The sequence below is a fragment of the Bifidobacterium sp. wkB338 genome (genome assembly GCF_003688325.1).
GTDB lineage: Bacteria > Actinomycetota > Actinomycetes > Actinomycetales > Bifidobacteriaceae > Bombiscardovia > Bombiscardovia polysaccharolytica.
The window spans coordinates 1-57,671 of record NZ_NPOR01000011.1 but is presented as its reverse complement, the minus strand read 5'-3'; the positions used below and the strand labels follow the sequence as shown (position 1 = coordinate 57,671).

Genomic DNA, 57,671 nt, shown 5'->3' with positions numbered 1-57,671 from the left:
CGTTGATGACCCTGGGGAATCCCACGTAGGGAGCACATTGGAGTATGGCTTCGACCACGGCCGCCTTGCTCAGCCCCACATTCAGGGCTCCCTGTATGTGAACAGTCAGCTGTGGAGCCGTGTCGCCCTGCGTCACCAGACTGCCTATGGTGACCAGCTCACGCTGCTGAAGATCGAGTCCTTTCCTGGTGTATATGTCGCCAAAAGCAAATTCGACAATCCAACGGCCAAGGTCCGGCGCTATATCCTGAAGGGAGTCGATGACAGCCTGTCCTCCCTTGCCGTCAATAGCGGCCAAGGCCTGGGATCCCTTTTCAAAGCGCGAAGCTTCCATGGAAGCCCCTTCTTTCTGTTGTTTTGTATATTCCCCCGCCGAGAATATTGTATCAATGCCTGTTTACGCATTAAGCCGCTGACGGCCTTGGAAGCGGCGAAACGGTAGGGACCATAATCAGGTGCTTTTCAACCAGTCGGGGCACAATGGAGATATGAGCGATCTTGAGGGTTTGGACCTGAGGCCGGGACGGCTGGTAGGGGGCTACACCCTGATCGAGCCCCTGGGCGGTGGTGCCATGGGGTCCGTCTGGCGCGCACGTGATGGCGGGGGCCAGGACTACGCCATGAAGATCCTGCGGGAATCCCTGGAGGAGGATCAAGTCTCGTCAGACAGCCCTGAAGAACGCGACCGCGCCTCGGCCCGCGAGCGCCTGCGGCGCGAGGCTCTGGCCCTGCAACGGATTCGCCATCCAGGCGTCTGCCGGATCGTGGATATGGAACTTGATGATGCCCTGGCCTTTATCGTGACCGAACTGATCGAGGGGCGCAACCTTCGCGACGACGTGGCCGTCAACGGCCCCTATCAGGGTGACGATCTGGAGCGGCTGGCACGGAAGCTGACCGATGCCGTCGCAGCCGTCCACCAAGCGGGCATCGTCCACCGGGACATCAAGCCCACCAATGTCATGATCTCGGTCTCGGGGCCGGTGCTTGTGGACTTCGGCATCGCTATGGGCCAGGGGCAAAGCCATGTGACCCGAACCGGGCTGGTCATGGGGACCCCTGGCTTCATCGCCCCGGAGATCATTGACGGAGCCGAGGCCGACCAAGAAACCGATTGGTGGAGCACGGCAGCCGTTCTGGCCTATGCAGCCACCGGACGAGCGGTCTTCGGCGACAAACCCATGATGGCGGTTCTGGAGCGGGAGGCTTCGGGCAATGCTGACCTTTCCGGGCTGCCCATCGGCACCATGAGAGCCCTGCGCTCGGCCCTCTCCCCCGACAGGGGTGCACGTTGCACGCCCGAGGAACTTCTGGAGGCCATCGGTCGGGACGCCATGGATCCGCAGGCCTGGCAAGGAGAGCAAGACGACCAGGAATCCAGCAAAGACAATCAGGAGGCGATGCGCCCTTTTGGCGGCGGCTCTTCGGAGGCTGAGGGGCAGGCCGACTCGCCCACCATGGTCGTTGAACCGGCCACCATGCCAATGCCGCCAATCGCGCAGGCTGATCCGGACAGTCCGCGGACGGCCTGGTCACAACCTCCGACTGAGGAAGAAGCCGATGAACAGACGACCCTCCTACCCGACACGGAACAGCCCACCAGCCTGTTGAATCCCCTTCCCACAGCCGAGGAGCAGACACAGGCATGGCAGGACCAACAACCCTTAGCCGACCGACAAGATCTTCAAGCCACCACCGTTCAGGATCCGCTACCGCCAGCACAGCCCCTGCCCAGCGGATACCGCAATGAGGCGAATGCCCACTGGCTGGGAGACCAGCCTCCAGCTCAGATGCGGCGCCTGCGCTACCTGAAGGCGGGAACCCCCTGCCTGGTCATGCTGGGAATCCTCCCCGCCCTGCTGACAGCTCTGGCCCCGGTCTCGGCACTGGTCGCCGCCGGAATCCTCCTCTGGGCCCTGAGCACCGCAGGATGGAGCATAAAGGCCCAAATAGAACGGGAGCTGCGCCGCGAGGGCCCTCGGCGGGGCACCGACCGTCTGTTGAACGCGGCCGCCCTTCCCTGGCACTTGCTCAGGGGCCTGGCGGCCGCCCTGCTCCGCCTGCTGGGCATAATCCTTGTCCAAGCCTTGGCCGCGCTGCCGCTGACCTGGATAGGCGCCCTCACCACCGTTCATACAAGTCTGACCTTGGGCGGGCACCTGCTGATCTTCCCCCTGCCAGCGGCCAGGCCACTGTCCGCCGGCGGACTGGCCATGGCCCTGGCGACGCTGGCCGGCTGGCTGTTGACAACCCTGCCCACGCAAGACGGCTCAGCCCCCAAGGCCAGCAGTGGCAACATGGTCCTGCGTCTGGCGGCGGGCCGCATCCCCATGGGCCGCCAGAATCCCGATGCGCCGGGTAGCCCCCGTCGCAGATGGATTCTGCTCCTGGTCTGGTTGCTGATCATTGCCGTTCTCCTGGCCGGGCTGATTACCCAGCCCTCCATGGATTGGGCACCCATTCGCCTCCTGCGCGCCTAAGGTGGCGCTTCACCCCCGGCGGCTACACTATGCTCAGTATGCCAAGGAAAGGATCCAGGTCATGTCCAAGGGCAAGCAGAACCATCAGGCCGCGCTCAAGGCCCAGGAAGAAGCTCGGCGGCTCCAGGAGGCCAAGGAACGCCGCCAGCAGACCATGATCGGCATCATTGTCACCGTGGTGCTCATCGCACTGATCGCTCTGGGCGGATTCTTCTACTGGCGCAGCCATCGCCCGGTCAAAACCCAGGACCTGGAACAGGCCCGGCAAGCCGTCGCCCGGGTCAAGGAGAAACCCTCGGCCGCCAATGACCAGGGTGGCTTCCTGATCAGCTCCCGGGGGCTGGGCAAGCCAGTGGCCAAAGCGCCGACCGTGGAGATATACATGGACTTCATGTGCCCAGGATGCGGCGCCCTGCATCGCGGGCTGGACTCCACCTTGACCGGTCTTGTGGATGGCGGGCAGATCAACTTGGTCATCTACCCCATGAGCTTCATGGACCGGCTCTCCACGGACAACTACTCGACCAGGACGGGCACGGCCACCATCTATGTGGCCCAGCACGATCCGGACCACCTGCTGCCCTTCATAGCCAATCTCTACGCCAAGGACTTCCAGCCGGACGAATCCAACTACCAACCGATCAGCAACGACAAGATCCGCCAGCAGGCCATCAAGGCCGGGGTTGATCCCAAGGTTGCCGACCAGGCACTCAAGGGCCACTACCGGGACTGGATCAAGGCCATGGACGCCTATACCCCCATGCGTAAGGAGCTCTGGAATCCCTCCGGGTCCAACAAGGGACAGATGACCACGCCCACGGTCCGCATCAACGGCAATTACTGGGATCTGGGCAACCTGTCCCGGGCCGGCTTGGACTACCGCGCAGGCCTGCTCAAGGCTCTGGGCCTGGATCAGTCCAAGGTGGGCGTCAAGGGAGCCATGCCCGCAATCGGCGCCTCCGGCCATCCGCGCTCACTGGACTGAACTGGATACGTCGAGAGAAATTTCGCGCCCAGCGTCCCCTTGGGGGCATGGTGATGGTACGATATCATTTCGTACCGCGGCCCGGAATGCTGTAATGGACCACCGGGACCGCCTCCTTAGCTCAGTTGGCCAGAGCAGCCGCCTTGTAAGCGGCAGGTCGTCAGTTCGACTCTGACAGGAGGCTCTACGCCAAGAACGAACTATTAAATCCAACTATTCATTTTTCTTCTTGGCAGGCTACAATAATGGACATTGCCTGGATAACTACAAATACTTCCCTCGAGTAAGTCATTTCGGAGGCTCGTCCTCCGAAGTACGAACGGAGCATTTCCCCAACCATCTCCGTTCGTATTCGAGGACGGGATCATTCCCCTTCATTCCCGTCCTCTTGACGTTGACCCGCCGACCAGGACCCGGGTCTTGAAAAAGCCGACTGACCGATGAAGGCCAAGTCGGCTTTTTTATTGCCGTCCGTCTACTACAAATGTGGATATTTGCCCGACCTTGCGAATTGTGCGGCCTTACTCCATGCCCGCACCGCTAGAATTGCGGGGTACAGATAAGGCAGGAACGGGGAGGCGAGCACATGGCCAGACGCTGGACACCGCGGCGTTTTGTCGTGCTCAGAAGGATCCGCGTGGCCTCTTGCGCCCTTCTGGTCGTTCTGGCCATGATTCTGACCTTCGGCATTACTGCACGCAAGAGCGTGGCGTTGAGCGTCAACGGACAGACCAGAATGGTGACCACCTATGCCTACAGCGTGGACGGTCTGCTACGCCAGCAGGGGGTCAAGGTCAAGACCCACGATCTGGTCGATTCCACCTCGGGAGGCCAGCTGCGCAACCATGCGGCGGTCACTGTGCGCTCCGCCTATCAGACCACCATCGTCATTCAGGGGCAGCGGGTGCCCTTCTGGACCACGGCAACAAGCATGGACCAGCTGCTGGGATTCTTTGAGGAGAACCGCAAGCAGGCCATGAAGGTCACCGTGGATGTGGGCAACGTCTACAACCAGCTGACCGGCGGTCTGGTCATCAATCAGGCCGGGCCGGTCACGGTCGTGGCTGATGGGAAGACCTCGGTGGCCCCGAACGGCAAGCTTCCAGCCGCCTCCATCCTGGACTCCAAGGGTATCGTGCTGGGCAAAGAGGATCGGGTCAGCGTGGAGCATGACCAAGGCACCACTGTGCTGCGTGTCCAACGGGTCACCCACGGAAACACTCAAAGAACGGTTCCCCTCCCCTTCGCCACGAGGACCGTGGTCGATCCGAGCCTGGCGCCCGGTCAGACCCAGGTGCGGCAGGCGGGCGTAGCCGGTCAACGCCTGCAGACCATCCAGGTCACCTACGTGGATGGACAGGCCGAATCGGAGCAGGTGGTCAAGGAGGAGACCGTAGCCATGCCAGTGGATCAGGTGGTGGCCGTCGGTCCCGACAAGCCACAGGAGGGCCAGAACAGCGGGCAGCAGTCCAAGGGCAACGCAGGCAAGGACTCCCAACAGACGCAGAAGACCCCCTCTCCGAGCCCCTCGCCCAGCCAGGATTCGCAGTCGTCATCAACACCGGCCCCTACGCCGACACAGACCAAGCCGCCACAGACCACGCAGCCGACACAGCCGAGCACACCAACTCAGCCTAAGCCCGAGGACAAACCAGCCCCGTCCCCAGCGCCAAGCCCATCTCCTAGCGGTCTTTGGCACGCAGAACCTGAAGTAGCCCAGGCCTATGCCGGCGGTGCTGCCGCCCAGCGCGGATGGACAGGTTCGGAGTTCACGGCTCTAGTGGAACTGTGGAACAGGGAATCAGGATGGCTCTGGTATGCCGAAAATAAAAACTCAGGCGCCTACGGTATTCCCCAGGCTTACCCCGGCTCTAAGATGGCGCTATTTGGAGCCAACTGGCATGACGATGCCGCTGTCCAGATCGATTGGGGCCTCTACTACATTGCGCAGCAGTACGGGAATCCTAGTACGGCCCTGGAATATCAAAAACGGCATAATTCGTACTAATCCCCAACCACACCCGCCGAGCAACGAACCGACATGAACACTAAACCCGAAAGCGACCGCCTCCTGGGTGCCGCCGACATCCGACGCATCGCCGACCAGATCGATATCCACCCCACCAAGCGATTGGGGCAGAACTTCGTCATCGATCCAGGAACTGTCCGCAGAATCGTGCGTTTGGCGAGAGTGGAGTCCGACCAATCCGTTCTGGAGGTGGGTCCTGGTCTGGGATCCCTGACTCTTGGGCTGCTGGAGGCTGGCTGCCTGGTGACCGCCGACGAGATCGATCCCGTCCTGGCCCAGCAGCTTCCGCAAACCGTCCGCGAGCGCATGCCGGAGAGCCTGGACCGGCTGACCGTGATCAACCGTGATGCCCTGACCTTGACCCCTCAGCTGGCAGGCGACGCGGGCACGGCCACCGACCTGGCCATGGTGGCCAACCTGCCATATAACGTTGCCACTCCGATCATTCTGACCCTCCTGGTCCGGTTCGCCAATCTGAGCCGGTTTTTAGTCATGGTCCAGAAGGAGGTGGCGGATCGGCTGACGGCAGCCCCGGGCTCCAAGGTCTACGGCGCTCCCAGTCTGAAGCTGGCCTGGTACGGGCATGCCGCCCAAGCGGGCAGAATCGGGCGCCATGTCTTCTGGCCAGCCCCCAACGTGGACTCGGCCCTGGTTTCCTTCACCCGGGACAAGGATGGACGCGGGCGCGGGGACGAGGGGACGAGGACCGAGGTCTTCGCCCTGATCGATGCCGCCTTTGGACAGCGCCGCAAAACCCTGCACGCCGCCCTGAAGGGTCTGGTGACCACCGAAGCCTTCCAGGCAGCAGGCATTGACCCTGCACGTCGGGGGGAAACCATGACCATCGAGGAGTTCGTCGCCCTGGAGCAAGCCCGCCGCGAGGTGACCGCGTGAGCCCGGCAGCCGGACGGGACGGCGTGTGCCTCTGCTGTCCCGCCAAAATCAATCTGAGACTTCGCGTTGGTCCTACCCGAACCGACCTTGGAGGACGACACCGCCTGGACACCATATACAGCGCCGTGGGAATCTGGGACCGGGTGGAACTGCGCCCGACAGAACCTGGCAGCGGCTTCCGCCTGAGCTTGGAGGGTGAGCACCTTGGCGACCTGAACCGCCGGGATGCCGATCCACACGCCAACCTAGCCGTCAAAGCCCTCCTGGCCATGGCCCAAGCCACCGGGCACGAGCCTGATGTGGCCATCCACATCGTCAAACGGATACCGGTGGGCGCCGGCCTGGCCGGCGGATCAGCGGATGCTGCCGGAACCATGCTGGGCCTGAACCGGCTTTGGAATCTAGGGATGGCTGCCGCCGACCTGGATCGAATCGCTGCCAGTCTGGGCGCGGATCTGCCCTTCTGCCTGCATGGAGGGCTCAGCAGAGGCACAGGTTTCGGCCAGATTCTGGAACCCCTGGATCCTGATGGCCCGCAGGCCCAGCGGCTGTCCCGAGCTGGGCTGACCGGACACCTCCTGATCGGGGCCTACGAGAGCCAACTGAGCACAGCCCAGGTCTACAAGGCCTTCGATCTGATCGGACCCGGCTCCCACGATCTGAACGACCTGCAGGAGACCGCCTGCACTCTGCACCCGCGCTCACGCCAAGCTCTGGACCTTGCCCGACGGGCAGGCATCGGGCCGGCTTTCGTCTCTGGATCAGGCCCCTCGGTTGTGGTCATGGCCCCTCGGCCCGAGCAGGCAATCGCACTGATAAGGCTCTGGCGGGAGCAAAATGCCGTGGACAGGATCATCGAGGCTGACTCGCCAGTCCTGCCCAGGATGGTCCCACTGCGAGTCACCCATAGACAGTAGAGTAGGCAACATGACGAATCCCGAACCACTGGACGAACGCGAGGCCCGCAGGCAGTTCGTACGACGGCGGCAGAAGATGGTCTTCACCATAGTCGTCAGCGCCCTAGTGGCCATCCTGGTCATATGCAGTCTGATCATCTTCGGGTCCATCGGGCATAACGCCAAACACACCAGCATCGCCAAGCCCAACTATGGGGTCGCCGTGCCCTGCCCGCCTGACAAGTCCAAGCTGGTCAACCACCCCGACATCCGCGTGCGGGTGCTCAACGGAACCAACAAGTCCGGTCTGGCCACTGCCCTGGCCTCGGCCCTGCGCAATCGGGGATTCAACATGCAGGATGTGGCGGACTATCCAGGCAAGACCGAGACTGCACGCACCGAGATACGCTTCGGGGCCTCGGCCATTGACCGTGGCTACACAGTGGGATCCCAATTCAACGATGCCGTGCTGATCATGGACGACCGCGGCGACGATCTGATCGACGTGGTCGTCGGGGCCACCTTTAACGATCTGAACGACGAGGACAGCACCTCTGTCGTGGGCCGTAAGATCGAAGCCATCAAGGGCTGCCAGGCCGATCCCTCCTCCATGAAGAACCTGCCCAAGGCTCCCAAGGCCTGACGCTGGCGATCCGGCTTACTGCCGGATTCAACACAACGACACCACAATCCTCGCCGCCAATGTTCGCAGCTTTCTGACCAGGAGTTCCGGGGAAGGGTTGACCTGGGTCAGGCTTGGTCGGCGCCTTCTCTTTGCCACCAGTCCCGTAGCTCCTGCTCGGCTGTCTGCCGGTCGACAGGGCCCTGATCCAGGCGGTAGTCCAGCATGTGCCGGTAAGCACGTCCCACCTGCGGTCCGGGCTTGAGGCCCAGAATCTGCATGATCTGTCGTCCATCCAAGTCGGGCCGGATGGCATCCAGATCCTCCTGCTGGCGCAATTGAGCCACCCTGTCCTCCAGCTCGTCCATGGCTGAGGAGAAGACCTGGGCCTTGCGCTTGTTTCGGGTGGTGGCATCGGCCCTGGTCAGGCGATTGAGCCGCTCATAAAGCGGACCGGTCTCCCGGGCATAACGGCGGACGGCCGCATCGGTCCACCGCTCGTCCACATAGCCATGGAAGCGCAGGTGCATGGAGATCAGGTCGCAGACGTCGGCGATCAGGTGGTGGTCGAAGCGCAGGGCTTTCAGGCGCTTACGGGCCAACCGGGCTCCGACAGCATCATGATGATGAAAACTGACCTTGCCACCGGGCTCAAAGCGTCTGGTGGCGGGCTTGCCGATGTCGTGCAGCAGGGCAGCCAGGCGCAGGGTCAGATCCGGGGCGGGCACAGGTCCGTCAGGTCCGGTCTCCAGGGCGATGGCCCGGTCCACCACCATCAGGGTGTGCTCGAAGACGTCCTTGTGCCGGTGATGCTCGTCTATCTCCAGCTGCAGAGCCGGCACCTCGGGCAGAACGATGTCAGCCAAGCCGGACTGCACCAGGGCCTCGATGCCCTGGACGGGGTGTTCGGCCAGCATGAGCTTGGTCAGCTCATCGCGAATCCGCTCGGCCGAGACGATGCTGATTCGATCGGTCATGCGGGTGATGGCCTCTGCGGTCTCCGGAGCGATGGTGAATCCCAGCTGGGCTACGAACCGCACGGCCCGCATCATCCGCAAGGGATCGTCGTCGAAAGACTGGCGGGGATCCACCGGGGTCCGCAGCACCTGCTTGGCCAGGTCGTTAGCCCCCCGGTAGGGGTCCACGAAGATCAGGTCGGGCACCCGCAGGGCCATGGCATTGACGGTGAAGTCACGCCGTGAAAGATCGCCCTCGAGACTGTCCCCATAGTCCACCTCGGGCTTGCGGGAGTCGGGATCGTAGGTGTCTCGCCGGTAGGTGGTCACCTCCACCTTGACCTCGGTGCCGTCAGGACGCCGCCGAAGCGCACCCAAGGTGCCGAATTTACGACCCATATCCCAGAAGCCCGACCCCCAATGGCGCAGGATGGGCTCGAACTGCTCGGGTCGGGCCGAGGTGCAAAAGTCCAGGTCGTGGGAGGGCCGACGCAGGAGCAGATCGCGTACAGGACCCCCTACCAACGCCAGTTCATATCCCTGCTCGGCGAAGAGGCGCCCGAGCTCGATGGCCTCCGGCCAGACTTGGAAATCCACGCTCACCCTTTCCTACGGAGTTGATGCGCCTACTAGCATACCGTTACCCCACCTGCACATTACCTTACGTAGAGTTGGAGTATGATTACGCCCGCAGACATGGCGCGCATGCTTGCACATAGCGCCAACCCTGCGGACACCCATGCCCGCGGCCAGCAGAGGCGGGACCATCTTGTGGAAACCGTAAGCGAACGTCTGGATCCGCAGGTCCGCGAGCACATACAGGCAGAGGATGACGCTCCCACGCCTGCCCTCATGCCCCGACATAAGCAGGCATCAGGACCTTCGACCTTTGCCTCCCTGGATGCCCAGGAACTGCCCGTGGTGCGCGAGTATTCGGCGGGTGGACTGATCTTCGACCGGCATGACCGGGTGGCCATCATCGCCCGGCACTCCCGCTCGGGCCACCTGGAATGGTGCCTGCCCAAGGGCCATATCGAGAAGGGGGAAACACCCGAGCAGACGGCGGTGCGCGAGGTTCATGAGGAGACTGGGATACTGGGCCGAGTGACCGATTCCATCGCCACCATCGACTACTGGTTCACCGGAACTAACCAGCGGGTCCACAAGTTGGTCCATCATTTCGTCCTGCGAATGATCGGCGGCTCCCTGAGCGTGGAAGGCGACCCCGATCATGAGGCCGAGGATGCCATCTGGGTGGACTTCTCCGACCTGACCTCGGTGCTCAGTTACCCCAATGAGCGTAAAATAGCCTGGCTCTACGCGAGGAAGTACAAAAAACAGCCATGATCCAGACCCCCCTGCGCCCGAGCGGGCGCACCAGCCAGCACACTCATGCCTTCAATCGGTGGACCCGGTGGGCTCGAATCCTGCTAACGATCGTCCTTCTACTGACCCTGGTGATGGCTCCTTGGCATCCGACACCAGCCTTGGCTGCCACCAATCATCAGAGCTCTGCCGAGGTGGCCCTGCGCTGGTCGACGCCAGTGGTGACCGACAAGTCCGGCTACACTCTGCGCGCCGCGGTGACCAACACCGCCAACCAACCCATGGAGAATGCCCATCTGAGCGTATCCACAAACGCCCTTTACTCCTTTAGCTCCCGGGCCGATATGCAGGCCTGGTCCGAAGGCCACGCTCGCATCCCCACACCGGACGTGCTGGGTACGCAGACCGTACCGACAATCCCGGCAGGGCAGAGCGTCGAGGTTGCAGTCAACGTGCCGGCTGATCAAGATGCAATCAAGAAGATGACCAGCTGGGGGCCCAAACCTGTCCGGCTCTCCCTGAGCGACGATCAGGACCAGGTCCTAGGCGATGTGTTTACCTTTCTGACCCGGACCTGGGATGGCCTGCCTACCGCAGGTACACCCGCCCTGGCCCTGACCATGGTCATGCCGCTGACCTCCTCGGATTGGAACATTGACGACAAGGCCATGACGGCGCTGATGACTCAGTCAAGTCCGGGCGACGATAAAAACCGCAGCGTGACACTGACCCGCCAGGGGGCCCGCCGACAGGGGGATCAGAGCCAGTTGCTGACCAAGCATGGGTCCCTGCAGGCCCTGGGCGATCCGGTCTATCTATCCGCCTTCGCCAATCGTCCCCAGATCCAGGGACTAATTCAGCCGGCCGACTTCGACATCACTGGGTATGCCTCCCAGAATCAGGACCGCTATGCCCAGGCTGGGGTCACCCCCGGATCCTGGAGCGCCAAGACTTCGGCCAAACTCTATGCCGACAGCGCGCCTGACACATACGCCTGGCAAGGCAGACAGGAGTGGACCATGGAGTCCATCACCGCCGCCCGCCGTGCCGGCTATCAGACGGTCATCGCCCCCCAGGGCTTCGAGGTCGATGCCGGCACCTCCGCCCACACGGGCAAGTACACCATCGAAACCAAAGCCGGAAAGGTAACCGTCCTATCGGCCCAGCGCGAGCTCAGCAACCTGGCCAGGGGCCACCCCAGCTCCACGCGTGCCACCGGGGAGCAGACCCAGGCCGGGCAGACGGCCCGCTTCATAGCCCAGAGCGCCTTCTATCAGATGGAACAGCCCTACGCCGAACGTTCCCTTCTGGTCTGTTTCGATACCGATGAAGACACCCAGCAGGCGGACCGGATCATGACCGAATTGGAGCATGCCCCATGGATCAGCCTGAAGTCCATGGACGACCTGATGCAGGCGCCCGACTTCACCGGCGGATCGTCGGGTCTGCTCAAGGCCCTGGAACTCGGCAACACCAAGGGCAGCGCCAAACATGGCGATGGCTCGACGGGCACCTTGGACTCCCTGATCGCCAGCCGGTCTGAGATCGACCGATTCGCCACCACTATCCTGGCTGACGGCAAGCAGGATTCCCAACCCACCGCCAGCGCCACGGCAGGCAAGACCGACAGCCAGGCTCTGGCCCGCCAGGATGCCGACGCCACCGCACGCCAGCCCAAGGATCCGCATCAGTGGCTGAGCCAGCTGACCGCCGCCCACGACGACCTGGCTCTGAAGTCACTAGGCGGAACCGCAGCTGCCGCTGGTTTGGCCGATCAGGCCGAGGCCATATCCCACCGACTCCTTGATGGTGTCAGCATCACGCCCAGCGAATCTCTGAACGTCGTCAGTGAGACGGCTTCCATGCCCGTGACCGTCAGCAACAGTCACCCCTACCCTGTCCACGCCCGCATCAGCGCCCGAACCGACTCCATGGAGATCGTCACCTCGCGTATGGCGGAGGTGGTCATTCCCGCCCGATCAGAAGCCCAGGTGACCTTCAAGGTCAGGGTGGCAGCAGCCGGCAGAGCCAATGTGGATATCGGTCTGCTGGACCGCCAAGGCCGACCCTTCGGCCAGGTGCGCCGGGCCCAGATCACCAGCAATCTACGGCTGAGCGACATGAGCGGCCTGATCATTATTGTCATCGCCGTGCTTCTGGGACTCCTGGGGCTCTGGCGGCAGTTCCACCGTACGAAGGACCCGGACGAATGAGTTCCGTAGGGCGCAATTCCGCCATCATGGCCACGGGCACCGCGGCCTCCCGTGTGACCGGGCAGATCCGCACCATCCTGCTGGCAGCCGCCATAGGCACCACCGGAATCGCGGCTGACGCCTACCAGACTGGCGCCATGATTCCTCAGGTCATGTTCACCCTGATCTCGGGCGGCATCTTCAACGCCGTACTGGTCCCGCAGATCGTACGCACCCTTAAGGAGCGGGACGCAGCAGACCGGCTGAACAAGCTGATCACGGTCGCCATGGTCCTCCTGGCCCTGTTGACCCTGCTGCTGATGCTGGGCACCCCGGTGCTGACCACCATCTATCTGAACTCCAAGTGGAACCCGGCCCAGCGTGCCCTAGCCAACTCCTTCACCCTCTGGTGTATGCCGCAAGTGTTCTTCTATGGGCTCTACACGGTCCTGGGTCAGATCCTGGCCGCCAAGGGCCGGTTCACTGCATACGCCTGGAGCTCGGTGGGCGCCAACGTTATCAGCTGCCTGGGCTTCCTGGTCTTCATCCTCCTGTTCGGCAACGCCCGCAATCAGCCGGTCGGCTTCTGGGACGACGGTAAGGTGGCCTTGACCGCTGGAGCCTGGACCCTGGGCGTGGCCTTCCAGGCACTGGTCCTCTTCATCCCCCTGATCATGAGCGGCTTCCGCTATCGCCCTCGCTGGGGTCTGCGTGGAATAGGCCTGCGATCCATGGGCTCGGTAGCGGCATGGAGCATGTGCGTGGTCATCGTCGACCAGCTGGCCAACGTGGTCAATGCCCGCATCAACAACGGCGCGCCCCTTGAAGGCAACCCGTTCGACATCGCTGGCAACGGCTCCTATCAGAACGCCTACACCATCTTCATCCTGCCCTATTCCCTGGTAGCCGTCTCGGTCAGCACGGCCCTCTTTCCCAAGCTGTCCAAAGCGGTTTCGGACGGTCGCATCGGGGATGCCCGCAATGATCTGAGCCAAGCCCTGCGCAACGTCGGACTGGTCATGTTCTTCTTCGCCGCAGTCCTGTTGGCAATTCCAGTGCCCATCACACGAGCCCTGCTGCCCTCGGTAAGCGTCCATGAATCTGTCCTTATCTCAGGACCGCTGATAACCCTGTCCCTGGGGCTGGTCCCCTCAAGCGCCTTCCTGCTCATTCAGCGCACCTTCTACGCCTTTGAGGATGGGCGGCATCCTTTCATCTTCGCAGCCGTCTCCAACACCATCCAGGTAGCACTGGTTCTGATATCCATACGCTTGTTCCCTCCCCGCTACTGGGCAGCGCTGGTAGGTCTGAGCCTGTCCCTGAGCAGCATCCTCAGCTTCCCTGCCCTGACTCACATGCTGCGTAGCCCCTTCCAGGGGAATCTGGACGAGCGGCGGATTCTGACCACTTACGCCAAGGCTTTCCTGGCTGCGGGATTGGCCCTGGCAGCCGCCCTGACAGTCAAGACCCCGGTGACCCACCTGGTCGGCGCCTGGATTCAGGGCCGACAGGGCCACATGAGCTGGGTGCAGGCACTCTTCATCTGCGTGGTCATCACCCTGCTGACGGCGGTCATCTATGTCGTGACCCTGGTAGCCCTGCGCACTGAGGAATTCACCCAACTCCTGATCGACCTGGCCCGTCGACTGGGCAGGGCAACCCGGCACCCCGTCCGCAGCATGGACGCTCTGCAGGGACGACCCTCCCGGCTGGCCGACCGCTCGGTCAGGGTGGTGCACTCCTCCTCCCCTGACTCCGCTCTGCCCGGCATGGACGCAGCACTGGAGAACTTTGAAGAGGCCCATGAGTCCGACGCTGATGGAGAATCCGCGATAGCCGGACCCCCACCGGCCCCTCCGACCCAGCAACCCGTTAGGATTGTACCTAGGAACAGTAAGGTCCACCACGGTGTCGCCGACTACAGGCGGCGCCCCACTTCTGATGAGAGCTCGGCAACCATGAACGCGCATATCGGAGACACCATCCTCGGCAGATATACCCTGGTCACCCTGCTCCGCCGCGCGAACGGTCTGAGCGCCTGGCGGGCCAAGGACAAGGTCCTGGACAGGGACTGCCAGCTCTTTATCGCCGGGGATTCCACCTGCATGGACCGGATCAACGTCAACGCTTCCAGCCTGGCGCTGAACAAGGACCGCCGCTTCACCCCGGTCTACCAGCTGCACACTCGTGACAAGGTCTCCCTGATCGTCACCGCTCCCGATGCCGGCATGTCCCTGAGGGACTACATGCACGGACCCGCTGGGGGAACGCTCAGTGACCGGGCCATCGGCACCATCATGGGAGAGGTCACCGAGGCCATGCGCACCCTGCATGCCGCCGGCATGGTCGACTATGCGGTCTCCACGAGCACCATCAGGCTGGCACCAGCCTCGATCACCCTGGCCGATGCACCTATATCGCCCATGCTCGAGCACCCGTCGGTCTCGACTGAGATGGGACTGACGGACGAGGAGTATGCCATACACGAGCTGGCCGGCGTGCTCTATGCCATGCTGACCAGACGGGCCAATCAGGACGGACGACAGCCTAGTCTGCAGGAGCTGCCCAAGCAGACCCCGGAAGAGTTCAAAATCATCTGCATGCGTGGGCTGGGCCTGGCTAATGAGCAGGGAGCCGTGCCGGTTCCGCTGGTCACATTGGCAGAGCTCTCGGCCCTGCTCAGCCCCTGGGTCCCGCCAGAGGAGTTGACCGACAGCGATCTGATTTGGCCTGAGATGGACGGCCGTGCCTCCATCGAAGCCGTGGCCCTGCGCCCGGTGGATCCCAAGAATGTACTCCCGCTTCCCGCGGGGCTGACCTCCTCGGCCCTGCCTGCCGCGCAGACCGTATCTCACCATGAGCCGCACTGGAAGACCAACCAACTGCTCTTTCCCGGTCGCAGCGAGATTGAAATGCTCAATCCAGAGGATACGGATACCGACCTCTTCTCGCTCTTTGACGAGCGCCAGCGGCTGCGCTCGCTGAACAGCTCCTCCCGCAAGACCGCAGCAATGGATGTGAGCGCACTCAGGGCGACGACAGCCAGACCCTCAGCCATGAATGAGGAAGAGTCCAAAGCTGTAACCGGACGGGTGCCGACCGTCAAAGGCGATCAGCGTAAACCCTCCGAGGCTCTCAGCGGCAACGGCGTGACTGCCGACAATCCCGTGGAGCGAGGCTTCTCCCAGTGGGACTTCCACAAGTCCGGCAACAGCCAAACCAAGCCAACCTCCAACCTGAGCGCCCCACAGGGCAACGTCGATTCGCGTGCGCGCCAAGCAGGAGCTGCGGCTGCCGGGCCTATTGTCGCAGGAGAATCTGCAGCCCGGAATGCACACTCCCCTTCCGCCGCTGCTTCTGACAATACCAAGGCACCCAGCCAGGCGCCCAGCCAAGCGAACCGGTCCTTTAAGAACCACGATTTCGATGAGGAGGAGCAGGAAACCACAGTTATGGAGCCGCTGCCCCCCAGCTTCACGCCTGAAATCCACTCCATGCCCGCTCCGGTGACTTACTCGGTTCTTCCCGACGATGAGCAGGATAATGATCTGGACGATGAGGCCGATATGGCTAACACCCGCCTGTTCGGCCGCTTCACGACTCGCTCAGTGGTTATTGCCATAGCGGCGGTAATCGTTGTGGTGGCCCTGGTCTGGGCCCTCTCGACCATTACCGGGTCCCGATCCAAAGTCGGCAAAAGTGAGGGCGGCTGGCCGGTCATGTCCAACGTGCCCTTCCCAGGCAAGACCAATGAGAGTGAAGAGGCAACCCCCTCCAGCAATGACAACGGCGATGACCAAGCTCAGGCCGGCACTAATACTAGGAACGACAAGGTCAGCCACGCTGACAAAAAGGCGGGCAAGGTTCCCGATCCGCCCAAGCCCAAGAACACCACGGCCTATCCGATCAGTCGCCAGCTCTTCCTCAACAAACCCGCCGGCCTGCAGGGCTATGGGTGGTATATGCATCTGACCCAGCCGGAAGAGGTCTCTCGACTGACCATCGTCGCGCCTCAGAGCGGTGGCCATGCACAGATCTACGCGAATTCCACGGCGGCTCAGCCCAACCAAGGACAGCCGCTGGCCGACTTCAGCTTCGATGCCTCGGGAACCACCCAAGTCACCCTGCGAGAACCGGTGACGACTCAGGACCTGGTCGTCTGGGTCCCCATGGATGGCATGCCAGGAAACACCCTGCGCTTCACTTCCGTTCAGGCTTTCTGAGCATGACTATGGGTCGACGGCAACAAATACGAATCATCCCGACGTCGACCCACAGACCACTCGTCGGCCGCAATTGCCTGCAAGCCCCATGGACCCAATCAGCCAGACATGACTGCTTACCCATCCGTATGCCGATACTATGGGTGTACCGAAATGGTAATGTGTTGGATTTTTCCTCCTACATAGCGCCCGCAGGTAATACAGTTTCCTTAGACAACGGCGGCAGGAAGGCGGAAGTCAGTTATGGCGGATGATCCCAATATCGCATCCAAGGTCATCAAGAATGATCCTTGGTATAGCTCCTATGCAACACGAGCCGAGAAGATGCGCGCCTCCGAGATTCGCGCCCTCTTCGCCGTGGCCAATCGGCCCGAGGTGGTCTCCCTGGCCGGCGGTATGCCCTACCTGGGCCGGATGCCTTTCGGTAAGTTGGCCGATCAGCTTGGCGACATGTTGCGTAGCAAGGGCCAGGTGGCCTGGCAGTATGGGTCAGCGCAGGGCGATCCCCATCTGCGCGAAGACGTGCTGCCCATTATGGAGCTGGAAGGCATCAAGGACGTCCAGCCGGATGATGTGGTTATCGTCAACGGTTCCCAGTCGGGACTGGACCTGATTACCAGGATCATGTGCGACCCCGGCGATGTGGTACTGGCTGAGGCACCCAACTATGTAGGTGCATTGGGCGTCTTCCAATCTTTCCAGGTCGATGTGGTCAATGTGGCCATGGACGGAGACGGACTGATTCCCGAGGCTCTGGAGGAAACCATTCTGGAGCAGCGCCGCCAGGGCAAGGCGGTCAAGTTCCTCTACACTGTGCCCAACTTCCATAACCCAGCCGGCGCCACCATGAGCGTCGAGCGGCGTCCACGAGTCATCGAGATCGCCCGAAAGTACCATGTGCTCATCGTGGAGGACAATCCTTATGGACTGTTGGCCTTCGACGGCCAAACTTATCCGGCCCTGCGCTCTTACGACTCCGAGGGCATTGTTTACCTGAGCAGCTTCTCCAAGATCATCGCTCCGGGCATGCGAGTGGCCTGGATGGTCGCGCCTCCTGGCATCCGACAGAAGCTGGTTCTTGCCAACGAGTCAGCCATCCTTTGTCCTTCCAACATGAGCCAGATGACCATCACCACCTATCTGGACAACTTCGACTGGAAATCGCAGATCAACGATTACCGGGGGATGTACAAGGAACGCTGCGATGCCATGGATGAGGCTTTGAAGGAATACCTGCCCTACTGTTCATGGCTCAAGCCCAAGGGTGGCTTCTACATCTGGCTGAAGATACCCCAGGGGCTCAACGCCAAGGAGATGCTGCCCAGGGCAATCACCGCCAAGGTGGCTTACGTGTCCGGCACAGCCTTCTACGATAACGGGGAGGGCGCGGACCATATGCGCTTGTCCTTCTGTTACCCCACTCCCGATCGGATCCGAGAGGGAATACGCAGACTGTCCACGGTCATCGAGAATGAACTCGCCACCGTCCGGCTGTTCGAGCCCGACAGCGGCAAGGAAAGGGGCTGAATCATGGCGGCCAAGCACAGCAAGACACCACGGCAACAGACCGGCGGCAAAACCCCGGCAGTCGGCAAGGCCAAGACAACCGCGAGCGCAACGACGACCACAGCCGCCAGCTCGGCCAACACTGCGTCCACGGCTACAGGCGAAGTGGTCAAAAGAGCCAGGCGAACCTCGCATCGCTCCATCCGCGAGGCCACGCCGGTCACCATGGACGATGTCCTATCTCTGGCGAGCAAGGCCACCAAGCGTGCTGATAAGTCACTCCTGGTTATCTGCGGCGGCCTCAGCCATGAGCGCGATGTCTCCATCAGTTCAGGGCATCGAGTCCAAGGATTCCTGGAGGAGGCCGGATGGACGGTTCAAGTCCACGACATGGACGGCTCGCTCCTGCCCTATCTGACTGACGAGTCGACTCGTCCTGATTTGGTCTGGCCTCTGCTGCACGGCGCCAACGGCGAAGACGGCTCCATCCGTGATGTCTTGGAGATGGCTGAATTGCCTTACATCGGATCCCGGGCCAAGGCCTCCCGGACTGCCTGGAGCAAACCCATCGCCAAGAATGTTGTCCGCATGGCCGGATTGCAGACGCCACATTCCGTGACGCTACCCGAATCCATGTTCCGGGAGCTGGGAGTCGAACCCGTTATCGACATGCTTCTAGGTTCGCTGGGACTCCCGCTCTTCATCAAGCCCACCATGGGCGGCTCAGCCATGGGTTGCACCATGGTAACTGAACAGAGTCAGCTCACTCAAGCGTTGATCAACTGCTTCGCCTACGGTGATGTGGCCCTGATCGAACAGGCTGTAACGGGCACTGAAGTCTCCGTCTCCATCCTCGAGTTTGACGGACACCCCCTGGTTCTGCCTCCGCTCGAAATCTGGACTCCCTCAGGTACCTACGACTTCGAAGCTCGTTCCACCCCCGGCCCGACGGAGTTTTATGTTCCGGCCCGACTGGATGCCAAAACCACACAGGCTGTGAGCGATGCTGCATTGACCGCCCATCGAGCTTTGGGACTCCGCGATATCTCACGCACCGACTTCATCGTCGATGCCCAGGGTCAGCCGCAATTCCTGGAGTCCAACGTGGCGCCCGGCATGACGGACACCTCGCTTTTGCCGCAATCAGCCCTGGCTGCAGGTTACAACCTGCCAGAGCTATACACTGCATTGGTTCAATCGGTTTTGGATCAAAAGCGAACCGACTGAAACCTCAAAGCCTGCCTGGTTCTGCCTACCATTCGGCAAGCACGAGTGGAGTCCGCATGATGCATGGCGTGCAAGTTGCGCAATATACATCATGCGGACTTGTAATATACGTAGTTTGCAAACACAGGCAGAGCTAATAGTGTGTAAGACGAGCACACTACACACAGCACGAACTAACAGTTTGTAATCATTAAACCCGATGTTCTATTGTGCGTTCATTATCCTCATCATCATTCTTCTCTGACGCCAAATACCTGTTATTCACCATTCACCATTCATCGTCAGTTATTTCCTCTCCCCTATTTGCTAATCTCGACTCCCAGCTTCTTCTCTGCTCTCCTCCCTCCCCCTACTGTTCCGCCAAAGCCAACATTCGAGCCAACATTGAAACCAACATTGAAGCCAACTTCGATTGAGAGATTTGTTCAATCAGATCCCTGTTTTTATATTGTCGGCTAGGTTGACTTGCAGAATAGATGCAATCTAATAAATGGCCAACATCAGAATGGCTAGTCACTCTCCAAGACTCAACTCACAATAGACGGCTGTCTCGCTTCACATCCATGCATGCAATCGTGGTCGGTATCGAATGTTTCACGTGAAACATTCTGTGGTGATCAACTTACTTCGTCAACTCCTGCGAGAGTCCCACACGATACAACACCTATGCCCGGCTGCGAATGTTGCCCGTTAAAAATGCGAATCTAATAAAGATATGAGTCAGATAACAGTGAAGACAGCCTTCACGGTATTGCGACGCTACAGGGTCTAGATCAGTCAACACAAGATGGTTTTACCCAAGATGTTTATCAAGCAGACTTGATTACATATAGTTGTAGGCATCACTGCTTTTCCATCTTCGAAAAGCGAGCTATCACTACTATGCCATCAAGGACCTCGAACGAGAACTGAGTCCACACCGGTAAATCGCAATGCCGTCACTGGCATTGCTGCTTCAATTCATTTACCCCGATTGGTTCGTCCTCATCGCTGCGAACACGATCTTCCTATCCGAATTCATTGATCGAGTCATATCGCTTACGACCGGCTCGCTCCCCCGCGGCCGTCCTAAGCCCACTAAAAGCCAATAGATACCTTGCAGATCAGTGGATAAATATCTACAGGCGCAGCCGTCCTTATTAAAAGACCCTACTTTCGTAAGACCGAACAGACAATTGAAACCGTACCCACCGAGATTGAATCGTCTACGACCTAGCTAGCTAGATATTCCCTACTTGTTTTTTCTGCTTTCCTTGTTCTTGTCCGATGCGTGCGAAGAACTTTCAACAGGTTCTTCTTGAGTTGATGATGAATATCGTTCGCTACTCCTAGCAGTCGTATCTTCATCGGCCCCAAGGATTTTGTCTGTTGTCAGAGAATCAGCATCCAACTCGTCGTCATTGTCATCAGGCCTTGGTGGGTTCCAAAAACGCCAGCTATGCCAGCTGTCATCCCCGCTCTTATTATCTGTTTGATGGCTGGGATGCTCCCGCAGCAAACGATCAACTCGGAGCATAAACCAGATCAGCACCAGAATCGTCCCAAGATTGGTTAGGATGGCGACTATCACAGTTTTCTCCATGATTCAAGAATAGCCTGACGGTGTCAGGACCGAGCTTACTGTGAGATAACAAGCGCCCTTTTCGCCCACCGCATGTGACTCGGTCATCCTGAATGGATACAGTAGCTTTATGAAGCAAACTGTTCATGATGCGATTGTTATAGGGTCCGGACCCGCAGGTTACACCGCCGCCATTTATCTTGGCCGGGCTGGATATGCTCCACTCGTTATTGCAGGAGCCCTAACGCCCGGCGGCCAGCTTATGAACACGACGGAAGTAGAGAACTTCCCTGGATTCCCCAAAGCAGTACTCGGACCTGATCTGATGGATCAGATGCGCGATCAGGCCGAACATTTTGGTGCTCAAATTGAATATGATGATGTTGTCTCAGTTGACTTGAGCGGAGACGTCAAGCGGATTACCACCGATGGCGGCGAGGAATATCAAGCTCGAGTCGTCGTCATCACCACTGGCTCGCAATATCGTAAATTGGAAATCCCTGGCGAGCGCGAGTTTTCAGGACGAGGGGTATCCTACTGCGCCACATGCGATGGCTTCTTCTTCAAGGACAAGCCCATTGTAGTCGTTGGTGGAGGCGACTCTGCCATGGGTGACGCGGACTTCCTGACCCGCTTTGGTTCTTCTGTCACACTGATCCACCGTCGCCAAGGCTTCCGTGCTTCAAAAATCATGGTGGACCGTGCCAAGGCCAATGACAAGATCAACTTCCTTCTTGATTCGGTCGTTACACGGATCAACGGCGACGATAGCGGCGTAACCTCTTTGGACGTCCGCAATACAGCCACTGACCAGCAATCCACTATTCCAGCTAATGGAGTCTTTGTCGCCATTGGATTCACCCCTCAGACTGCTTTCCTTAATGGCCAAGTTGATCTGGATCAGGACGGCTATATCCTGGTCGAAGGTGGGTCAACGAAGACTTCTGCACCTGGAGTCTTTGCCGCTGGTGATGTCACCGACAAGATCTATCGTCAGGCCATCTCTGCGGCCGGCATGGGTTGTCGTGCTGCTTTAGATGCTCAGGAATATCTTACGAGTTTGGATAACCGATAGAACTCGATACGCACCCCCACAAACATGAATTCACGTGCCTGGCAGTTTACGATTGCCAGGCACTTCGTTTATCGATTATGCGCAGCTGCCTACTTAGTTTGCTTTTATTTCTCCATTGACTGCCAGCGGACACCCTACTCAACAAGAACATTTCCTACCCTACAGCTTCTTAAATCATCCTCTGCTGAGGCAAGTTACTTCCCACTGACGCAACTTTCCACAACAGAGCCCCCTCCCCTCTAACGCACAACTAGAATTCCCAAAGTTACGCTGCGCGAATTTGTCACCCCACCTCAATGACTAAGACCAACTTCAGTGAAAAGCCACACAAAAGCGAGGGCTTATTACCTACCAAATGACAAACACCAAACAGAAGTTCCATCATGGCCGACTAAGTGGCCTGTCACCAACGACTAACTGGATATCTTACGATTGAATATACCTATCACACTACTGACAACTATGAAGGCGAGAGACCAATCTAACCAGACACAGCTGCCCGACAAAATAACCTGGGTGACCAGGCTGTAGCGATTTGCAATCCAACTCTTTGCCGGCCGACTGTTTGTCAGCTCCATGCTATTTATCAAACTTTTCCGCACAGATATATCTGGTCAGTGAATCGGACATACCTGGGACGCCCAATCATTCTGACTTTCCCAATCATTCTGGCCTTAAGATAATTTCAGCGATTGCTCATCAGCTCATACCAAACTCGATCGGGCTATGAAGCAATCGCTCACTTAACAGCAAGGTTCGGATGAGCAAACCCTGAAGTCTCACTTCCAGAATGGGATCAAACCCAGCCTTTATCGCCAGAATGACTGTCATTACTTGCAGATTGATTCTTTTCCAAAAGAATGGCAACAATGCGGTCCATATCTTCAGGCGAAGAAAACACGATTTCTATCTTCCCGTGCTTTTTAGTGCCCTTGATGGCCACCTTGGTATCAAAGTGGCTTTCCAGATCCTGGCGCACAGGACTATCAGCCCAGGCGTTTACCCTAGGCTTCTTTGCTTTCTTCTTCGCCTGTCCAGTCTGCAAGGCGACAAGTTCCTCAGTAGATCTTACCGACAGACCTTCAGCAATGATCTTGTCTGCCAGAGTAGTCATAGACTTTTCATCCGGCAAAGTAAGCAAGGCGCGAGCATGCCCAGCTGACAACACACCTGAGCTTACTTTTCTCTGCACACTGGGGGGCAATTTTAACAAGCGAAGTGTGTTCGCGATCTGAGGCCTGGACTTAGAGATTGACTTAGACAAACCGTCCTGAGTCAAGCCGAACTCATCAATCATTTGCTGATAAGCTGCTGCTTCTTCCAACGGATTAAGAGCCACTCTATGGAGATTCTCGAGCAAAGCATCACGCAACATGGTGTCGTCGCTCGTTGTTTTCACAATTGCAGGTATGGTATCCAGACCAGCCAATCGAGTAGCACGCCAACGACGCTCACCCATTATGATCTCATAATGGGTTGTTTGCTGTAGACCCGCTTCCCTCTGATTTGAAAGCTGACTCGATTGTTCCTCACCGGTCTTAGCGCCAATTGCTCCGGATTTGCTTTCCGCGCCGCCAACTGAGGTTGTCTTATTTTTGATTGTTCCTGGACGGTCTATAACAGTTGATCTTCGCACCACTATGGGCTGCAATACGCCAACTTCTTTGATGGAGCGTGAAAGCTCCAACAGTTCGTCTTCATCGAAGATTTGTCGCGGTTGCTGAGCATTGGGCCTAATATCGTCCACACGCACTTCAGCCAAGTACCCGCCTTGGACGGGTTTCAGCTCCTCTTGGCTATTGCTCTCCGTCTTATTCGGCTCAGTAGCATTGCCAACAATAGGTGCACGGTTGACGCTTTGCTGAGTCTCTTTTGTCCGATGATCGACAGCCTTACTCGATCCCATCATCGGCAATGTTTCACGTGAAACATTTGTCGTCGTAGGACCAAAGAAAAGATCACTTGGGTGCTCCAAGCTGCTGATAGACGGAACTGACCGACGCTTGGTAGTTCTCTTCGAAGTGGATGTTTCACGTGAAACATCCTCCTTAAGAGACTCGGAAATGCTGACACGCTTTTGTCCCTTGTTGGAACGTTTACGACCGATCCCAGAAGACTTTGCCGAAGCCGCTAGTTGAGCGCTTGTACTCCCCGAATGCGTAGTACTGCGTTCTCTTTTAGCTCCGTCTTCTTCTGAGGCATCTATATCTTTGCGAAGTCGTCCGTCCGATTCAGCACCCAAGCCCTGAAGGGTGGGCTGCTTGTTGCCGGAATTCGGTACTTTATTATCTTGCTGACGGCCTTTGTCAGCATTGGTTTCGTCATCTTCACCTGGCAGGGCGGGGAATAGAGCCCCCAAGCCCTTGCCTAACCGTGAACGGCTTGTCATGTCCTCACTCCCCCTGTCTTCTATTGGCGATATGTTCCAACACTTGCTCGGATCTCTGGGCGATTTCTAACGCCGCCTCTTCGTAAGCAATAGCGCCAGCTCCTTTAGGGTCATAGGTGACAACGCTTTGCCGGAAGCTGGGAGCCTCAGAGATTTTGACAGAACGCGGGATGGTCGTATTAAGCACTATCTCTGGATAATGCTCCTTGACTTGATCAAACACTTCTTTGCTGAGCAGCGTTCGCCTATCATACATGGTCAACAACATGGTTGAGATTACCAGATAAGGATTATAGCTTTGCTGAACAAGTCCTATGGTATGCAGTAATTGTTGCAGTCCTTCAAGAGCATAGTATTCAGCTTGCACTGGGATCAATACCTCATTGACCGAACACATGGCATTCAGAACTAATAATCCGAGACTAGGAGGGCAATCAATGAGAACATAGTCATAATGCTGGTGGCAGATTTTAAGATAGTCGGCAACCGCTTTCTTCATGAGCTGATTGCGGTTGGGCATATCCGCAACTTCCAGCTCAGCACCACTAAGGTCAATAGAAGATGGGACAACCTCAAGGTTGGGGAATTGAGGGGATACTACCTTAACGTCGTCAATCCCAAGACGACCCTCGAGCACGTCGTATGTTGACGGCGTCCCGGATTCATGAGCTACACCCAATGCAGTAGAAGCGTTGCCTTGTGGATCCATATCGATTACCAACACACGTTCGTCGAATTCAGCAAAAGCACATGCCAAATTTACAGTGGTCGTGGTTTTCCCTACCCCGCCTTTTTGATTTGCAACGGCAATGAAGCGCGTTTTTGAAGGGTGAGGAAATTCAGCCTGATGTAAGGCCTGATAGCGCGCAGAAAGATCTGCCATCTCCGCACCAGACACCGAACCAGTCCCCTCAGCGAATATTCTATTGAGAATATCCGTTGTCGACTCCATACCTGATGCGGTTGGCGTGGGCTTCTCACCGATATCCGGGGTATTCCCCGAAACGGGTTTCACCTTCTTCGATGCGGTCACGAACCTTCCTCCTTTTGATAACCATTCAATTTTCCCGTCCTAGTTGGACATGTCAGAACAACCGAAAGTTATACACGGTCACTGTTCATAACTGTGGATAAGTGTGGATAGATCCAACGGTGCCACAGCGGCTGGCCCTTACCCAAGATTATTAGATTTGCCTTGTAATTATTGATAAGTCTGGCACTTCCCAGCCCAGGCCAGCGTCTTCAAACGACGATGTGGATAATTCGAAGGTCAGGTCCGAATTGTGCATAACTTATTAGCAACAAATCTATGAATCTATTAACTCGTCAAACCAAGCAACATTATTCATGGTTATATTCAATGATCTTATCCATCTGTACGATAGCCGCTATAAACACCGCTGTAATACCAAAATAAATCCTTCGGATGACAAGCCTTATACAAACGTACAGCAAGAGGGAGGTTTCACGTGAAACATCTATACTGCCTGGGCAGTTATTACCCCGTTAATTGTCGTCTAACGTAGTCGGCTAACTTAGTTTTGTCTTTTATTTGCAGAATCTATCCATCTACCTCCAATAACGGCTGCCGAATCAAGAAAACAGAACTAAATGCTAATTTTAAGTGGTGTTTTAGTGCTGTTAAACAAAAGACTTCATTATGTCTATGAAGACTCTAGTCTACTCCGCGAAATTATGATTGAAGGAGACGTAGCTAAGAAGCAAGACCTTTAACAACTTTTACTAAAAAAGACACAGAAAATATTTCGATATCCTCTCGTCTGCGCTTTCATAAAGCTAATCCTGTACATTTCATTCTGCGTTAATTGTTTCACGTGAAACATTACGATCTATCTCTACATAGCGATCATCCACCGGAAGCACGCCCTCGAATTTTGCTATATGTTAAGATGCCCTAAATGTAGTTGTTACTGAAGGACGTTCTTGTAGAACATACTCATATAACAGTGTGCTAAGTCCTCTAGATGAGTTACAGCTGGAACCAATGAAGCCTAATTTACTTGTTTTGGGTTAAAAAAAGATCCTTTTTCAATGTTTCACGTGAAACATTCTTTAGTGGACACATCTGAAGCCGGCGAACAGCTCTCTTATAGCTCCGTTCGGTTGTCCCCCAACTCCCACATCAGGAGGTTTCTCGCCATTCCAGATTATTTTAGAGACATAATCTGTGCTGTTTAATCGATAACACATGTAATCTTCATGCATTTGCAAGAGTCAGGATACCCCTATCGATATTTCTAAGGAAAGGGAGGAAACCGAACGGTTTAGAAAGCCGAGAAGATCGAGACAAAGGATAGACACAATAAACTCTCTGGGAGTAAGAGAAACACATAAATGGTACAGCAAGAGGTGCATAACTTCGACTGTCTAGTAAGCGAAGTAGGTAAACGCATAGATCCCCCAGCAACGAAAGTAGAACATCTCCCGAGACTCTTAATGCAAGAATAGAAAGAGATGTCAGTATATCCAACTCAGATATAGGGCATCATACAATCATTCCAATACTACTTAGACGGCAACGTCAGGATACAATGAAACCTCCTGCATAACAAACCCGAATAGGTACTTTGATGTGCATTACATTCAAAATATATAATATCTTTATTTTAAATAATCTAATTGTATATAGCCAGTTCTGACTGTTGTCTACGGTGTTGTCCAAAACTAGAGTATCAAAAACCTAAGAATGTTTGAGGTGAAAGCATACACGAGTCAGACAATAAAAATCACAAGCGTGCTTGCTTTCCTCTTAATCTAATACTCCATTCACCTCGAATGAATATCGGCTAAGCCGCTGTCTAGAAAAGGCCTACTTAGATCTGATAGAGCTTAATCGATTATCTCTAATCAGGTATTCGATAAGACTCTGTGTTGAATACTGATAATTAATTATCTTACCTAGCCTATTCTTGTCTTTAGATTGAGTAACATCTCAGGCATCAAAGTCATTAAATAAGGTCATATCCGTGTTGTACTTTAGTGTTTGTCCACAAGAACCACGTGGGTATCCTCAAGGCCTGGTGCGACTGGAGCTAGGCAAACCCGTGGATTCTCTCCATGACATTTTTTTATCTCTTTGGCAGCCTTATCAAGCTCAGCTTGTGCCGAACGACCCTTAAGGGCAATAAGCTGACCTCTCGATCTTAAAAGCGGCAGGGTCCATCCGGCGAGCTTAGTCATGGGGGCTACAGCTCGGCACGTCACAACGTCAAAAGTCTGTGGAATTGAAAGATTGGATTGGACGTCTGGTAGACCTGCACCACCCGTAACCTCCGAAGAGTCATGGTCATTTACATCTTGTTGGCTGTCAGCATTCCTGGCTTCGGTCGAGGCTAAAGAGCCAACACGGCCGTATGCCGAAACAGACTGTTTCTCTATTCGACGACGACCATGATGGCGGCTTTGTGAACTTTTTGTGTTGTGCCGAATCGAAGCCTTAGAGGATTGCGGAACCAGATCCTCTGCACGCTTGCGAATCACAACAGCATTAGCCAGGTGCAACTCATCAACCACTTCCTGCAACCAGGTCACACGCCGCTCCATTGGCTCGACAAGAACAACACTGCACTGCGGAAGGCAGGCAGCCAGTACAATGCCTGGGAAGCCCCCACCGGAACCTATATCCGCCACCGTTGCCGTCTGGCCGTCAGTGCTCAATCGCTCTCGCACGAAAGGCACAATAGCTGCTGAATTGAGTATGTGCCGTTCCCAAATAATGTCTTCATCGCGAGGGCCAATAATGCCCCTCTCCACACCCTCGCGCAAGAGCTTGTCATGAAAACGCTGCATGGGTACCAGAGCATCGCCGAGCACCTGCCTCAAGAGGGGACTATCGTTCAGCTCATCATCCACAACAGCCATTTCAACTCCTCACATTCACCTTCCACGCCCAGTCGGCCAAAGCCACAGACCATAACAGCGTCATATAGTCTCGTCGTATCCAGCAGGATTATTCACGCTGCCAGAATCGAAAACAGCTGCATTTCTAAGACCATTACCACCATATGGTTTTCAAACGCAAAAGAGCAATCCGGATTAAGCAACATGGCAGACTAAGCACAATCATGAGCCAGACAGCACTACACACACCTGCCAAATGGTACAGCGCTGGCAGATAGCACAACAGACAGTATGACCGAACCAAACAGTGGACCAATCCAAAAAGGCCGACGTCATGAATACTTCATCAACGCATAGCCCTGTGAGGCTTAACAGTCACTCCCTATCAGCATCCGCAGGATCATCATCAGCCTCGTAGTCAGCCGAATCGACGACCTGATCGGTTTCATCCACGTCCAGCGGGTCGTCATACCCGACTGGCTCGTCCTCAACATCGTCAGGCAGGTCTTCGTCTTCGCTCTTGGCCTTCAGATAGACAGTGACGTACCGGTGGGGCTCCTCGCCGTGGGAACGTGACTTCAGCCCCTCCTCGCGGACCATGTCATGAACGATCTTGCGCTCGAAAGAGTTCATAGGCTTCATATTGACAGGGTCGCCAGTCTCACGAACCTCATCAATCACATCCAGGGCTTGTTCGCGAAGATGTTCGCGCTTGCGCCGCAGGAAGCCATCCACGTCCACAATCAGATGGGAACGCTCCCCTATCTTCTGCTGCACGGCCAAGCGTGTCAGCTGCTGAAGAGCATCGACCACCTCACCATCCTTGCCGATCAGATGCTTGATATCCGTATCGTCGTCAGCCACAATCTGTACGGTCGGACGGTGGTTGCGCACCCCCATCTCGATATCGCCCTCGTAATCGACGATGTCCAGCAACCCCTCCAGATAGTCGGCGGCGACATCCGCCTCCTCATTGAGTTGCTCGATGGTCTTTCCCTGGTCCAGAGACTGAGACATCTATGCTCTCCTTACACGCGTTTACATCCGATTCATAACCTCAGGTCCACTGGATTCCTGGTCACCAATCGAGTGTCCAGTATTGAGGATACACGGACGTGATGATTGCAGATTACTCCAGTATTCGCCCGACCGAAAGCCGGGTCACCACGCCGGCCACCACTGCCAGTAGCCGCATCAACGGCCGCGACGTTTGCGATGGGGCTGGGAACGCTGGTGGGAGATGTTCTTGTTGTTGCGGGCTTCCTCTTCCAACCTCTTGGCCTCCATCAGCTGCTCCTCCTCCAAAGAAGGCAGCCCCTGGCGCTTGCGGCGGGCATTCTCGCGGCGGTGGTCACGCTCTTCCTTGCTCTCTGCGGCCGGCGAGCCAGGAGTGGGCATATGGCGGACCTGGAAGAGGGTTCGGCCCAGATTCCAAAGGTTGTTGGTCAGCCAGTAAATCAGCACTGCGAATGGGAAGTAGATGCCCGAGAAGATGTACATGACCGGGAAGATGAAGGCCATCATCTGCTGCATCTTGTACTGCTGTCCCTGCATGGCCGACCTCGGCATGTTCCGTCGAACATTATGGAACTGCGAGTAGAACATGGCCAGGCACATGAGCACGATGAAGACCACAATGACTATGCGGCCCGCACCTTGGGCGGACATGAAGTTGTCCGAAATCCGCAGCCCGAAAAAGGTAGTCTCTTCAAATTCCCGCGCCACCTGTCGATTGAAGGCTCCCAGAGGTGCCCGCTTGCCCCGGGCGATGAAGGGCACAGCCGAAAGCACATAGAACATGGTCATGAAGATCGGGCCCTGCACCAGTGCTGGCAGACAGGACCCCATGGGGTTGGCATGGTTGTCCTGATAGACCTTCATGGTCTCCCGGCTCATGGCCTCTCGGCTGGCCGGATCCTTCTTGTTGCGGTACTTATTCTGGATCTTCATCAGCTTGGGCTGCAGGGCCTGCATTTTTTGCATGGATCGCAGCTGCTTGATGAAGAGCGGCAGTACGCACAGGTTGACGATCAGCACCAGCATCACTACCGAGAGCGCCCAGGCCACGCCGGGACCCTTATGGAACCCAATCAGGGTCAGGAACTTGTGGCAATAGGTCATGATGTAGGTCATGAGCCACTCGATTGGGTACAGGATCTTGTAGAAGAAACCGTATATACCCGTATCGAAGGTGAAGGTGTCGTTGTTGTGTAACATTGTCAGGCCGTCTCCTTGTCTGGGGCCATGGGGGTCAGCCGGGCCTCCTCATGAGCCTTGGACCACGAGAACCGATAGAAGATGGAAAACCTTTGGGGCACGTCATCGATTCCGCCGTTGTTGAAGGGTGTGCAACGCAATAACCGCAGAATGGCCAGGATGGTTCCACGCAAGGCCCCGAACCGCTTCAAGGCGGTCAAAGCGTACTGGGAACAAGTCGGGTAGTAACGGCACCTCGGCGGCGACAAGGGTGAGATATGGCGCTGATACCAGCGGACTGCGCTCTGCAAAGCCCGGGAGGCCAGGCCGTTCATGCTCGGCATCCTTCACTGGTTTTCAGCTGTTGAACCGGTTGACGCTTGGATCCGGCGAACTGCGGACCTGACTGTCCCTGTACATCAAGACCGTCGGCAGTCTTTCCGGACTTACGCATGAGGTCACGGAAGAGCCTGTCCACTTGCTCCTCCAGCTGCTTGTAGGTGGCTGTAGCAGCGCTGGGTTTGGCGCGCATGACCAGATCACAGGAGGATGGCAGCAGGTCCTCCTTGAATCCCGCAAGTTGCCTGAATCTGCGCTTGACCTTGTTTCTGGTCACGGCCTTGCCCACATTTTTGGATACAGCGAGCCCCATGCGGCGTCTGCCGGCAGGCAGGATGTCATGCCGCCCTTCGTGCACAGCCGATGCCGTTGGCAACGGGGTCGCCGTCCGGTCAGGCCCAGGTATCAAATAATGTATGACCAGATCCCTGCTGCTGACCCGATGGCGTCGCCTGAGCACCGCCGTGAACTCCCGGTGGCTCCTCAGCCGTTCCACCTTCTGAAAAAGGATCGGGATCCGACTCAGGCAGAAAGGGTCCGACGGCCCTTGGCCCGGCGGCGGTTGATCAGGGCGCGACCGGAGCGGGTGCGCATGCGAGCGCGGAATCCGTGCTTCATGTGACGACGGCGATTGTTGGGCTGGAATGTCCTCTTCATAATTCGTTGCTCCCGTGTGTAGACATACTCGAGTACGGCTCTTTATGAGTCAAGCTATATCACGGTACACATGAGCCGGGACGGAGTCAAACGAGCTTCCACCACCCAGCTGATTGGGACCGCTTCATGCCCTCCGCAAACCCTGTCATAGCAGGAAAAGGGCCTCCTCACTTATCCACAAATTACATCACTGTTATTCACATTCATCGCAGATACAACACGCTATCCTGTGGATAACCGCGCAAAGTCGGTGTAACAATGGGCTACTGTCGAATTTGAGAGAAGCAAAAAGACCGGGACAATCAGTCGTCAAGAAGAGAGGAGCACACTGATGGCGCAGGATCCGCTGGATGCCGCTGCCCAGGCCAAGAGAATCTGGGATTCGGTCCTGCAGGTGCTCCGCTATAGCAGTTCACTGACCTCCAGGGACAAGGGCTGGCTGGAGGACATCACCCCCGAAGCGGTTTTCGGCACCACCATCGTTTTGCGGGTCTCCTCCAAGGCAACTCAGGAGGCTGTGCAGGGACCGCTCAGCCAGCCCGTCTTAAATGCACTGCAGCTGGTCACCAATCAGGAAATGTTCCCGGCCATTAAAATCGTCTATCCAGAGCAGATGGCCAAGCAGAAGGCTGCCGATCAGCAGAATGACCACCGCGCATCCGCCATGGCTGGCACCGCACCGGGCAGTGGCGAGTTCCGCCAAGTCCCCAGTCCTGCTCAGGATCCCTATGACGACTACCAGCGTCAGGCCGGCACCGACCGATCCCCCAGCTCAGAGGTCCACTCGGACTGGCGGGCCGAGAATCCTGGAACATCCAAGTCCCCGATTGTCTCCGCTAATGACTTCCACGAGGGCACCTATGTGCCCATGACCTTGGATATGCAGGCCGAGCTATCCGAACCCTCCTCCGTGGTAAGGCCAACGGCAGGCGGTAATACCGATCGGCAGAGCGAGACAGAAAGAGCCACATCCCGGCCCGCCTTCACCGTGCCCCGCTTCCCCATGAACCAGAACCGGGTGGAGCGCGACCCACAGACTCACCTGAACAAGAACGCCACCTTCGACACCTTCGTCCCGGGCGATTCCAACCGATTCGCGCGGACCGTGGCCTTGGCCGTGGCCGAAGGATCAGGTCAGGATTTCAACCCCCTGTGTATTTACGGCAGCTCAGGTCTGGGCAAGACCCATCTGCTCAACGCCATCGGCAACTATGCCCTGGTCAAGGATCCCTCGCTCAAGGTCCGATACGTCAACTCGGAGGAATTCACCAACGAATTCATCGACGCCCTGCAGAACTCCACCCAGGGATCGGGTCAGATCGCAGAATTCAATCGCCGCTACCGGCAGGTGGATGTGCTCCTTATCGATGACATCCAATTTCTAGGGGGCAAGGAAGCCACCCTGGACCAGTTCTTCCACACCTTTAATGCCCTGCATGACGCCAACAAGCGCATCGTCATCGCCTCGGACGTGGCCCCCAAGAATCTGAAGGGCTTCGAATCGCGACTGATCTCGCGTTTCGATTCGGGACTGACTGTAGACGTCAAGCCGCCAGATCGGGAGACACGGGTGGCCATCCTGAGAATGATGGCTTCCATGAACGGAGTCAGTATCCCCAACGAGGTTCTGGATCTGATCGCGGAACGCTTCACCGAAAACATCCGAGAGCTTGAGGGTGCTCTGACCCGTGTCACGGCCGTAGCCAGCCTCAATAATCAGCCGGTCACTACGGCCCTGGCCGAACAGACCCTGCAAGACTTCTTCTCTACGGACGTGGAAATCAAGCCCACTGACATCATCTCCCAAGTAGCCAAGTACTTCCATCTGACCTTCGACGATATCGTCGGCCGTACGCGCACCAAAAACATCGCCCTAGCCCGACAGATCGCCATGTATCTGGCCCGGGAAATGACCAGCATGTCCTTGGTCGACATCGGCGAGGTCTTTGGCGGCCGCGATCACACCACAGTCATGCACGCCTACACTCGTATCTCCAATGAGATGCAGGAAAAGCGAGAGATTTACAACTATGTCATGGAGCTTACGGTCCGGCTCAAGCAGCCCCAAAATTGATGCGACACGCAGACACTGTTGTGGACCGACAGAAAAAGATATCCACCTACTTATCCCCGGATGTGGGCAAACCTTGGGAATAACACACCGGTTTTCCGTGGATAAGTGGTGTATTCTCAGCGAATAACTGCACCTCTTTTGTGGATAACCCAGCAAAAATACAACCTTGTGGATAACTTGGCTTCTTATTCACATCGATTTCACCGCTTATCCACACCGTCTGATTGAGGTCTATCCACTTCGTTGCAAGGATTTGAGAACTTATCCACACCATCCACCGAGCTTATTACGATGACTCTATGTATATTTATGCAATAACCGCCTTCACACTCAATCACATCTGCTTGTTCCAACCACATCACCTGAGCCATTCGATAGAATGAATCCAGTTCATTCGTCAACAAGAAGGCTCCCATGAAAGTAGAAGTGAATTCATCCGCACTCTCGGATGCAGTGGCCTGGACCACCCGCATCATCCCTTCCCGACCAGCTTCGCCGATTCTGGCAGGAATCAGGATGGAAGCCTCTGATGGAACATTGAAGCTTTCCGCTTTCGATTACGAAGTTTCGGCAAGAAACCACATAGAAGCAGGCATCGATGAATCCGGAACAGCTCTAGTGCTAGGCAAACTGTTGGCAGACATCACCAAATCACTACCATCAGAGAAGACTTATCTGTCAACCGAGGGATCCAAGATGACCATCACCTCAGGCAAATCCACTTTTTCTCTGCAACTGATGCCTGACAGCGAGTATCCCGACCTCCCTGCTGTCCCTGAACCTATGGGCCAGGTGGATGCTGAGACCTTTATCCAGTCCATCTCCCAGTCCATCGTCGCTGTTTCCAGGGAAGAGAGCCGGCCGGTCCTGACCAGCGTCAAAACCGAAATCACTGGGGACAAGGTGGTCATGACCGCCACCGACCGTTTCAGATTGTCCCGTTCGAGCTTCACCTGGACTCCTCGTGACGCCGATTTTTCCACCTCCATGCTGATCCGCGGCTCCCTGCTGCGAGACATCGCCCGTTCTTTGGATGAGCACCAGAACGTGACCATGGATTACGAGGCTGACAACCCCACCATCATGGGCGTGGAAAACGCTGGCAAAATATCCACCACCCAGCTGATTGATGGGGAATTCCCGGCCGTGGATCGTCTCTTTTCGGACGAATACCCCATCCAGGCGGTCATCGCCCGGCAGGATCTGATCGATGCCATCAAGCGTGTAGCCCTGGTAGCCGAACGCAACGCCCCTATCCGTATGGTCTTTTCCGGCAACGAGGTGACCCTGAGTGCCGGCACGGCTGACGAAGCACAGGCACATGAGGTTCTGCAGGCGGATCTGGACGGGGAAGACATCACGGTGGCCTTCAATCCGAACTATCTGATTGACGGGCTGGGTGCCATCGCCGAGCCCTATGTCCGCATCAAGATGACTTCGGCAGTCAAGGCTGTGGAATTCAACGGCCAGCAGGAGCAGGATTCCGAGGAGTCCATGGATTACCGTTACCTGCTGGTGCCCATGCGTTTCAACAACTGACATCCGGGTAGGTTCGAGGAACGATCGTCGTGCACATCTCTCGTCTGGTTCTGGATCACTTCCGTTCCTGGGAGCATTGTGTCCTCGATCTGGAGCCTGGAGTCACCATTCTGGAGGGGCGCAACGGTCTGGGCAAGACCAACCTGGTCGAGGCCGTCGAGGTCCTGTCCACCGGCGGCAGCCATAGGACTTCATCTTCACTACCCCTGGTAGAACGTGGGCAGTCCAAGGCCACCATAAGGGCCAGGCTGGAGCAGGACGGGACCGCTACCGACTATGAGCTGACCATTGCCGCCAAGGGAGCCAACCGGGGAAGAATCAACGGCGGGCCTTCCCTCTATCAGCGTGACCTGGTGGGCCGGGTACCCTGTGTGACCTTCAGCCCTGAGGATCAGCTGATGGTCTCCGGAGAGCCGGCGGCCAGGCGGGCCGTGCTGGACCAGGCCGGCAGCCAGCTCGATGTCGACTACTTCCAGGTCCGGCAGGATTTTCGTCATGTGGCCAAGCAGCGCGCCGCCCTGCTCAAGCAGCTCTCCCAGGCGGGCTATGATCCCTCGGGTGATGGGCATGACGCCGCCCTTTCCGGCCTTGAGGTCTGGACTGGGCAGTTTATTCGCACCGGGCTGGATCTGAGCCGACGACGAGCGGCTCTGGTAGAGGCTCTGGACCAGCCCTTCAGCGATTTGTATGGTCGGCTTGCAGGCCCTGATCAGGATGCTCGATTGACTTACCAGCCATCCCTGGAGGAAATCGGACCCGATAGGCAGACCGGTCCAGAGGTCGCCGAAGCCGTCAGCCGTCACTTTCAGCGGATCTACCCGGGAGAAGTGGCCCGGGGCACTAATCTGATCGGTCCTCAGCGCGATGATTTGGTCTTCACCCTCAACGGCATGCCTGCTCGGGAGTTCGCCTCCAACGGTGAGATGTGGACCCTGGCCCTGGCTTTGCGGCTGGCTCTGCTGCAGGTGGTCAAGGATCGTCGCGCCCTGGAGCCCATCGTCATTCTGGATGATGTCTTCGCCCAATTGGATCGGGGCCGTAGGGATCAGATTCTGGATTTTGCCCGTCAGCAGAGCCAGGTGCTGATCACCGTGGCCGCCGACAGCGATATTCCCTCCCTGCAGGGTGCCAGGCTGGTGGATGTGTCCCGACTGAGGCCTGTGCAGCCATCTGATCCGGCTGCCCAGGATCCAGCCATTGCCAGTGCCATGCAGGACCTGCGTCGAACCAGAGGGACGGCTCATGAGGACTCGGATATGCCGGATGGGCCGGAGGGGAACGACCTGTCATGAAGGCCCCCATGGTTGAGACTCTGCACCTGGATCAGCGTCGATTGCCGGCCCTGGTCTTCGAGGGCTGCACGCGACGGGCGGCCACTCGTCGGCAGCGGGAGGACAACTCCCGTAAGGCCTGGTATGCATTTGGCAAGCCGGGCCGCGACCCAGCCAAACTGGGAGGTGTGGTGACCAGCCTTGCTGCTGGGAGCGGGTGGACCAGTCATCTGAAGGTTGCTCGGTTGCGCAACCAGTGGGACGGTGTAGTTGGACCCGGCATCGCCGCCCATTCGAGAGTGGTCTCCTACCAGGAGGGCGTGCTGATCATCCAGGCGCAGACCACGGTATGGGCCACTCAGCTGACCTACCTGGTCCCCCAGCTCAAAGCGACCATTGCCAAGCGGCTGGGCATGCCGGTCAGACAGATTCGGGTGACTGGCCCCCACAACTACAGCTTTCGCCGTTCGCGGTTCGATCCGCCCGGCCGAGGCGTGCGCGACACCTACGGGTGAACCCATAATCTGCGAATACCGTCTTCCCAGCTTTCTGTAAGCCTAAAGTCCCATAGCGCTGGTATTCTATAGGTTATAGGGTCAAACGCTTCCAAGGCCCCTTTATGGACGATTTGGAACCTGGTGACCATGAGTCAATCCCCCGCTCGACCACGAACGGAAGCTGCTTTGTCGTCAGTGGCCGACGATGGGGGTGCAGAAAGGACTATCCGTGGCAGATCTCAATACTGACCCGTCCCGGACCCCGCAAGAGGGCCGGGAAAACGAGGAGGACAAGCCTCAGGATGATGGCATGACGGGCCAGGATCAGCTGGATCAGCTGGACGATGCGCAGCTGGATGATTCGCTTTCACCCGAGCACTATGATGCCAGCGATCTGAAGGTGCTAGAGGGGCTGGAGGCGGTCCGCGTCCGTCCCGGCATGTACATCGGCTCGACGGGCCCCAGGGGCCTGCACCATCTGGTCTACGAGATCGTCGACAACTCGGTCGACGAGGCTTTGGCCGGGTATGCCGACCATATTGAAGTCACCATCCTGCCCGACAACGGTATCCGTGTGGACGACAACGGCCGCGGCATTCCTGTGGACGAGGTGCCAGGCGAGGGCAAGAGCGGCGTCGAGGTGGTCATGACCAAGCTGCATGCCGGCGGCAAGTTCGGAGGCGGCGGCTACGCGGTCTCGGGCGGTCTGCACGGCGTGGGCATCTCCGTGGTGAACGCCCTGTCCACCCGAATCGACGTCCAAGTGCGTCGACAGGGCTACCACTGGCATCAGAACTTCCGTAACCAGAAGCCGACCGCTCCCCTGTCCAAGGACCAAGCCATGGGGCCGGATGAGAGCACCGGCACCTCGGTGACCTTCTGGGCCGATCCCAAAATCTTCGAGACCACGGTCTATGACTTCGAGACCCTGCGCAGCCGTTTCCAGCAGATGGCCTTCCTCAACAAGGGCCTGAGAATCACCCTGACCGACCTGCGTCCCAACGACCAGGCCGGCGACGAGGTGGCTGGCGAGGAGCAGACCCCTGAGCAGAAGGGCCAGTCCGTCAGCTACCAGTATGCCAACGGCATCAAGGACTATGTGGACTATCTGGTCAAGGTCAGGAAGGCCACGCCTGTGGAGGCCGAGGTCATCGACTTCGAGGCCGAGGATCTGAAGCTGGGCATCTCCGCCGAGGTGGCCATGCAGTGGACCACCGCCTACTCGGAGTCGGTCCACACCTTCGCCAACACCATCGCGACCACTGAGGGCGGCACCCACGAAGAGGGATTCCGCGCGGCTCTGACCAGCATGATCAACCGCTACGCCAGGGACAAGAACATCCTCAAAGACAAGGACGATAACCTCTCTGGCGACGACGTGCGCGAGGGGCTGACCGCTGTGGTTTCCGTCAAGTTGACCAACCCGCAGTTCGAAGGCCAGACCAAGACCAAGCTGGGCAACTCCGAGGCCAAGACCTTCGTCCAGCGGGTCATGACCGAGAGGCTGAGTGACTGGTTCGACGCCCACCCAGGCGAGGCCAAGGCCATCATCCAGAAGGCCATGGAGGCCTCCCGCGCCAGGATCGCGGCCAAGAAGGCCCGCGAGAACACCCGTCGTAAGTCCATCTTCGAGACGGCCGGCATGCCCGACAAGCTCAAGGACTGCCAGTCCAGCGACCCCGAAGAGTGTGAGCTGTTCATCGTGGAGGGTGACTCAGCAGGCGGCTCGGCCATACAGGGGCGCAACCCTATGACCCAGGCGATTTTGCCCCTGCGTGGCAAGATCCTCAATACGGAGCGGGCCAGCCTGGACCGTATGATGAAGTCCGACACCATCGAATCCCTGATTACCGCTGTAGGAGGAGGGTACGGCGAGGACTTTAACATCGACAAAGTGCGCTACCACAAGGTCATCATCATGGCCGACGCCGATGTGGACGGCGCCCACATCGCCACCCTGAACCTGACCCTCTTCTTCCGCTACATGCGGCCCATGATCGAGGCCGGCTACGTCTACGTGGCCATGCCTCCGCTCTACCGGCTCAAATGGACCAAGGGTCCCCACAGCTTCGTCTACACCGACGCCGAGCGCGACAGGGTTCTGGCCGAGGGCAAGGCCTCAGGTCGGCAGCTGCCCAAGGGCGAAGGAATCCAGCGCTACAAGGGTCTGGGCGAGATGAGCTACCAGGAGCTCTGGGAGACCACCATGGACCCGGAGCATCGCATCCTCAAGAAGATCCGCATCGATGACGCTGAGCAGGCCGACGAGACCTTCACCATGCTCATGGGTGACGAGGTCGAACCCCGGCGTCTGTTCATCCAGCGCAATGCCCACGACGCCCGTTTCATTGACGCCTGAGACGGACGCCTTCCCCTTTCACTATTTGAGCTAAGGATCGATTTTGGCAGACGATAACAACAACGATAACAGTCCGGACCAGGACGGCCTCAACCTGCCCGACGGGTCTCGAGAGCCACTCAGCCCACAAGAGATGGACAACACCGATTATGGCCTCCTTAAGGGCGAGCGGATTCAGCCCATTGACCTCCAGCAGGAGATGCGGGAATCCTACCTGTCCTATGCCCTGTCCGTAATTGTGGAGCGGGCACTGCCCGATGTCCGCGACGGCATGAAGCCGGTCCATCGTAGGGTCATCTACGCCATGTATGACGGCGGATACCGGCCCGACCGTGGCTACAACAAGTGCTCGCGTGTGGTGGGTGACGTCATGGGCAAGTACCACCCCCATGGCGATGCGGCCATCTATGACACCATCGTGCGCTTGGCACAGTCCTGGTCCATGCGCTACCCGCTGGTGGACGGCCAAGGCAACTTCGGATCCCCCGGCGACGACCCGGCAGCCGCCATGAGGTACACCGAGTGCCGCATGGCTCCCCTGGCCATGGAGATGGTGCGCGACATCGACAAGGATACGGTCGACTTCATCCCCAATTATGACGGTAAGACCCAGGAGCCCACGGTTCTGCCCTCCCGCTTCCCCAACCTGCTGGTCAACGGATCAGCCGGCATCGCAGTGGGCATGGCCACCAACATTCCTCCGCACAACCTGCGCGAGGTATCCAAGGGTGTGCACTGGGCCCTGGAGCATCCCGAAGCTTCCAAGGAGGAACTGCTCAACGCCCTGATCGCCATCATCAAGGGGCCTGACTTCCCCACCGGTGCTACCATTCTTGGGCACAAGGGCATCGAGCAGGCCTACCGGACCGGACGAGGCCTGATCACCATGCGGGCCGTGGTCAACACCGAGGAGATCCGCGGACGGATGTGCCTGGTGGTCACCGAGCTGCCCTACCAGGTCAACCCTGACCGGCTGGCCTCCTCCATCCGCGAGGCCGTGCGCGACGGCAAGATCCAGGGCATTGCCGACATGCGCGATGAGACCTCGGGCCGCACCGGCCAGCGCCTGGTCCTGGTGCTCAAGCGCGATGCCGTGCCCAAGGTGGTTCTCAACAACCTTTACAAGCACACCCAGCTTCAGCAGACCTTCGGGGCCAACATGCTGGCCCTGGTGGACGGAGTCCCCCGGACCCTGAGTCTGGACGCCTTCATCCGCCACTGGGTGGACCACCAGCTGGATGTGGTCGAGCGGCGCACCCGCTACCTGAAGCGCGAGGCCGAGGATCGCGACCATATCCTGCAGGGGTATCTGAAGGCCTTGGATATGATTGACCAGGTCATTGCCCTGATTCGCGCCTCCAAGGACGTGGAGGCCGCACGCACTGGCCTGATGGAGCTGCTGGACGTGGACGAGGTCCAGGCCGATGCCATCCTGGCCATGCAGCTGCGTCGTCTGGCTGCCTTGGAACGGCAGAAGATCTTGGACGAGCACGAGGATCTCATGCGCAAGATCGCCGACTACAACGACATCCTGGCCCACCCCGAGCGGCAGCGCACCATCGTGGGTGATGAGCTGGACGAGATCGTCGACAAGTACGGCGACGAGCGGCGCACCCGAATCGTCCCCTACTCGGGTGAGATGAACGTGGAGGATCTGATCGCCGACGAACAGGTCGTGGTCACCGTCACCCACTCCGGCTTCGTCAAGCGGACCAAGGCCGACGAGTACCGGGCCCAGCACCGCGGCGGCAAGGGCATCCGCGGGGCCAGGCTGCGTGAGGACGACGTGGTGGACCACTTCTTCCTGACCAGCACCCACAACTGGCTGCTCTTCTTCACCAACAAGGGCCGGGTGTACCGGCTCAAGGCTTATGAGCTGCCTGAGGGCTCCCGCGACTCCAAGGGACAGCATGTAGCCAACCTGCTTCAGTTGGGTCAAGGCGAGCGGATTGAACAGGTCCTTTCCCTGCACGGCTACGACGATGCGGACTATCTGGTATTGGCCACGCGGACGGGACGGGTCAAGAAGACCCGCCTGGACGAGTATGATTCGCCCCGTCAGGGCGGTCTGATCGCCGTGCGACTGATGGAGCTGGGCACCGTCACCGACGAGGAGGGACAGGAGGTGCCCCAGAGCGATGAGTTGGTGGGTGCAGCACTCTGCAATGCCGATGACGAAATCATCCTGGTCTCCCGCAAGGGCATGAGCGTGCGCTTCTCGGCGGACGACTCCACCCTGCGGCCCATGGGACGGCAGACCGCTGGTGTCCAGGGCATGCGGTTCCGCCCAGGCGACGAACTGCTGAGTATGGACGTGATCGCCAAGGAGTCTGAAGATGATCTGCTGGTGGTCACTGATGAGGGTTTTGCCAAGCGGACCGCTCTGAGTGAGTACCGCTTGCAGGGTCGCAACGGCTACGGTGTCAAGGCCATCGCCATGGTGGAGGGCCGGGGATCCCTGGTCGGTGCCCTGGTGGTGAATGAGGACGACCAGATCATGGCCATCATGAAGTCCGGCAAGGTCATCCGCTCCGATGTGGCCGAGATCAAGCGGACCGGTCGCAACACCCAGGGAGTCACCCTGGCCAAGCCCGACAAGGGTGATGAGATTCTCTCCATCGCCCGCAATGCTGAACGTGACGACCAGGAAGAGGATGCAGATCAGACCGATCTGGCTCCCGCCGCTTCCCTGGCAGCCAAGGATCAGCCCATCGCCACCACCGGAACCGGCGACGGTCAGAGCCTGACCCAGGAGGATTGAGTTGGTCCGCTACCAGTCTGACAAGACTGGTAGCCTCGTAAGAAGTCATGCAGGCCCAGCGGCGGTATGCGCGGGCTATTGAACGCAAGGATCAAGGAGTGCCGATGAGCCAGGATGATCAGAAACAGGTCAAGGCCGGCAAGCAGGGTGCTGGTAAGTCCCAAAAGGGGAAGACCAAGGCTGATGAATCCGCACAGGGCGAGTCCCGTCGAACTGCATCGGCCACTCCCCCGGCTCCTGCAGCCGGCAGGACGGCATCGGGACGTTCCGCAAGAACCACAGCTTCGGCTGCCGGTCCGGTCAAGGTATCCTCATCCCGTCCTGTTCGGCCTGCGGCTTCGGCTTCGGCGGCGCGTCCTCATGTGCCTCGGGCCCGGCGCATGCAGCTGTCCCTGACCCGGTTGGAGCCCTGGTCGGTGGCCAAGGTCACCTTCCTGTTGGCCATCGCCGGGGGCATCATTCAGGTGGTGGCTGCTGCCCTGCTCTGGTTCCTGCTCAACGCCATGGGGCTCTTTGACAACCTGACTCAGGTCATCTCCAAAACGGGCCTGGACGCGGGCGGCTTCGATCTGGGCCAGGTGCTGAGCCTGGGGACGGTCCTGAGTTCGGTGACCATCTTCTCCATTTTCGAGATTGTCATAGTAGTGGTTCTGGTCACCATTTTCGCCTTCCTCTACAACCTGGTCAGTTCCTTGGTAGGCGGCATCCACGTGACCTTGGGCGACGACTGAGCTCCTGGTCGGCGCAGTCAATCGGTCGATAGGCCCGAGGGCGATTTAGACTGGATTTGTGCTCTCGACATACTTGGACTACTTCAGCGGCTCCTTTGGCATATCTCTGGTCTTTTGGCCCTTGGCCTCGCTGATTCTGACCCTGCCCATTCTTGCCCTGATCTACAACCGGTATCACCGGCTCCGGTTGACAGCAGCCATGGCGGCCTACCTGACTGTCTTATACCTGCTGGCCTTGGTCTTCTTCACCCTCTGGCCTATGCCCGACGACCGTGCCGCCTTCTGCGCCACCCATCATCTGAGCCCCCAGCTCAACCCCCTGCAGTTCCTGACCGACCTGAGCACAGGCGGTCGGATGGCCATGCTGCAGATCCTGCTCAATGTGGCCTTCTTCCTGCCCCTGGGCTTCATCATGGGTCGAGTCTTCCGCTGGCGCTTCATCCTGGCCCTGCCGGTAGCCCTCCTGGTCTCCCTCTTCATCGAAACGGCCCAGCTGACCGGGGTCTTCGGCATCGTCGGCTGTGCCTACCGTCTCTTCGACGTGGACGACCTGATTTGGAACACTTCTGGCGCAATAATCGGCTATCTGGTGGCCATGGTTGCCAACAAACTCATTCCCACCCGTCAGGCTGACGCCGCCCAGCTGGTAACCAACCCCGGGTTCATACACCGTGCCGTCTCCCTGGCTCTGGATCTGCTCCTGGCCACCATCCTGTCCATGTCCCTGGGGATGGGCGTGACCTATGCGGTCCATCGCCTGGGTACCTACCAACTGGATGGCCACTACCGCTTTGGTGGGCTGCTGATCGCCCCCTCCGCTCTGGACGTGTTCGGGACTGTGGTGGATCTGGTCATGCTGCTGATCTTTGAACTACTCATCCCCCTGCCCCGTAGGGGACGGACACTGGGCGCCACCTTCACCCACATGACCGTCGAGACCAAGCAGCGGCATGGCTGGCCCCGCTTCCTCTTCTATCTGTTCAGAACCGCGATTATCCTGGCTGTCTTCGGCCCATGGACCGGCAACGTTCAGATTGCAACGCGCATCCTGGCCCTGCTCCTGCTGGTCTTCTATCTGATCAAGCGGCAGATGCCCTACGACCTCTTGCCTGGGACAGCCTACCGGGAGGAAGACACAGGTGCAGAGGAATCCGCCGATGACCGGCGGGGGTGAAGCCTGACCTCGGACAGGATGATGGCGGTGAAGATGATGGCGAAGCCCAGCAGATGGGTGGCTGTCAGCTCCTCGTGCAGGACTAGGACCGAGACCAGCATGCCGAATAAGCTCTCTGAACATAGGATTAGTGAACCTTGGGCGGCGGGGACCCTGGAAAAAGCGATGTTCTGGAAGTTCTGTGCCATGAGCGTCGAAATCAGTGTCAGATAAATCATTGAGCCCAAGGTCGATGGTGTGAAGTCGGCCGCACTGGGCAAGGGATCGAAGATCAGCGCGCAGACCAGAAAGAGGATACCGCCGAACAGTAGCTCCAGGTATGTCAGTGTGGGGGCATCGAACTTCTTGGTCAAAAACCCGGTGATCACCAGGTTGACCCCATAGAGCAGCGCGCCGGCCAGGGTCAGCAGGTCACCAGTGCTCAAAGACAGCCCCTGTCCCCCGCCATGGGCTGGCAGTGAGATCAGAGCCACACCCAGGATGCAGATGGCAGCCGCGACGAAGTGGCGCAGGGCCGGTCGTCGACGGGCCATGATCCAGACCAGGAAGGGCACAAAGATGCAGTAGGTTGCCGTCAGGAAGGAGTTGCGGCCCGGAGCGATGGTGGTCAGCCCCATCATCTGCAGGCTGAAGGCCGCCCAGTAGCTGACCCCCAGAATCAGCCCCGGTACCAAGGTGTGTATGGCCCCGGTTCTACGCAGCCGTGGCAGCAAAAAGGGTGTCATGATGGCAATGGCACAGAGGATGCGAATGCCCATCAGCCAGCGTACGGTCAGAGTCTCCATGGCAACCTTTTCGAAGGTGTATCCGGCTCCCCAGGCGGCTGCGGCCATCAGCAGCATCAGGCGGGCCAGCCAGGTGGAGGGTTTCCAGGATGAAGAGGGTGCGAAGGTAGACATGTTTCGACTCTAATCGTTCCCGTCCACAAGTGAGAATTGATTCGCAAGGCAAAAAGCGAACAGTTTAAACCAAGCTTGTCCGAGTTCGGCTTCCGGCAAGCGCGGTCTGCCATGCGGACATCTCCGATATCATAGAAGAACGGTGATAACGGCGGCCATAGGTCCTTGGCCGACGGGGTAAGGAGTGTGCACCAGGATGATCAGAATCGCAGTGGTGGATGACGATTCCATCAGCTGTCGAACCATGGTCAATTACCTGAGCCGCTACCGCAAGGAACGTCAGGAGGAACTGACGGTCAGCGTTTTCACCGATGGCAAGGCTTTTGCAGATGGTTATCGGCCTGTGTATGACATCCTTCTTCTGGACATTCAGATGACCCCCATGGACGGGATTGAAGTGGCCCACAGGGTGCGTGCCCGTGACGAGTCGGTGGTCATCGTCTTCATAACTTCCGCTCCCCAGTACGCCATCAACGGCTATGAAGTGGGTGCCCTCTCCTACCTGCTCAAACCACTGCCCTGGTTCGCTTTCTCCCAGGAGCTGGACCGGTCCATTGCCCAGGTGCGCGGCCGCGTGGACCTGTCCATCCTGATTACCGAGGGCGCCCGATCCACCAGAATTCCCCTCAAGGACATCGTCTTCATCGAATCCGTCCGCCACAGCAGCGTCATCCACACCTTGGATTCCTCGCTTACCACGAACAGCACGCTGAAAAGTCTGGAGGGCCAGCTGGACCAGCGGGGATTCTTCCGCTCCAACTCCTGTTACCTGGTCAATTTGGCCCATGTGACGGGCATGGAAGACCAGGACTGCATTATGTCTACCGGTCAGCGGCTGCGGGTCAGCCGGCCCCGCAAGAAGTCCTTTATGACGGCTCTTACCGCTTACGTGGCAGGTCGGCCATGACCACCACCCACATCCTCAATGCCCTCCCTGACATCCCCCGGCTCTATACAGCCATCAGCGAGTGGCTGGGTTGCCTGGTCTACCTGTTGGCCATCGGGCCGAGGATCTCTCGGTTGCGGATGGTGGCGGTCCTTCTGCCTGGTCTGGCTGTGCTGATCGTGGTTCAGTACTGGGCTGGCACCCTGCCTATCGCCTTCTGGATCATCAGCATGTGCCTGGCTGTGGTCTGCATGTACGCCATCATTATGCTGGCTTCAGGGTTGGGTGCGCTGGATGGGGCCTATCTGCTGGCCCGCGCCTTCGTCCTGGCTGAGCTGATCGCCTCCCTGCATTGGCAGCTGGACTCCTTCATGCGTCCCTCGAGTCACAGCCTGTACGACCCAGCCTCACTGATTCTGCTGGTGTTGATCTACGGCGGCGTAGGGCTGTTGGCCTGGGTGGCGGAGCGGCGCAACTTCGCCGATGCCCAGCCTTCCGTGCCTGGACGCAGCGTCTTCATAGCCGCGGTTATCGCAGTGGTCACCTTCGCCATGTCCAACCTGAGCTTTGTCTCCACCAATACCCCCTTCTCCGGTCGGGTTGGCCTGGAGGTCTTCTATATCCGCACTCTGGTGGACCTGTGCGGGTTCGCCATGCTCTACGCCCAGCAGGAGCAGCTGCGGGAAAGCCATACCAGCGCCGAGTTGGCCTCCATCAATGCCCGCGCATACAGCCAGCATCGGGAGTATATGCGCTCCAAGGAGAATCTTGAGGCTATGGGCAGGCTCGCCCACGACCTCAAGCATCAGATCGCCGCCCTGCGCTCGCAGATGGACCCTGAGCGCAAGTCGCAGGACTTCGAGGAGCTGGAGGCTGCGGTCGGACGGTATGGGTCGCAGCAGCACACCGGCAACCCCATCCTGGACGTGGTCATGTCCACCAAGGAGCGCATCTGCTCCGAAGAGGGGATCACCCTGACCATGGTGGCCGACGGCTCGCTCCTGGAGGGGATGTCGCCCATGGATATCTCCACCCTTTTCGGCAACGCCTTGGACAATGCCATCGAGGCTTTGAGAAAGGTCAAGGAGCCTGACCGCCGCCTGATCAAGGTGGCCCTGTACGCCCGGGGACAATTCGTGGTGATTCGCATCGAAAACTATTTCGCCTCGCCCCTGAATTGGAAAGGCAATGGCGAGCTGGCCACCACCAAGACCAGGACCGACGATGGTCTGCATGGGTATGGTGTCAAGTCCATCCGGCACATAGCCCACCGCTACCAAGGGGAGATGACCCTGCGCACCGAGCATCACTGGTTCAGCCTCTGCGTGCTACTGCCGAGGGAGGGCGATCAGTTGAAGCCCATGGCTGCTTCGGCGGCCTTGTAGCCCAGACGAATGGCCAGGCGGCCCGGCCTGCCCGGCATGTTGATCATCCGGCAGAGCAGGGTGGAGCGGACATCGGAGGCGATGGCAGGGGAGCGGTGCTCCAGCCTGCTCCAGAGCATGTCCTTGTTCCTGTAGTTGCTGGGCTTGCGAGAGAGGATCAGAAAGACCGAGGTCACCACGCAGTTGATGGACAGATAGTGGATCATATAACGATAAAGTCCACGGGGGACCGTCCCCGGGTCAGGCGTGGAGTCGGCCATGAGCCTGTTGACCAGCAACAGTTGTGAGACCCGGGCGATCATGATCGAGGTCTGTACTGACTGGCCCTGGCGACCGGTGTGATAGCGGTAGAAATTCGTGTCCAGGTAGAGCAGGGTGCGCACCCAGGGCAGGGGCTGATAGGAGTAGATGAAGTCCACATAGTAGGTGTGCTCGGGCAGGCGGGTGCGGGCCTGGCGGAGTACCTCGGTGCGCAGGATCAGGGCATGCATGATCATGTACTGGGCCAGCCCGAACCGCCGTAGATGGTTCCAGTCCAGCACCTGCCCCGGATCCATGACGCTGCGGAAGTTGATGACCCGCTTATGCTTGCGGCCTTCTTTTTCATAGACGTAGTTGGTGACCACCATGTCCACCGGATTCGTACGTCGCGATTGGTCGCACAACTGGTCCAGGACCAGACTCAGTGATGTCGGGTCCACCCAGTCATCGGCATCGACCACTTTGACGTAGCAGCCTCGGGCGGCTGCCAGGCCGGTGTTGACTGCGCCACCATGGCCCTTGTTGGTCTGGGTGATCAGACGGACGGTGTGCGGATGGCGTGCCTGATATGACTGCACCACCTGCGCTGTGGCATCGGTGGACCCGTCGTCGACCACGATGACTTCCAGATCGTCCTTCTCCTGGCTCAGGAGCGAATCCAGGCAGGTCGGCAGATGCTGGGCCATGTTATAGGCGGGGACGATAAAGGTGAGAACGGGCGGGCTTGTGGAGGCCGGTCGGTCGATTGTCATGAACGATCACTTCGCAAAAGGATGGGTCAGCGGGTATGCCGGCGGAGTTGCCGTAATCCCGCCGACGGCCGTTGCGACCACTGTACATGATGGGTTTGAGGAAAAGGCCCCGCCCCTCTGGTCGCCGATGCATGCCGGTTCATTGGCAGTCGGGGGAGTGGGGCCGGAATTTTATTGGGCGCTCGCCTGAGATTCGGTGGGCTCCTGACGGAAGATGACCTTGAAGATGGGGAAGAAGACCCAGAAGGAGATGGCCGAGTTGATGATCATGGTGACCAGGTCAGCAACAGTGGTCCCAAGGCTGCCCCAGTTCAGAGTGTGCTGGAAGAAGCTGTAGATGGGGTCCTTGTACCAACCCTGCAGCGCCGCCGCGATGATGGTGATGATCACATAGGCCACCAGGTACCAGAAGGCCGCCTTCCAGACCGAGGAGTTGGACTTGAAGGTGATGTTGCGCTGGAGGAAGAAGTTGATGATCTGGGCAATCAGCAGGGTGATCTCCACTGCGAGGAAGTAGGCCAGGCCGCCCCCGCCGCCGTGGCCAATCGACCCGGCCGCATAGTCGAAGAGATAGTAGGGTTTGCCACCGACGGTCCCCATGCGCCAGATCTGGAAGTTGGTGCCCACAAGGGAGGTGCCGTTGAAGATGGCCTTGAGCACGGGCATGAGCACCAGCTGCAGGACGGTGACCCCGTTGGATAGGATGAAGAAGACGATGAACTGGGCCAGGGTGGTGTGCCGGTCGCTGAACCGCCGCCACCAGCGGACGATCGCCCACTGTGATGTCGTCGTCGCTTTCCCCTGAGTCGGCTGTCCGGCCTGCTGGCTGTGCTGATCACTCATGATTGAGCTCCTTTCCGGTCCGGCGGTTGGCGGACATGTTCCTGAAGAATCCGGCGATGAATCCGCCCAGTCCCCGCCATAGGTGGCCATTAGGAATGCGCACGATGGCCTCGACCATGGCCGTGTCAATCAGCCCGTTGGTCATCTTGGCCATGGCCCTGGGGGGCATGTTGAGCAGGAAGAGGGTGTTCAGGTCGGGGTTGCCGGTCTTGGTCTCGTGGCGGCTCTCGTTCTTGGCCAGGAAGTTGGCCACGAACCTGGCCAGGGCGCTTCTGGAGTCCTTCCAGGACGAGAGCGGATCGTTGACGCCGAAGGAGTTGACGATGCCCTGTCGAACCACCGGGTGACCGAAGAGCGCTGTCATAGCGTCATCGTCGACTTCCTTGACCCGGCCGGTCAGGTAGGCGCCCAGGGCAGGGTCGGGACTCTGCGGGTCGACGGTGCCCTGGACGGTTAGATGTCCGCTCAGCTCCATCTTGCGGGCGTCGGATCCGATCATGATGGTCCAGTAGCCGGACTCGACCTGCCAGGAGTTGCTGGCTGTGTCGAAGTGCCGGAAGGTCGTCTGGTCGAAGTCGATACGGACACGGGTTGATTGACCGGCTTCCAGGCTGACCTTCTTGAAGCCTTTCAGTTCGCGGACTGGCCTGAGCACGCCACCCTTGGGTGCCTGGACGTAGAGCTGGGGAACGGTGGCCCCCTGCCTGTCCGAGTCATTGGTCAGGGTGAAGGTTGCTCCCTTGTCGTCCACGGACAGATCTGCGTAAGTGAAGTGTGCGTAAGACAGGCCGTATCCGAAGGGGAAGCGTTCCTCTACGCCTGCAGTCAGGTAGTAACGGTAGCCGACGAATGGGCCCTCCCGGTAAATCGACTCGTGCGCAGGGTCGGGGTACCAGTCAGCGCTGGGGCAGTCGGCATAGGACTTGGGCCAGGTTTCCGCCAGGTGGCCGGAGGGGTTGACCCGGCCCGTCAGGATGTTCAGGGTGGCTGATGCTCCAGCCTGTCCGGACAGTCCTATGTAGAGGACGGCATCGCACTGATCGATCCAGTTGGTGGTGACAGGGGAGCCCGCCACCAGGACGACCACCAAAGGCTTGTCCGTCGCACCCAAGGCCTTGATCAGGTCGACCTGGTTGCTGGGAATGTCCATGTGGGAACGGTCCAGGCCCTCGGATTCGCTGCGCTCGTCCAGGCCCACGCAGGCAACGATTACATCAGCCTGGTCGGCCGCAGCGACGGCCTGGTCGATCAAAGATTGGTTCTTCTCGCCATGGCGTTCATATCCTTGACTGTAGGAGGCCAGCTCTAGGCCGTCGCCGTTGCCCTGCTTGAGCAGGTCCAGCATGCTCTCCTGCTTGGCCGCGTTGACCTTTGAGGACCCAGATCCTTGGAATCTTGGAGTCTCGGCCATGTCGCCGACCAGGGCGACCCGTGTGCCGGCGGCCAGTGGCAGGCGTCCCTCCCGATTGACCAGAAGAACGGCGGATCCCTCTGCAATGCTCCTTGCCACCTGATGGTGGTCCCGTATCTGGTCTGCGGTCAGGTTCCCATCGAGGTCCATGTCGGAGTGATAGGTAAGTTTGGCCAGTCGGGCCACCTCTTCTGCTCGGGCATTCAGGTCGGCCTCGTCCAGGCGGCCTTCCTGCACTGCCTTGGCTATCTGGCGGACAGAGTCGTATCCGGCCTGGGGCATTTCCAGGGAGGAGCCATTGGCGGCTGCGGCGACCGCACTGTTGGAGCCGCCCCAATCCGAGACCACCATTCCGTCGAAGCCCCACTCCTTGCGCAGGATGTCCTTGAGCAGGTGGGAATTCTCGTTGGCATAGGTGCCGTTGACCATGTTGTATGAGGTCATGATGGCCCAGGGACGGGCCTGACGCACAGCGATCTCGAATCCGGTCAGATAGAGTTCACGCATGGTGCGCTCATCCACCACGGAATCGGATGCCTGGCGGCGCAGCTCCTGGCTGTTCATGGCGAAGTGCTTGGGGGTGGCGGCCACGCCCTGGGACTGGATGCCTTCTATGAGGCCTGCAGCCATACGACCAGCCACTTGGGGGTCTTCGGAATAGTATTCAAAGTTTCTGCCGCACAGTGGGTTGCGCTTGATGTTCATGCCCGGACCAAGAACCATATTGACGCCCAGGCTTCTGGCCTCGCTACCCAGCGCCTGGCCCATGGTCTTGGCCAGCTCCGGGTCCCAGGAGCAGGCCACGGTGCCGGCTGTGGGGAAGCAGGTGGCGGGCTTGGATTTGCCCATGCCCAGGTTGTCCCCTGATCCGGTCTGGCGGCGCAGGCCGTGCGGGCCATCGCTCAGGACCATGCTCGGGATGCCCGCCCTCTTCAGGGCACGGGTCGCCCAAGTGGATTTTCCGGAGAGCAGCGATGCCCGTTCCAGAACTGTCAGATCCTCGACTTCCATGGTGTTCCCTCTCCACGACTTCTTCGGTGGCTAACCGGCCAGTCTCCCAGAGAGGTCAAGACCTATCTCGAAGTTCTCTTCAGGTTCAGAAAACACCGAAGTTTTCTGATAATGGCTCGGTTCTGCTTCGTTTGTATTATCAGCGACTATGCCTTCAAGGGCACAACCCTGTTCCTAATCTGTTTTATCGGGCGCATAAATAGTCTCTTATCGGTCTATAGGCGTCTAATTCTGGCTTCTTTTGGAGGTTGACCTCAGCCACTATCTTCCTTATCTCAAAGACGAGGCCACGATAAAAAATCAACCCGGATCACTGCAGGGAACCGAAGAGCGGCGAAAGAGTCAAAGTACAATAGTGTAAGGGTCCAGGGCTCGATGACTTAGTTTGATCAGTCAGCGGATCAAATCCAACTGGGCGCACCTGTATGACCTGCTTTTAACAGTCGTTAAGAACGAATTGTGCCCTAAGGCTTCTTTTCTGCTTGATGCTTCAGTTTCAGCGTTTTTATTACCGGTTTGGGAAACCCGCATTTGTGCGCTATCACGTGATATTTTGTTTTCCGGTTTTGGAAATTGCCAATTCGGGTTGTGGCTCCGCCAAAGCTAATGAACTGACGTATGGGAAAGGTCAAAATTGTACAAAGGCTTAGCTTTGGTATTTTCTGAATAAGAATGCCAGGACGTAATGCCCATGACGGCTTGATGAAGTGAAGATTCTTTCCCTTGTCTTGCAAATACCGATTATAAAAAACGGTGCACCAAAGATACGGTGCACCGTTCTTCTTGCTGCTCAGATTTCAAGACATAGCAGTGATTAATCTCTGCCCGCCAAGAGTTGACTTGGATGGCACAGTAGTAGTCAGGCCTTCCTTCTCTTGATGAATCGCCTTATGGTCATGTACTCCGCCAAGGCAGCGAGGATGGCTGTGATCACCCAGACTACACGCATAGCTATCTTCCAGGAGGGTAGCTCTGCCTTCGGCTCTCCATTGGCATAGGCCCACCCATTCACCGAGGTGAAGAGGATATTGTGGCAGGCCTGCCGCATGGCATTAACGGAGGTTGCGGACTTGTCGGTCACATGATTGGTGATCTTAGTAGTAGCAAGCATGGCATCGCCACCGGCACGGATTATCTGGTCGGCGTTCATATACCCATTGCCGCCAAAGTAATCCGTGATGGTGAATCCTTGGAATCCCCATTCTTGCCTTAGTAAGGTTGTCAAGAGAGTGGGGTTGGCTCCGGCGTACGTAGGCCCCACATAGTTGAAGGATGTCATGGCAGCTTTGGCTTTTCCTTGTTTCACGCTCATCTCGAAAGGCTTAAGGAATATCTCACGCATGGATTGTTCGTTGGCCCAAGTGCAGAGCATCTGAGATTTGTTGCTCTCCTGCTCATTGAGGGCGAAGTGCTTCATGAAAGCATAGACGCCCTTGGATTGTGCGCCGGATATCTCATTGGCCGCCATTGTGCCAGCTATGAGAGGATCCTCGGAGAAGTACTCGAAGCTGCGGCCGCTGAAGGGGCTGCGGTGAATGTTCATGGCTGGGGCATACCAGCCATTCACATGCATTTCCTGCGCCATTTTGCCGATGATCTTGCCATATTCCTTCGCCAGAGCTCTATTCCAGGAGCAGGCGAAGGAAGTAGAGGCCGGGAAACCGATTGAGCTGACTTTGGTGAAGTTATTGATCAAAGCTGCAGGCCCGTCGGCCTCGGAGGTCTTGACCTTCCCGATAGAGGAGATCTCTGGTGTGGTGTACCCGCTGTTGGCTATCAAGTCATCCATTTGCGAGAAGGTCAGCTGATTGAGAAGCTTCTCCCACAGTGGGTCTTCATAAGATTTGCCCCTCAAGGAAGCCAGGCGTATGCCGTTGTCGGCACCCATCTTCGGCATCTTGTCGGAATTTCGATCGTGATCGGTTGGCTTGTAGGTCCCGTTGTTGCTGAATCGCGCCTTGGTCGCGTCACTCATGGTGAAGTTGGTGGGAGCTGCTGTGGCCTGACCATAGTTAGCAAAGTGATTGGCCCGGGAGAGGTAGGTTATATTCTCTCCCTCAGCGTCGTCGAATATATTGGTGGCAGGGATTTTGTCACCGTTGTGGGTCTGGTCCTTTCGGTTGTATGTTATGGCCTCGGCTATCTTGACAGTTTTGGAGTCAATCGCAGTGTGGGAGTCGGATTGAAGACGTATGGCATAGTCACCTGCCTCGAGCACATATGCCTTGGCGTGCAGGTAATCGTAAGATGCCATATCAGAGTCATTAAAAGCGATATGCACCTTCTGCGAATCACCGGGCTTCAGCAGATTGGTCTTGTCGAATGCTACAAGATTGGTGGAGGCCTTCTCGATGCCGCCGTCAGTATATGGGGGTTCGTAGTAGATTTCGACTACATCTTTGCCTGCCTGTGAGCCGGTATTGGTGACTGTCACATCGAACGAGATTTTTCCTTTTTCGTGCTTGATTGGTCCCATTTCCTGTTTGAACTGGGTATAGGAGAGTCCGAACCCGAAGGGGAACTTGACCATATTGTCGTAATTGATCAGGCCTTCCTTGGCAGCCGTTTCATAGAAGCGGTAGCCGACGTAGATTCCCTCCGTGTAGTTGACGAAGTGGGGCTTCACCTCTTTCTTTTTGCCGCGAAAATCAACTATGTTCTGATTAAATTCAGAAGTGTTGTGATACTCGAAAAAGCCGAAATTATTGTATGAATTTGACTTGGTTAGATCTTTCAAGAAGGTGTCCGAGGTACGACCTGAAGGGTTGATTTTGCCCGTGAGGACTCGGCCAAGCGCCTTGAAGCCGCTCTGGCCGGCAGGGGGGCACCAGAGCACCGACTTGATCTGCGGGTAGGAATCCAGGAAATCCATCTGGAAGGCGTTCGCCCCGTTGTAGATTAGAGTCACATGCTGGAAGTTTTTGGTGACCATGTTGATCATATCTCTCTCAGACTGGTCCAGCTGGAGAATATGATCGCCGAATTTGAAGTCTTCGTACTCCTTGGTGTTATCAGTGAAGTTGATCTTCCTACCCTTATGCTTCATATCCTCACCTTTGACATTGGTGGGGAGGTCGGCACCCTCACCGCCTGTACGGGCCAGGACGACAATGGCCTGATCGGAGAAGCTTTTGGCATTTTGCATCAGTGATTGGGGATACTGAGATGCCGGTGGTTCAGGAAGGCTCCAATCCTGTCCGAACATGCCCACTTCGGGCCGGGCGCTTTTGTAATCTTTGTAGAACTTGGTTACCTGTTTGTTGGTTTCAAGGCCGGCCTGGTGGAGGCCCTCCAGAAGGGAGACTTTCGGGTATTGATCGGAGATAGATCCCGATCCGCTGCCGCCGTAAACCGGGTTGGTCGATGCCCATCCGAAAACATTGATTTTCTTTGTCTTAAGAGGAAGATTAGAGTCCTGATTCTGCAACATGGTGATGCCTTCACCCTGTGCTTTCTCAGCCAGCTTGGTGGCTTCAGCTATGGTTTGCTTAGTCAGCTCATGCTTAGATGCCGTGGCGTTGTTCAGAAGCGTGGCCATGGGGCCTTCCAGCATCATTGATATGGCTACGACCGAGCCAATTAGGGCGATGATCCATGATTCGGAATGAATGATCTTCCTAGTCTTGATGTCCCCGACGGTTTTCCTATTTACTGCGATAGTGATGATCAGTGCCAAAAGGAGCAGTACACCGGCAACCGACAGATAAGGTACCAGTGAATGCATAACGGCAACGACATCGGCCATATTGATTTGCAACACGGTTCTTGTCTCTCCTTGTTATCTTTTGCTTGAAACAAGCGGACAAAGGCCATGCGCTCGTGTTTGATAAGGAGCAACCTTGGTCTTTATCACCTGTCTTTTTTCACTATGACAAGGGGTGTGAAATGTCTCAAACAAATATCATGAATTGTCGATTAAGCCGTCTGATCTGTCAAAGTGAAGCTGGATGGAATCGAGAAAGAAGAGGCAGCTCTTATTCGCTCTTACTTCATAAATGGCAAGATCAACTGTCCCCACTGGTATTGGCAGTCTAATTGGTCGTCAGTAGCCCCACGATGCTGAGCAATTAACTCACCATGCCGGGCCACTACTTTGCCGCTCCAAGGGAAAGGACGCTTACGCCGTTGGGTTTGGTGAGTGCCGTATGACCTTTATTGTGATGCTGTAGGAATACCCGGGCCTGCTCTCTTGCTCGCTTCAGCATACGGATAAGCAGTTCGTGTGGTCTGTTTTCCGATAGAATTCCATTATGGCCCAAGGCAGAAGCTGTGCTCATCCTCAGTGTTCCACGCATTCACGTTTGTATTGGACGTGGATTAGAGGTACACGCCTTGTCTTCTCGATGAATCCAGCTCCTCACCGTACCCCTATTATCCTTTACCTCCATGGTGGCCCGGGCGATGCCTGCATTCCGCTGACCATGCGCTACAACGCGGCCTTGGAGCGCGATTTCCGCTTCATCAACCTGGACCAGCGGGGCAGCGGTCTGTCCTATCATCCTTTTGCCCCTGGCGAGGCGGTGACCATCGATTCGATGGTCGAAGATGTTCACCAGTTCGTGCTAAAGCTTCTTCGAGCCTACGGGCAGGATTCTCTGATTCTCATCGGTCATTCCTGGGGTAGCGTCCTAGGGCTGGAGATGGTGAAGCGCTATCCCTCGCTTGTTCGTTGCTACATCGGCCTTGGGCAGGTTGTCAGCATGCGCGCCGCTCTTCGGCTAAGACGGCATTGGGGGCAACAGAATTTGGGTCCCCGGCTCGGTTCGGTCGTCAGCCGGGAGAGCGGAACCGCTGACATGGTGCTGATGATCAATGAGTTGTTGTCTCGTGGCGGGGCTGCCATGCTGTTCGGATCCCTGGGACGGATCATGACTTACCTGCGCTCGCCCTATTACAACTGGTCGCGTCTGCTCAACCACGCCAAGGGGGTGGCTCAATCCCGCGCTCGCTTGGATGCTGAGCTGGAGCAGGTTGATTTCAGCAGGCAGACTTCTTTCGGGGCACCGGTATATTTCATCAGCGGCAAGTATGACCGTCACCAGCCAGGCACTCTGGTTGAGCGGTTTGCAGATGGGTTGAAGAGCCCACATCGGTTTATCCGCTTTGACCGGTCAGGACACTGCCCGCAGTGGGATGAACCAGAACGGTTCACAGCAACGGTTAAAGCCATCTGCCTGTAACGCTTTATTGATAAGCAAGGGTTGCTCTGCCGCTTGTACCCATTCGCATGGTGGAAATACATGCTGCGCGCGACGAAAACTACTAATATGAGCCATTGGAAGATATTGGTTTGAGCCTCGCTGGAGAGTGTGCGGGGTTCCTGGATTGACGAAGGTCGATGAAACGGGGACTATGTCGATGGAAATCGACACGCCGTAGAATCCCCGGAATCATTGGGTTCCTTCGATATTTTCTCATGCCAATTTGCGGGACAACGTAACTTCGTGTAAGTTTACTTCTTGCTGCCCGGCAGTGATGAGAACTCTTCGGAGGGCTTGGAGCTGTTGGTGTGGTGGTGGTTTGAGAACTCAAGAGCGTGTTTGTGCTACTTATAGCTTTTTGATTGCCAGTCCGATGCCTTCCTTGTTTTGGGGTTTCGTGGGAGCGTGTAATTGGTGTCGGGGTTTTTCGTGGGTTGGTTTCCTCCTTATGGAAGCTGGCCCGTCAATTATTGATGTGAGTCGTTTCGGCTTCTTCATGGTTTTTTTGTGGAGGGTTTGATTCTGGCTCAGGATGAACGCTGGCGGCGTGCTTAACACATGCAAGTCGAACGGGATCCGCCAAGCTTGCTTGGTGGTGAGAGTGGCGAACGGGTGAGTAATGCGTGACCAACCTGCCCCATGCTTCGGAATAGCTCCTGGAAACGGGTGGTAATGCCGGATGCTCCGCATCATCGCATGATGGTGTGGGAAAGGGTTTACCGGCATGGGATGGGGTCGCGTCCTATCAGCTTGTTGGCGGGGTGATGGCCTGCCAAGGCTTCGACGGGTAGCCGGCCTGAGAGGGCGACCGGCCACATTGGGACTGAGATACGGCCCAGACTCCTACGGGAGGCAGCAGTGGGGAATATTGCACAATGGGCGCAAGCCTGATGCAGCGACGCCGCGTGCGGGATGACGGCCTTCGGGTTGTAAACCGCTTTTGATTGGGAGCAAGCGAGAGTGAGTGTACCTTTCGAATAAGCACCGGCTAACTACGTGCCAGCAGCCGCGGTAATACGTAGGGTGCAAGCGTTATCCGGATTTATTGGGCGTAAAGAGCTCGTAGGCGGTTCGTCGCGTCTGGTGTGAAAGTCCATCGCTTAACGGTGGATCGGCGCCGGGTACGGGCGGACTGGAGTGCGGTAGGGGAGACTGGAATTCCCGGTGTAACGGTGGAATGTGTAGATATCGGGAAGAACACC

At 57.7% G+C, this 57,671-nt stretch carries 38 protein-coding genes, 1 tRNA gene, 1 rRNA gene and 1 pseudogene (1 of these 41 running past the window's edge); 25 read left to right on the top strand and 16 right to left on the bottom strand.

Going from position 1 to position 57,671, the window contains the following annotated elements:
• Window positions 1–334, bottom strand: the 5' portion of a protein-coding gene (locus CI603_RS01745; protein WP_121912795.1) for a carboxymuconolactone decarboxylase family protein. The gene continues 65 nt to the left of window position 1, outside the view; the window shows 334 of its 399 coding nt (coding positions 1–334); its start codon is at window positions 332–334; the stop codon falls past the left edge of the window.
• A gap of 154 nt (window positions 335–488) precedes the next feature.
• Here CI603_RS01745 and CI603_RS01740 point away from each other — a divergent pair, with 154 nt between their 5' ends.
• The 7 genes from CI603_RS01740 (at window position 489) to CI603_RS01710 (ending at window position 7,927) form a co-directional block, all read left to right on the top strand.
• Entirely contained in the window at window positions 489–2,480 is a 1,992-nt protein-coding gene (locus CI603_RS01740; RefSeq protein WP_121912794.1) for a serine/threonine-protein kinase, read from the top strand.
• 61 nt (window positions 2,481–2,541) lie between these two features.
• On the top strand, window positions 2,542–3,465 hold the full coding sequence (locus tag CI603_RS01735; protein ID WP_121912793.1) for a thioredoxin domain-containing protein: 924 nt from the start codon (window positions 2,542–2,544) through the stop codon (window positions 3,463–3,465).
• A gap of 110 nt (window positions 3,466–3,575) precedes the next feature.
• A tRNA-Thr gene (locus CI603_RS01730) sits at window positions 3,576–3,649 on the top strand.
• A gap of 402 nt (window positions 3,650–4,051) precedes the next feature.
• The gene (locus CI603_RS01725; protein ID WP_121912792.1) at window positions 4,052–5,473 is read left to right on the top strand and encodes a G5 domain-containing protein; all 1,422 of its coding nucleotides are present in this window, start codon (window positions 4,052–4,054) and stop codon (window positions 5,471–5,473) included.
• A 33-nt stretch (window positions 5,474–5,506) separates the two neighbouring features.
• Complete coding sequence (gene rsmA, locus CI603_RS01720) at window positions 5,507–6,388, top strand: 16S rRNA (adenine(1518)-N(6)/adenine(1519)-N(6))-dimethyltransferase RsmA (protein WP_121912791.1); 882 nt, start codon at window positions 5,507–5,509, stop codon at window positions 6,386–6,388.
• Window positions 6,385–7,305 carry a 4-(cytidine 5'-diphospho)-2-C-methyl-D-erythritol kinase gene (locus CI603_RS01715; RefSeq protein ID WP_121912790.1) on the top strand — a complete coding sequence of 307 codons (921 nt, stop codon included), beginning with the start codon at window positions 6,385–6,387 and terminating at the stop codon, window positions 7,303–7,305. Before rsmA ends, CI603_RS01715 begins: the two co-directional genes overlap by 4 nt.
• 10 nt (window positions 7,306–7,315) lie before the next feature.
• Window positions 7,316–7,927, top strand: a complete 612-nt coding sequence (locus tag CI603_RS01710) for a LytR C-terminal domain-containing protein (RefSeq protein WP_046323561.1) — start codon at window positions 7,316–7,318, stop codon at window positions 7,925–7,927.
• Between the two features lie 107 nt (window positions 7,928–8,034).
• On the opposite strand, the gene CI603_RS01705 is transcribed toward CI603_RS01710, so the two are convergent.
• A complete protein-coding gene (locus CI603_RS01705; protein WP_121912788.1) occupies window positions 8,035–9,459 on the bottom strand; it encodes a CCA tRNA nucleotidyltransferase in 1,425 nt (474 codons plus the stop codon).
• A 108-nt stretch (window positions 9,460–9,567) separates the two neighbouring features.
• Here CI603_RS01705 and CI603_RS01700 point away from each other — a divergent pair, with 108 nt between their 5' ends.
• The 5 genes from CI603_RS01700 to CI603_RS01680 all read left to right on the top strand — a co-directional run bounded on the left by CI603_RS01700 (window position 9,568) and on the right by CI603_RS01680 (window position 19,336).
• Window positions 9,568–10,209: an NUDIX hydrolase gene (locus CI603_RS01700; RefSeq protein ID WP_395947961.1), complete on the top strand. Its 642-nt coding sequence runs from the start codon at window positions 9,568–9,570 to the stop codon at window positions 10,207–10,209.
• Window positions 10,206–12,401, top strand: coding sequence for a DUF6049 family protein (locus CI603_RS01695; RefSeq protein ID WP_121912786.1), 2,196 nt, complete (start codon window positions 10,206–10,208; stop codon window positions 12,399–12,401). The genes CI603_RS01700 and CI603_RS01695 overlap by 4 nt, the downstream gene beginning before the upstream one ends.
• Window positions 12,398–16,603: a murein biosynthesis integral membrane protein MurJ gene (locus CI603_RS01690; protein WP_121912785.1), complete on the top strand. Its 4,206-nt coding sequence runs from the start codon at window positions 12,398–12,400 to the stop codon at window positions 16,601–16,603. The genes CI603_RS01695 and CI603_RS01690 overlap by 4 nt, the downstream gene beginning before the upstream one ends.
• A 243-nt stretch (window positions 16,604–16,846) precedes the next feature.
• A complete protein-coding gene (locus tag CI603_RS01685; protein ID WP_121912784.1) occupies window positions 16,847–18,130 on the top strand; it encodes a PLP-dependent aminotransferase family protein in 1,284 nt (427 codons plus the stop codon).
• Window positions 18,131–18,133: 3 nt separating this feature from the next.
• Window positions 18,134–19,336, top strand: a complete 1,203-nt coding sequence (locus CI603_RS01680) for a D-alanine--D-alanine ligase (protein WP_121912783.1) — start codon at window positions 18,134–18,136, stop codon at window positions 19,334–19,336.
• Window positions 19,337–20,567: 1,231 nt separating this feature from the next.
• Here CI603_RS01680 and CI603_RS08925 read toward each other — a convergent pair.
• Complete coding sequence (locus CI603_RS08925) at window positions 20,568–20,918, bottom strand: hypothetical protein (protein ID WP_220702246.1); 351 nt, start codon at window positions 20,916–20,918, stop codon at window positions 20,568–20,570.
• Between the two features lie 109 nt (window positions 20,919–21,027).
• Here CI603_RS08925 and trxB point away from each other — a divergent pair, with 109 nt between their 5' ends.
• Window positions 21,028–21,972 carry a thioredoxin-disulfide reductase gene (gene trxB / locus CI603_RS01675; RefSeq protein ID WP_121912782.1) on the top strand — a complete coding sequence of 315 codons (945 nt, stop codon included), beginning with the start codon at window positions 21,028–21,030 and terminating at the stop codon, window positions 21,970–21,972.
• 796 nt (window positions 21,973–22,768) lie between these two features.
• On the opposite strand, the gene CI603_RS01670 is transcribed toward trxB, so the two are convergent.
• From CI603_RS01670 to rpmH, 8 genes and pseudogenes are all read right to left on the bottom strand, one after another.
• The gene (locus CI603_RS01670; protein WP_121912781.1) at window positions 22,769–24,361 is read right to left on the bottom strand and encodes a ParB/RepB/Spo0J family partition protein; all 1,593 of its coding nucleotides are present in this window, start codon (window positions 24,359–24,361) and stop codon (window positions 22,769–22,771) included.
• Between the two features lie 4 nt (window positions 24,362–24,365).
• Window positions 24,366–25,313: a ParA family protein gene (locus tag CI603_RS01665; protein ID WP_183122216.1), complete on the bottom strand. Its 948-nt coding sequence runs from the start codon at window positions 25,311–25,313 to the stop codon at window positions 24,366–24,368.
• Between the two features lie 2,045 nt (window positions 25,314–27,358).
• A complete protein-coding gene (locus tag CI603_RS01660) occupies window positions 27,359–28,243 on the bottom strand; it encodes a 16S rRNA (guanine(527)-N(7))-methyltransferase RsmG (protein WP_121912779.1) in 885 nt (294 codons plus the stop codon).
• Between the two features lie 354 nt (window positions 28,244–28,597).
• Window positions 28,598–29,239 carry a R3H domain-containing nucleic acid-binding protein gene (locus CI603_RS01655; protein ID WP_121912778.1) on the bottom strand — a complete coding sequence of 214 codons (642 nt, stop codon included), beginning with the start codon at window positions 29,237–29,239 and terminating at the stop codon, window positions 28,598–28,600.
• Between the two features lie 177 nt (window positions 29,240–29,416).
• Window positions 29,417–30,439 carry a membrane protein insertase YidC gene (gene yidC, locus CI603_RS01650; protein ID WP_046323570.1) on the bottom strand — a complete coding sequence of 341 codons (1,023 nt, stop codon included), beginning with the start codon at window positions 30,437–30,439 and terminating at the stop codon, window positions 29,417–29,419.
• A gap of 2 nt (window positions 30,440–30,441) precedes the next feature.
• Window positions 30,442–30,753: a membrane protein insertion efficiency factor YidD gene (gene yidD, locus CI603_RS01645; RefSeq protein ID WP_046323571.1), complete on the bottom strand. Its 312-nt coding sequence runs from the start codon at window positions 30,751–30,753 to the stop codon at window positions 30,442–30,444.
• A gap of 107 nt (window positions 30,754–30,860) precedes the next feature.
• Window positions 30,861–31,253 (bottom strand): annotated as a pseudogene (rnpA, locus tag CI603_RS01640) (ribonuclease P protein component); the annotation flags it as partial.
• Window positions 31,254–31,279: 26 nt separating this feature from the next.
• Window positions 31,280–31,414, bottom strand: a complete 135-nt coding sequence (gene rpmH, locus CI603_RS01635) for a 50S ribosomal protein L34 (RefSeq protein ID WP_015022700.1) — start codon at window positions 31,412–31,414, stop codon at window positions 31,280–31,282.
• A gap of 331 nt (window positions 31,415–31,745) precedes the next feature.
• Between rpmH and dnaA the strand changes: the two genes are divergently transcribed.
• From dnaA to CI603_RS01595, 8 genes are all read left to right on the top strand, one after another.
• Window positions 31,746–33,488 carry a chromosomal replication initiator protein DnaA gene (dnaA, locus tag CI603_RS01630; RefSeq protein ID WP_121912777.1) on the top strand — a complete coding sequence of 581 codons (1,743 nt, stop codon included), beginning with the start codon at window positions 31,746–31,748 and terminating at the stop codon, window positions 33,486–33,488.
• A gap of 414 nt (window positions 33,489–33,902) precedes the next feature.
• Window positions 33,903–35,027 carry a DNA polymerase III subunit beta gene (gene dnaN / locus CI603_RS01625; protein WP_121912776.1) on the top strand — a complete coding sequence of 375 codons (1,125 nt, stop codon included), beginning with the start codon at window positions 33,903–33,905 and terminating at the stop codon, window positions 35,025–35,027.
• Window positions 35,028–35,056: 29 nt separating this feature from the next.
• Complete coding sequence (gene recF, locus CI603_RS01620; RefSeq protein ID WP_121912775.1) at window positions 35,057–36,319, top strand: DNA replication/repair protein RecF; 1,263 nt, start codon at window positions 35,057–35,059, stop codon at window positions 36,317–36,319.
• Between the two features lie 8 nt (window positions 36,320–36,327).
• Entirely contained in the window at window positions 36,328–36,813 is a 486-nt protein-coding gene (locus CI603_RS01615; RefSeq protein WP_390895321.1) for a DUF721 domain-containing protein, read from the top strand.
• Window positions 36,814–37,105: 292 nt separating this feature from the next.
• Complete coding sequence (gene gyrB / locus CI603_RS01610) at window positions 37,106–39,154, top strand: DNA topoisomerase (ATP-hydrolyzing) subunit B (protein ID WP_110424643.1); 2,049 nt, start codon at window positions 37,106–37,108, stop codon at window positions 39,152–39,154.
• A gap of 43 nt (window positions 39,155–39,197) precedes the next feature.
• Window positions 39,198–41,915, top strand: coding sequence for a DNA gyrase subunit A (gene gyrA, locus CI603_RS01605; RefSeq protein WP_121912774.1), 2,718 nt, complete (start codon window positions 39,198–39,200; stop codon window positions 41,913–41,915).
• A 104-nt stretch (window positions 41,916–42,019) separates the two neighbouring features.
• The gene (locus CI603_RS01600; RefSeq protein ID WP_110424635.1) at window positions 42,020–42,646 is read left to right on the top strand and encodes a DUF3566 domain-containing protein; all 627 of its coding nucleotides are present in this window, start codon (window positions 42,020–42,022) and stop codon (window positions 42,644–42,646) included.
• A gap of 58 nt (window positions 42,647–42,704) precedes the next feature.
• Window positions 42,705–43,820: a VanZ family protein gene (locus CI603_RS01595; RefSeq protein ID WP_121912773.1), complete on the top strand. Its 1,116-nt coding sequence runs from the start codon at window positions 42,705–42,707 to the stop codon at window positions 43,818–43,820.
• On the opposite strand, the gene CI603_RS01590 is transcribed toward CI603_RS01595, so the two are convergent.
• The gene (locus CI603_RS01590) at window positions 43,766–44,719 is read right to left on the bottom strand and encodes a DMT family transporter (protein WP_121912772.1); all 954 of its coding nucleotides are present in this window, start codon (window positions 44,717–44,719) and stop codon (window positions 43,766–43,768) included. The genes CI603_RS01595 and CI603_RS01590 overlap by 55 nt on opposite strands.
• 196 nt (window positions 44,720–44,915) lie before the next feature.
• On the opposite strand from CI603_RS01590, the gene CI603_RS01585 reads away from it, so the two are divergent.
• Both CI603_RS01585 and CI603_RS01580 read left to right on the top strand, forming a co-directional pair.
• Window positions 44,916–45,626, top strand: a complete 711-nt coding sequence (locus CI603_RS01585) for a LytTR family DNA-binding domain-containing protein (protein WP_046322082.1) — start codon at window positions 44,916–44,918, stop codon at window positions 45,624–45,626.
• The gene (locus CI603_RS01580; protein WP_121912771.1) at window positions 45,623–46,990 is read left to right on the top strand and encodes a sensor histidine kinase; all 1,368 of its coding nucleotides are present in this window, start codon (window positions 45,623–45,625) and stop codon (window positions 46,988–46,990) included. Before CI603_RS01585 ends, CI603_RS01580 begins: the two co-directional genes overlap by 4 nt.
• Here the strand turns inward: CI603_RS01580 and CI603_RS01575 are convergent.
• The 4 genes from CI603_RS01575 to CI603_RS01560 form a co-directional block, all read right to left on the bottom strand.
• Window positions 46,954–48,003 carry a glycosyltransferase family 2 protein gene (locus tag CI603_RS01575; protein WP_121912770.1) on the bottom strand — a complete coding sequence of 350 codons (1,050 nt, stop codon included), beginning with the start codon at window positions 48,001–48,003 and terminating at the stop codon, window positions 46,954–46,956. The genes CI603_RS01580 and CI603_RS01575 overlap by 37 nt on opposite strands.
• Before the next feature lie 171 nt (window positions 48,004–48,174).
• A complete protein-coding gene (locus tag CI603_RS01570) occupies window positions 48,175–48,846 on the bottom strand; it encodes a hypothetical protein (protein WP_220702245.1) in 672 nt (223 codons plus the stop codon).
• Complete coding sequence (locus tag CI603_RS01565) at window positions 48,839–51,268, bottom strand: glycoside hydrolase family 3 C-terminal domain-containing protein (RefSeq protein ID WP_121912769.1); 2,430 nt, start codon at window positions 51,266–51,268, stop codon at window positions 48,839–48,841. The genes CI603_RS01570 and CI603_RS01565 overlap by 8 nt, the downstream gene beginning before the upstream one ends.
• 859 nt (window positions 51,269–52,127) lie before the next feature.
• Window positions 52,128–55,028 carry a glycoside hydrolase family 3 N-terminal domain-containing protein gene (locus tag CI603_RS01560; protein WP_121912768.1) on the bottom strand — a complete coding sequence of 967 codons (2,901 nt, stop codon included), beginning with the start codon at window positions 55,026–55,028 and terminating at the stop codon, window positions 52,128–52,130.
• Window positions 55,029–55,518: 490 nt separating this feature from the next.
• Between CI603_RS01560 and CI603_RS01555 the strand changes: the two genes are divergently transcribed.
• Window positions 55,519–56,448, top strand: coding sequence for an alpha/beta fold hydrolase (locus CI603_RS01555; RefSeq protein WP_121912767.1), 930 nt, complete (start codon window positions 55,519–55,521; stop codon window positions 56,446–56,448).
• Window positions 56,449–56,973: 525 nt separating this feature from the next.
• Window positions 56,974–57,671, top strand: a 16S ribosomal RNA gene (locus CI603_RS01550); the annotation flags it as partial.

Excerpts from the sequence above, each read along its gene's own strand:
- CI603_RS01740 (WP_121912794.1), top strand. The coding sequence starts at position 489 with ATGAGCGATCTTGAGGGTTTGGACCTGAGGCCGGGACGGCTGGTAGGG.
- CI603_RS01735 (WP_121912793.1), top strand. The coding sequence starts at position 2,542 with ATGTCCAAGGGCAAGCAGAACCATCAGGCCGCGCTCAAGGCCCAGGAA.
- CI603_RS01725 (WP_121912792.1), top strand. The coding sequence starts at position 4,052 with ATGGCCAGACGCTGGACACCGCGGCGTTTTGTCGTGCTCAGAAGGATC.
- rsmA (WP_121912791.1), top strand. The coding sequence starts at position 5,507 with ATGAACACTAAACCCGAAAGCGACCGCCTCCTGGGTGCCGCCGACATC.
- CI603_RS01710 (WP_046323561.1), top strand. The coding sequence starts at position 7,316 with ATGACGAATCCCGAACCACTGGACGAACGCGAGGCCCGCAGGCAGTTC.
- CI603_RS01700 (WP_395947961.1), top strand. The coding sequence starts at position 9,568 with ATGCTTGCACATAGCGCCAACCCTGCGGACACCCATGCCCGCGGCCAG.
- CI603_RS01695 (WP_121912786.1), top strand. The coding sequence starts at position 10,206 with ATGATCCAGACCCCCCTGCGCCCGAGCGGGCGCACCAGCCAGCACACT.
- CI603_RS01690 (WP_121912785.1), top strand. The coding sequence starts at position 12,398 with ATGAGTTCCGTAGGGCGCAATTCCGCCATCATGGCCACGGGCACCGCG.
- CI603_RS01685 (WP_121912784.1), top strand. The coding sequence starts at position 16,847 with ATGGCGGATGATCCCAATATCGCATCCAAGGTCATCAAGAATGATCCT.
- CI603_RS01680 (WP_121912783.1), top strand. The coding sequence starts at position 18,134 with ATGGCGGCCAAGCACAGCAAGACACCACGGCAACAGACCGGCGGCAAA.
- CI603_RS08925 (WP_220702246.1), bottom strand. The coding sequence starts at position 20,918 with ATGGAGAAAACTGTGATAGTCGCCATCCTAACCAATCTTGGGACGATT.
- trxB (WP_121912782.1), top strand. The coding sequence starts at position 21,028 with ATGAAGCAAACTGTTCATGATGCGATTGTTATAGGGTCCGGACCCGCA.
- CI603_RS01670 (WP_121912781.1), bottom strand. The coding sequence starts at position 24,361 with ATGACAAGCCGTTCACGGTTAGGCAAGGGCTTGGGGGCTCTATTCCCC.
- CI603_RS01665 (WP_183122216.1), bottom strand. The coding sequence starts at position 25,313 with ATGGAGTCGACAACGGATATTCTCAATAGAATATTCGCTGAGGGGACT.
- CI603_RS01660 (WP_121912779.1), bottom strand. The coding sequence starts at position 28,243 with ATGGCTGTTGTGGATGATGAGCTGAACGATAGTCCCCTCTTGAGGCAG.
- CI603_RS01655 (WP_121912778.1), bottom strand. The coding sequence starts at position 29,239 with ATGTCTCAGTCTCTGGACCAGGGAAAGACCATCGAGCAACTCAATGAG.
- yidC (WP_046323570.1), bottom strand. The coding sequence starts at position 30,439 with ATGTTACACAACAACGACACCTTCACCTTCGATACGGGTATATACGGT.
- yidD (WP_046323571.1), bottom strand. The coding sequence starts at position 30,753 with ATGAACGGCCTGGCCTCCCGGGCTTTGCAGAGCGCAGTCCGCTGGTAT.
- rpmH (WP_015022700.1), bottom strand. The coding sequence starts at position 31,414 with ATGAAGAGGACATTCCAGCCCAACAATCGCCGTCGTCACATGAAGCAC.
- dnaA (WP_121912777.1), top strand. The coding sequence starts at position 31,746 with ATGGCGCAGGATCCGCTGGATGCCGCTGCCCAGGCCAAGAGAATCTGG.
- dnaN (WP_121912776.1), top strand. The coding sequence starts at position 33,903 with ATGAAAGTAGAAGTGAATTCATCCGCACTCTCGGATGCAGTGGCCTGG.
- CI603_RS01615 (WP_390895321.1), top strand. The coding sequence starts at position 36,328 with ATGGTTGAGACTCTGCACCTGGATCAGCGTCGATTGCCGGCCCTGGTC.
- gyrB (WP_110424643.1), top strand. The coding sequence starts at position 37,106 with ATGACGGGCCAGGATCAGCTGGATCAGCTGGACGATGCGCAGCTGGAT.
- CI603_RS01600 (WP_110424635.1), top strand. The coding sequence starts at position 42,020 with ATGAGCCAGGATGATCAGAAACAGGTCAAGGCCGGCAAGCAGGGTGCT.
- CI603_RS01590 (WP_121912772.1), bottom strand. The coding sequence starts at position 44,719 with ATGTCTACCTTCGCACCCTCTTCATCCTGGAAACCCTCCACCTGGCTG.
- CI603_RS01585 (WP_046322082.1), top strand. The coding sequence starts at position 44,916 with ATGATCAGAATCGCAGTGGTGGATGACGATTCCATCAGCTGTCGAACC.
- CI603_RS01580 (WP_121912771.1), top strand. The coding sequence starts at position 45,623 with ATGACCACCACCCACATCCTCAATGCCCTCCCTGACATCCCCCGGCTC.
- CI603_RS01575 (WP_121912770.1), bottom strand. The coding sequence starts at position 48,003 with ATGACAATCGACCGACCGGCCTCCACAAGCCCGCCCGTTCTCACCTTT.
- CI603_RS01570 (WP_220702245.1), bottom strand. The coding sequence starts at position 48,846 with ATGAGTGATCAGCACAGCCAGCAGGCCGGACAGCCGACTCAGGGGAAA.
- CI603_RS01565 (WP_121912769.1), bottom strand. The coding sequence starts at position 51,268 with ATGGAAGTCGAGGATCTGACAGTTCTGGAACGGGCATCGCTGCTCTCC.
- CI603_RS01555 (WP_121912767.1), top strand. The coding sequence starts at position 55,519 with ATGGCCCAAGGCAGAAGCTGTGCTCATCCTCAGTGTTCCACGCATTCA.